Genomic DNA, 54,168 nt, shown 5'->3' with positions numbered 1-54,168 from the left:
GCGTTATATCCGCTTCTTCAGTGCTTATATCCGGTTTTTCAGTGCATAGAGCATTTCGAGCGCACGACGCGGCGTCAGATCATCAAGATCCAGTTTTGCCAGCTCATCGAGCACCGGGTGCGGCAGGCTGGCAAACATGTCGCTTTGCTGCGGCGTCGCCGCTTTGCCCTTGGCGGCGGGTTTAGGCGCCTCATGGGGCAGGGCGGTTTCCTCCAGTCGGCTCAGATGCTCGCGGGCACGCAGGATCACTTGGCTTGGCACGCCAGCCAGTTGCGCTACCGCCAGACCGTAGCTTTGGCTCGCCGGCCCCGGCAGCACGTGGTGCAGGAACACGATCCGTTCGTTGTGCTCGGTTGCATTGAGGTGCACGTTGGCTACCAGGGGCTCGGCTTCCGGCAATACCGTCAGTTCGAAATAGTGCGTGGCAAACAAAGTATAGGCGCGCAGATGAGCCAGGCGCTCGGCGGCGGCCCAGGCCAGCGAGAGACCGTCGAAGGTGCTGGTGCCGCGACCGACTTCGTCCATCAGCACCAGGCTGCGTTCAGTGGCGTTGTGCAGAATGTTGGCGGTTTCGCTCATTTCCACCATGAAGGTCGAACGGCCACCGGCGAGGTCATCGCTGGAACCGATTCGAGTGAAGATGCGATCAACCAGCGACAGTTCGCAACTCGCCGCCGGCACGAAGCTGCCAATATGCGCCAGCAGCACGATCAATGCGGTTTGGCGCATGTAGGTGGATTTACCGCCCATGTTCGGGCCGGTGATCACCAGCATGCGCGTGTTGTCATCGAGGCTCAGATCGTTGGCCACGAACGGCGTGGTCAGCACTTGCTCAACCACCGGGTGACGACCCTGGGTGATGCGCATGCACGGCTCGCTGACGAAGCGTGGGCAATTGAGGTCGAGGTTCAGCGCACGCTCGGCGAGGTTGCTCAGTACGTCCAGTTCCGCCAGCGCGGCGGCGGTGTCCTGCAACGGCGGCAACTGGCTGATCAGATCTTCCAGCAGCGCTTCGTAAAGCATTTTTTCGCGGGCGAGGGCGCGGCTCTTGGCTGAAAGTGCCTTGTCTTCGAACTCTTTCAGTTCCGGTGTGATGAAGCGTTCGGCACCCTTCAGGGTCTGGCGACGAATGTAATCGGCCGGGGCCGACTCGGCTTGCTTGCTTGGCAGCTCGATGAAGTAGCCATGAATGCGGTTGTAGCCGACTTTGAGGTGGCTCAGGCCAGTACGCGCCTTTTCCCGTGCTTCCAGATCGATGAGGAACTGGCCGGCGTTTTCGCTCAGCGATTGCAGCTCGTCGAGTTCGCTGTCGTAGCCGGTTTTCAACACACCGCCATCGCGGATCACAGCCGGCGGGTTGTCGATGATGGCTTTTTCCAGCAGTGCCGCAAGCTCCGGGTAAGTGCCGGTGGTGGTCGCCAGACTTTGCAGGTGTGGCGCTTCCAGATCGGTCATCGCCACTTGCAGTTGCGGCAGCGCGCCGAGTGCGTCACGCAGGCGCGCGAGGTCACGAGGACGCGCATTGCGTAGGCCGATCCGCGCGAGAATCCGTTCGATGTCGCCGATTTCCTTGAGCTGCGGTTGCAGCTTTTCGAAGCGATAACCGTCGAGCAGGCAAGTGATCGAGGTCTGCCGAGCCAGCAGCACGGTCAGGTCACGCAGCGGACGGTTCAGCCAACGCGTCAGCAAGCGGCTGCCCATGGCGGTCTGGCAGCGATCCACCACCGATTGCAGGGTGTTGTCGCGGCCACCGGCCAGGTTCGTGTCGAGTTCCAGATTGCGTCGGCTGGCGCCGTCGAGCACGACGGTGTCGTCCAGGCGTTCATGACGCAGGCTACGCAAGTGCGGCAGGGCGGTGCGCTGGGTTTCCTTGGCGTAGGCCAGCAGGCAACCCGCAGCGCCGATGGCCAGGGTCAGGGTTTCACAGCCGAAGCCTTTCAGGTCTTGGGTGGAGAACTGTTGGCAGAGGCTTTTCAGTGCTGAATCACGCTCGAAATCCCACGGTGCACGGCGACTGACGCCACGACGTTTTTCCGCTGGCAGATCCTTCGGCCAGTAATCCGGGATCAGCAACTCAACCGGGTTGATCCGCTCCAGTTCTGCCAGCAGGTTTTCCCAACCTTTGATTTCCGACACGCTGAAACTGCCGCTGGTGATGTCCAGCACCGCCAGGCCGAACAGACGCTCGTCACCCAGCAGCGCAGCGATCAGGTTGTCGCGGCGCTCATCAAGCAGCGCCTCATCACTGACCGTACCTGGCGTGAGGATGCGCACCACCTGACGTTCGACCGGGCCTTTGCTGGTCGCCGGGTCGCCGACCTGCTCGCAAATCACCACCGACTCGCCGAGCTTGACCAGTTTCGCCAGATAGCCTTCCGCCGCGTGGTAAGGAATCCCGCACATCGGGATCGCCTGTCCTGCGGACTGGCCGCGCGCGGTCAACGTGATGTCGAGCAACTTGGCCGCCTTCTTCGCGTCTTCGTAGAAGATCTCGTAGAAGTCGCCCATACGGTAGAACATCAGCTGATCCGGGTGCTGATTCTTCAGGCGCCAGTATTGCTGCATCATCGGGGTGTGGGAGCTTAAATCGGAAATTGCATTATTCATCAGTTGGTTAGGCTAACCCGTCAAATTGGTGGGGAAAAATGGGAGCATCTTAGCATTTTGGCTTGAGACTCAAAAACACTCGCCCGGCCAGAAAAACAGGTGTTAAAAACGCGGTCAACTCATCGATTTACCTTCAAACGAAGCCTTTCCAAAGCTTTTTTCCTCTTCGCCATGCAGCAACTGTTCGAACCGGGTCGCGTCTGGGATCTGCGTGGCTGTCCCTGCCTGGCTAGTGGATTGCTTACACTTGCCGGCGTATTCGGCATCGGTGAAGGTTATCCGTTTTATCAACTGATTGGGTCGCGGGGGGCGGGAACCTGGCCAAATCCTGAAGCCTTCTTCAAAGAGCACTTAGTTGAATCTAGATAAGCTGGAATAGCGAAATGGTATAAAAACTGTCAGGTTTTACAGGTTTTTTCAAGGTTGCGTGGCGGAGAATGAAGACTTCGGAGTTTCTATATTTCAAGGAGAGCTATCATGGGACTGGAAGTTTTCGATGAGCCAAAAAAGGACTCTGCTACAGAGAGTGCATATGCCAGGCAGGTAAAAATTAAAAAAGGACTGCCGTTGAAGCTTGGCGATTTCGAACGACTATTTCATTCTTTTTCGTCAAACTATGGGGCTAGATACTTTGATGATCAGGCTGTCGAAGAAGTAGATAGGTTGTTATCAAGCGAAAATTTTGGTGCGCTGAGAAATTTTTTGGCGACTTCCAAGATGAAGGAGATTGAAGAGTCAAAACAATTAATTTCTACACCGAACCTGAGCCTCCATTGACTGATGTAGAGGTTGGATTGATTCAGGAATATGAAGATAGAGTTGCTGAGTTTCGTCGTACTCACCGCCCGTTCTCGATTTCAGATGTTACAGATGAGTTGGTTAAACAATTCATAATTTTTCACAGGGGTAGTGTGCGATTTAAATTTGCAGCAACGAATTATGATACTGAAGTGAATCAGGTGCTCGCTCGTTTGAAGAATGGCGAGTGTCGTAATGCTGATGGCAGTGTATACAGTTACGATAAAGCCAAAGAAGAGCTTATTGGTGATTTAAAATATCGAGGTCGGTGACCGCGCTATGTTGGTTTCTCCAGGCCGGATTGAAGTAGCCATCTAGCTCTGATGCCCTCGTGGCTTGAGTTTCAAAAAACGCTCGCCCCGCCAGAAAATCAGGCCCTCATCGCTGTCAACTCATCGGTTTACCTTCAACCGATGACTTTTCAAGCCATTTTCTCGCATTGCAGAGTGCCTGCGCTATCGCCAGCAGCCCTTCTCGCATCGTCCGGGGAGGCGCGGGCTACAGGGCGAAAGCGTCATTTTTCATTTGGCCGACGCTGCTGTTGATCTCGTGTCGTTACGAGTGCTGGATCATCTTCAGATAGCGCGCCGGATAAGTCTTTTTAAACGTTTCCGAAGGTTCGGGTGTCACGTGGGTTGGGGGAGGCTTTCGACCCGAAATGTTGATTTATGCACATTTATGCAAATCAGCATTTGTCTTCGCGAATAACTTCAAGCACTATGCGCATTATGCAAAAACGCAACGTAGCCTCCGTCTTAAGAGCACTGCTCGACCAGCACGGGATCTCCCCCACGGAGCTCCACCGTCGCACCGGCGTGCCTCAATCCACTCTCTCGCGGATTCTCAGCGGGAAGATCGTCGATCCTTCGGATAAACATATTTCGAAAATTGCCGAGTACTTCGCCGTGAGCACCGATCAATTACGCGGGCGCGCGGATGTCGCGTCGTCGGCCGATGCCGCGCGTGATGACGTGCACGCGGAACTCAAGGACATAATGCTGTGGGACGACGATACGCCTGTCGATGATGACGAAGTATCGGTGCCGTTCCTTCGCGAGGTTGAATTGGCTGCTGGATCAGGAAGATTCGTCATCGAAGAGAGCGAGCGCTCTAGTCTGCGCTTCGGCAAGCGCAGCCTGCGCCATAACGGCGTGCAGTTTGACCAGGCCAAATGCGTGACAGTGCGCGGCAACAGCATGTTGCCGGTGTTGCGTGATGGCGCCACCGTCGGCGTCAACGCCGGCAAGTGCGGCATCGGAGACATCATCGATGGCGACCTGTATGCGATCAATCACAACGGCCAGTTACGCGTAAAGCAGCTTTACCGCTTGCCGACCGGGATTCGTTTGCGCAGCTTCAATCGCGATGAACATCCCGATGAGGACTACAGCTTCCAGGAAATCCAGGAAGAGCAGATCGTCATCCTCGGTCATGTCTTCTGGTGGGGCATGTACGCCCGCTAAGCAGGACCACTTCAGATAAAACCCGCCGCTCTCGGCGGGTTTTTTTTCGTCTGGATAAACCCTCGACCCCTTGATTGGCGCGGCCTCCATGCATTCGCGCATTTCTTGCGCATAAATAAATGCATTAATGCATTGACTGGATATGCATACATGCATATTCTTGCCACCAAGCCGCTCGACAAAGTGGCTGGCAAGACAAGCTCTTTAGTTCCACAAGAACAGGCGGCGATGAACCGGCCTCAACGGTTCAGAGGGTTGGCAACTGACCCGGGTGTGCAGCGTAAAGCACCAGAAGCAGTTATCCGGCGGGCAGGGACCGCGGTCGGAAAAACAATTTGAATGGACTCGTACCGCGCCAGTAGCGCCGAAAAGTCAGGTTCCTTCTTGAGCACAGGATTTGAAGGAAGGCGAAGGAGCGCATTACTGAAAAGCCCGGTGTGCAAGCGCCGGGCTTTTTGGAATGCCTGCCTGAAGAGAAACCGTTTGAACCCAAACCCACACCACTCATCAATCACCCACGGAGGCGTGACATGACAAACGAGCAACAAGCGTTGGCGGACATGCCGATCTGGCTGGTCATCCTCCTTGCCGTGGTCGGCGGGGTGTCCGGCGAAATGTGGCGCGCCGACAAGGAGGGCGCCCGAGGCTGGCCGTTGTTGCGGCGACTGGCGCTGCGCTCCGGCGCCTGCATGATCTGCGGCGTGTCGGCGATCATGCTGCTGTACGCCGCCGGCATGTCGATCTGGGCCGCTGGCGCCTTCGGCTGTCTGACCGCGATGGCCGGTGCCGACGTAGCCATCGGTCTGTACGAACGCTGGGCCGCCAAGCGCATCGGCGTCTGTGAAGTTCCACCCCGCGACCAGCCTTGACCTTAAAACCTGTACGTGCCGCCCTTTGGGCGGCAGGGCTGCGCGTGGACGATTGAAAAGGAGGTCATGTATGCCCACACCGATCCAACAGCCGTCGCAACTGTTCACAGCCATCGCGACGACGCTGCGCAACACCGCCGGGCTCAACATCATTGTCGGCGATCACGAAGAGTTCACGGCGCCGGGCGATCAGGCCTGGGTGCTGATCGACTTCGACCGCAATGCATCAGGACTGCGTGCCGGTGACGGGCGTATCGCTCATGTCATGACGGTGTCGCTGCAGGTCATTCCGGCACTTTGCGCGAGTGCCTTTGCCTCGTGCGATCTGATCGCCGTGCTGAAAAATCTGATCACTGACAATCGCTGGAGCTTGCCCGGCGAACAATGTGATCTGCCGATGAACATCGACGGTTTGCCTTCATTGCTCAATCAGCAACACAAGGCCTGGACCCTGACGTTCGAGCAGACGCTTTACCTCGGCCCGACCTTGCTTGACGACCCACTGGGCACGCCGAAATTCGCCCGCACCTGGGAAGTCAGCAACATCGACGACCCTGATCAATACACCGCGCTGGAGGCCTGAGATGTTCGATGGACTTTTGCGCATGCAGCTCGGCCCGATCATCGAACGCCTGGCCGAGATGGAAGCAGAAATCGATGATCTGCACCGCCGTGCCGAGAGCTTCTGCCGTATCGGCATTTGCCAGACCGTGGACGCGGCGAGCAACACCTGCAGGGTCAGTCACGGTGGCTTGCTCACGCCGGCCATCAAGTTTTTCAACCCGAGTGCCGGCGCACAAAGCGAGTCGCGGATTCCGACGGTAGGCGAGCAGTGTCTGCTGTTCAACTACGGCAGCGGCGAAAACGGTGCGCAGAGTGTGGCGTTGTTCGGCCTGAACAGTGACCGTTTTCCACCTGCCTCAACGGTACCGACGCTGACCCGTCGTGTGCATCAGGACGGCAGCGAAAGCGGTTACGACGACGCCAGCCACACCCTGCATTGGCAAAACGGCCCCGCAGCTTTCAACGGTTCTCGTGAATCGCTGGAGCTGAGCATTGGCCCGGCACGACTGGCAATGACACCGCAACTGATCACCCTGCAACTGGGCGCCGTCGGCCTGACCATTGACGCCTCCGGCGTGCACTTCAGCGGCCCCTTGGTCGATCACCAGGGCCGCGTCATCAGCCCCTGAATCAAGAGCTTCCCATGATCGGAATCGATAGAGACTCCGGGGCCACGGTCGACGACTGGCTGCAGTTTGTGCAGCGCGCGACCCGGGCCCTGACCACGCCGCTGGGCACCCGGCAGAAACGGCCCCTGTATGGCTCGCTGATCCCCTCGTTGCTGGGGCAGAACCTTGGCGATGACGTCCTGCTTCTGGCCCAGAGCCACGCAGCGCAGGCGTTCTACAACGCGCAGAACGGGATCAGCGATTTTCAACCGCAAGTGATTGTCGCCAGCCGTCAGGGCGCCGGTCTGCTCCTGCGTTTCGCCGGCACCTGGAAAAACCGTCAACAAACCTTCGAGGTCGTGACATGAGCATGTTGATCCCCGGCCAGAACCAACTGGCCGAACCCGCGCTGATCACCGTCGACGCCTTTGAAGACTTGCTCGCCGAGTTCAAGACCTTCGTCATCGAGTACGTCGGCGCTCGTTCGCCTGACAGCGCGGCAAAACTCAAGACCAGCCTCGACAGCGAGAGTGAACTGCTGACACTCGCGCTTGAGGCGTTCTGTGTGCGGCTGCAAACCCATGAGCGCAAGTACAACGCACGCATCAAACAGATGCTGGCGTGGTGGGCTACGGGCAGCAACCTCGACGCCCGTCTGGCGGACATGGGCCTGGAGCGTCAGTTGCTCGATCCCGGCGACCCGGCGGCATTCCCGCCGGTGCCGCCGATTTATGAAAGCGACGATGACGCCCGCTTGCGTTATTACCTGGCGCCCCATGCACCGGCAGCGGGCTCGCGGATGCAGTATCGCCGCGAAGTGTTCACCCTCGGCGAGCGTCCGTCGGTGCAGGTCGAATCCACCGAGACGGGTGTGGTGAAAGTCACTTACACCTTCAACCCGGACGGCTTCGCTGCGCAGGTCAAGGATGGTAACGGTCGGCGCACCGCACCCGGCGAAGTGCAGGTCACCGTGCTGTCCCGCGATGGCGACGGCACGCCCTCCGCGGCGTTGCTTGAAGGCGTCCGCCAGCATTTTGCGCGGCCAGATGTGCGACCGGAAACCGATCTGGTCAGCGTCAAGGCTGCCGACATTCAGCACTACAAGATCCGCGTTGTCGCCAAGATCAATTCGGGGCCGGATTCAGGCCTGACCCAAGTCGCCGCGCAGCAGCAATTGCAGGCCTACGCCGACAGTTGTCATCGCCTCGAAGGCCGGGTTGATCCGAGCTGGATCGACTACACGCTGCACAGCGCCGGCGCCGTGCAACTGCAGATTCTCGAACCGCTGGCGCCAATCGTGACCAGCGCGTTTCAAGCGCCTTACTGCACGGCGGTCGAGGTTGAGGTGCTGACGCTATGAATGACCCAACCCAGCGTCGGACGCTGCTCCCGGCGAACAGTTCGGCACTTGAACGAGGTCTGGATCTTGGCTTCGGCGCCTTGCTTGATCGTGTTGCACCGCCGTTTCCCGAACTGATGAACCCGAGCGAAACGCCGGTCGCTTTTCTGCCGTATCTGGCTGCGGATCGCGGTGTTGCTGAATGGAGCACTGCTGCACCGGAAACGGAAAAACGCCTGACCGTCGAACTGGCCTGGCCCACCGCGCGTCAGGCCGGTACCCGCAAGGCGCTGGAAAACGCTGCCAAGGGTTTGCAACTGCGCCCGGAAATCCGCGCCTGGTACGAACAGACACCGCCTGGCACGCCTTACAGCTTTTCCGTGCGGGCCTTTAGCGAACAACCCTACAGCGAAGAAATCGACGCCCGTCTCGACCGCCGTCTGGCGGATGCCAAGAGCGAGCGCGATGTGTTGACGGTGTCGGTCGGCCTGAGCGCTTTCGGCACTCACGTTATCGGCGCCGCGACGTTCTGCGGCGAGCTGACCACGGTTTATCCGGTGTTCATCGAGGGGCTCGAAACCTCTGGCGAGGCGTTCATGGCCGCTGCTTTGTACACCGTCGAAACATCCACTATTTATCCTCAGGGGGCCTGAATGGCTGACTATTACACCCTGCTCACCAACGCAGGGATTGCCTACGAAACGGCGTGCAAGGCCGCGGGCACGCCGATCAAGTTGACGCAGATTTCCGTCGGTGACGGCGGCGGCTCGGTCTACAACCCGGCTGCAACCGCCACCTCGCTGAAACGCGAAGTCTGGCGCGGGCCGCTCAATGCGCTGTTCCAGGACGAGAAAAATCCGAGCTGGCTGCTCGCCGAAGTGACCATTCCGCCGGATGTTGGCGGTTGGTATGTGCGTGAAGCCGGGCTGTGGACGGACACCGGGATTCTCTATGCCATCGTCAAATACCCGGAGTCGTTCAAACCGGTGTTGGCGACGTCGGGTTCGGGTAAAGAGTTCTACATCCGCTCGATTTTCGAGACGAGTAATGCGTCGCTGGTGACGTTGCTGATCGATGACACGGTGGTGAAAGCCACGCGTGCCTGGGTCATGAGTTACCTCGCCGAAGAGCTCGGCAAGCTGGATGGTAAGCAGTCGGTGCGTGTTGCGGCATCCACCAACATCGTGTTGAACGGTGCGCAGCAAATTGACGGTGTTGCAGTGATCGCTGGCGACCGCGTGCTTGTTGCGAATCAGGCGCTGGCCAAGGACAACGGCCTGTGGGTTGTTGCCAATGGCGACTGGGTGCGGGCGACCGATGCCAATACCAGCGCCAAGGTGACGCCGGGCCTGACGGTAATGGTGGAGGAGGGCGCCACGAACGGCGATTCGCTGTGGTACCTGACCACCAATGCGCCGATTACTCTCGGCACGACCGCGCTGACGTTCAAGATGCTCGCCGGGCGCACCGGGATTGCCGCCGGGACTTACAAGAGTCTGACGGTCGATGAATATGGCCGCGCGACTGCCGGTGCCAACCCCGAAACGTTGGCCGGGTTTGGCATCAAGGACTCGTACACCAAGACTGAAGTTGAAGCGCTGATTGCCAAGGCGTCAGCGTTGCCGGTGGGCTCGATTGTGGCGTTCCCGGTCGATGCACCGCCGCCGGGTTTTCTGGAGCTGGATAACAGCGTCAAGAGCAGTGCGACGTATCCGGACTTGAGCGCCTATCTGGGCGGCAAGTTCAACAAGGGGGATGAGGGGGTTGGGAATTTCCGCCTGCCGGAGGCGCGTGGGGAATTCTTGCGGGGTTGGGATCATGGGCGGGGTGTGGATGCCGGGCGTGCAGTTGGTGGTTACCAACTTGATGCTTTGCAAAACATTGCAGGTACATTTGACGGCAATGTGGACATCAAAACTGCAACAGGTGTATTCGGGACGGCTAACCCTAGCGGAGCAATTACAGGAACAGCCAACTCCACGGGGTTTCATTCTGTCTTTTTCGATGCTTCCAAAGTCGCGCGAACCTCGACAGAAACCCGTCCTCGCAACTTCGCGGTTATGTGGTGCATCAAAGCCTGGAACGCGCCGGTCAATCAGGGAACCATCGATGTCGCCGCACTGGCCCAGGAAGTCGAACGGCTCAAGTCCGCCGTTCCGGTGGGCGCTGTTCTGGCATTCCCTACCGGCATTGTCGCTCCTGGTTATCTGGAGCTGGATGGCAGCGTGCAGAGCATCGCGACTTATCCGGATCTGGCGGCGTTTCTAGGTATCACTTACAACAAAGGCGACGAGGGTGCCGGCAACTTCCGCTTGCCTGAGGCGCGAGGGGAATTTTTGCGCGGTTGGGATCATGGGCGAGGGGTGGATGCCGGTCGGCTAATTGGTAGCTGGCAGAAAGGATCTGAGCACATTTTCGACACAGGCACTTCTGTCGCTAATGTTTCGGACAGGAACTCTGTTACCTCGGTAGTCACCGCCCTTTCTAACATGGGGTATGACACTGTCAATGCGGCGGATTATCCAGGCGCCGAATATACAGTCTCCACCCCAAACACTAGCGCCCCTGTATCTAATACCGACCAGACAGCCTTTGGTGCAACCCGCCCGCGCAACCTTGCCGTCATGTGGTGCATCAAAGCCTGGAACGCCCCGGTCAATCAGGGAGACCTTGATATCACTGCGCTGGCGACACTGGCGCAACGAGCCTCCGAAACCAGTCAAGGCACAGCAAAGGTCGCCACTCAAGTGCAGGCGGATGCCGGCGCAGACGACAATACGATCGTGACTCCGAAGAAACTGCGCTGGGGATTCTCCATCAGCGTATCCGGGGACATGAGTGGCAGCTACATCATCTTTCCAACCTGGCTGGGAGGTTTGATCCTGCAATGGGGCATGACGTCTGCGATTGCTTCCGGTGCCAACTATTTACAGGTTTTTCCGGTGGCTTTTCCGTCGATCTTTCCCTCGGTTTTCACGACCTATCCCAATACATCTGTTGATGCTTCCGTAGGCTCGACGTACATCGGGCAGATTCGGGCTCTCAGCAGGTCCAACGTGACCATTCGCAATCTGGGTCAGGGGACCGCTCAGTATTACTATTTTGCAGTGGGCCGTTAACACACTGAGTAGGGAGGATTAATCATGAAGTTCGCAACATTTGATGAGAACGGAACGCTGACCGGTCGGTATGACTCGGGTATTCACAGCGTTATTCCCGAGCACGCTATTGAACTCAGCGAAGCAGTGTTTTTAGCGACCAGAACCGATAAAGATGGCATCTGGAAGCTGGTCGATGGTGACGTAGTCAAAGTACCTGTTCCTGAGGTTGAAACGAATTATGCCGCATTGTTCGCAGCGGAGCGTTTCGCAAGAGAAGCATCAGGTATCACCGTAGACGGCATCGCCATCGAGACAACGCGTGATAGTCAGGCACTCATTGCCAGTACCGGACTGTCGGCGATTCTCGAACCGGAGTATCGCTGCAATTTCAAAACGCTGGACGGGTTTGTCCAAATCGACTCACCGCAAATTCTCGCCATTGCCAAAGCGGTCCGCGCTCACGTTCAGGCCTGTTTTGACCGGGAGCTGGAGCTGCTGAATGCGCTTGAGTCCGGCACTTATATGGAAGAAATGCTCAAGCAAGGCTGGCCCCACTCTTCGGCGGCTACGCCGGTCACTGCGCCTTGATAAACGCCCCGCACCCCGGGGCGTTTTCTTATCCGCCCAGAAACATTCAACACCCGCCAAGCCCCTCCCAAGAGGGGCTTTCCCGTTTATGGAGAAACGAAAAATGGCAACCCGCCAAACCTACACCGTGCTCGTCCCATTCCCCACCGGCGGTGGGCATTGGTCGAGCGTTGGTCAAGATCTTGATCTGCTCGATGTCGAGGCCAGTGCCTTGTGCACGGCCGGTCGACTTGAACTGAAATCCCCCTCCACCCAGGCCAAAAAGGCCGCTGCCAAGAAGGCTGACTGAACATGGCTGAGGTTCTGAACTTCGAGCACAACGGCATTACCGTCAATGCCACCGAATCCCCCGAGGCCATGGGTGGCCTGGGTGACAACGTCATCGGTCTGGTCGGCACTGCGCCGAACGCCGATCCGCTGATTCCGCGTAACGCGCCGTTTCGCATCAACAGTTTCACCACCCACGCGCTGCTCGATCCGACCGGTTCGGAAGAGGGCACGCTGTACCACGCGGTTTACCAGATCCTCAAAGTGGTCAAGGTGCCGGTTTACGTGGTGATCGTCGAGGCAGGCGCGACGCCGGCCGACACCGTTAACGCGGTGATCGGCGGCGTCGATCCAGCCACCGGCCGCAAGCTCGGTCTGGCCGCGCTGGGCAGTGTCCCGGAAGACCTGACCATCATCGGCGCGCCGGGCTTCACCGGCACTAAAGCGGTAGCCAGCGAGTTCGCCTCGTTCGGTAAACGCATCAAGGCCCGTGTGGTACTGGATGGCAAGGACGCATCGGTTGCAGACCAGGTGCTGTACAGCCAGGAACTGGGCGGTGCCGACCTCGGTTTCGACCGTTGCCTGGTGGTGCACAACATGCCTGCCGTGTACTCGAAAGCGGCGAAGAAAAACGTCTTTCTCGCGCCGTCCAGCCTGGCGATTGCCGCGCTGGCCAAGGTCAAGCAGTGGGAGAGCCCGGGCAACCAGGTGACCTACGCCGAAGACGTCTCCCGGGTCGTCGAATACAACATTCTCGACACGTCCACCGAAGGCGATCTGCTCAACCGTTACGGCGTCAGCTACTACGCCCGCACCGTGCTCGGCGGCTTCTCGCTGCTGGGTAACCGCTCGATCACTGGCAAGTTCATCAGTTACGTCGGTCTTGAAGACGCGATCAGCCGCAAGCTGGTCAAGGCCGGCCAGAAAGCCATGGCCAAGAACCTGACCAAGTCCTTCATGGATCAGGAGGTCAAGCGCATCAACGATTGGCTGCAAACCCTGGTGGCCGACGAAACCATTCCTGGCGGCAGCGTTTACCTGCACCCGGAACTCAACAGCGTCGAGAAGTACAAGAACGGCACCTGGTACGTGGTCATCGACTACGGCCGCTACGCGCCGAACGAACACATGGTTTATCAACTCAACGCCCGCGATGAAATCATCGAGCAGTTCCTGGAGGACGTTCTCTAATGTTTACCAACCGTAATCGCCAGGCCATCGCGGCCACTCTGCAAGGCCTGCCGCTGTCGGCGACCGTGGAAGAATTCACCCCGCCGAAGATCGAATTCGACGTGGAAGAAATGCGTGGCGGTCGCTTCATCGTCGAAGAAATGGCCAAGGGCGGCAAAGCGCTCAACGCCAAGTTGACCCTGCAAGGCATGGGGGCTGAGGTCATGCTCGCACTGGGTGTGACGCTGGGCGACGACATTCTGCTGAACGTGCGCGAAGCCGGTCAGGATCAGGATGGCAACACCTGGTTCACCTATCACACCGTCGGCGGCAAGCTGAAATCCCTCGAAGAAACCGCCGTGAAAATGGGTGAAAAACCCAAGACCAATCTGGAGCTGTCCTGCCGCACCTACAACCGCCTGGAAAACGGCGTGCCGGTGATCGACATCGACGTGCGCACCCAGAAATTCGTGCTCAACGGCGTCGACATCCTCGGAGATGCGCGGCGTGCGGTGCTGATGCCGTAACCCGGTAAGCAAGCCTGGCACCGGATCCTGTGGGAGCGGGCTTGCTCGCGAAAGCGGTGTGGCAGTCGAAAATTATCTCTCTGACACACCGCCTTCGCGAGCAAGCCCGCTCCCACACTGGATCAGTGTGCCTTGGCGGATGGTTAGCAATACCCCTCAAGAACCACCAAGGAATTCATACATGTCGTGGATGCCACCCCAGCATGACCTGTTGTCGCCGATCACCGGCGATGACGGTTCGCAGATCAACCAGATCCAGCTCAAGCCGCTGTTCTACGCCGCGCAGAAAGAAGCGCTGGAACGCGCCGGCGATGACGAAGACGATCAGTTTTTCGAACTCGCGCTGCTCGCCACCGGCCTGTCGGTCAAGGAGCTCGACCAACTCAAGCGCCCGGACTACGTGAGCATTGCCCAGTACGTGCACGAGATGTCGACCCGTCCGGCGTCGCACTTTCTGAATCAGGTCGAAGACGCGCAAAAGTCTGACGATCCCGATCAGGTGCAACTGCTGCAACCGCTCGCCGTGACCGGCCGCACCGTGACATCGCTGAGCCTGGAAATGCCGGCCCTGCGGGCAACCAAAGTGATGAAGAAACTGAAAACGGCCAAGGAACGCGCCGAGTTCATCACCGCCCATTGCACCGGCCTGATGATCCCCGATCTGGCCCTGATGACCGTCCCGGACTGGACGCAACTGCAGGTGCGCATAGACGATTTTTTAAACCAGCCGGCGGCCTACTTTCGGAACGCGACATCGAAGTAATCCTCGATATCGTGCCGCTCATTTACCCGGTAAGTGAGGCGGAAATTCTGGAATGGGACGTCGAAAAGGCGTTGCGCCGCTACGACATAGCGATCACTCGCCTTGGCGTAAAACAGGAGTAGAGCGGCATGGCAGAGAGTAAATATGCGCTCGCATACGCCGGTGAGAGTGCCAATACGGCGGACACACTACCGGCCAACCTCGGCAAATCGCTGCAGGAGCTGAACCTGACGCTGTCCCTGGCAAGCGTGGAAATTCGCTTGTTGACGCAGGAGCAGATCAAGCTGCGCGAGCTGCTGGTCAGCCAGCAATCGTTGTTCAAGGTCGTCGCGGCGCCGCCAGCCGCCAATAGTGAGCCGAAGTCAAAACTCAAGGCGGAAATCGAGCAGCATCCGCCACCGAAAAGACTGCAATCGCCGATGGTTAACGAGACGGCGCTGGTTGAGCTCAATCAGTTGATTGGACTTAACAGAGACCAGCTTCAAGCGCATTCAGAGCTAACCCTCGAACTTGCGACTCAGCGATCGGTTGCAGCCAGTGGCGCGACTGGTGCGGATCTGTTGCAAATCCAGCAGATCGGGGCGCGATCTGGTATTGCCGACGGCTCCAAGGGGGCTCAGCGGGCGACAGAGCTAAGAGCGTATTCCGGCGACGCTGCGATCAATGCCACAGCCTTCCGGATTGACGTCAAGGCCGCGGGGGAAATGCTCGCGGTCTGGCGTTCCGCCTTGAAGCTGGATCGATACCAGGGACAGGATCTGGCCGATGCGGTCAGTTACCTGGGCAGCAGCGGTCTGGATGCCAAGCCTGCCGATATTGGCGCGGTTGTTCAGCGCTCGGGCGAGAGCGCCGTTACATCGGGAATGACACCGGAACAGGTGGCAGCCTTTGCCACTGCGCTGTTGAACAGCGGGGCGGACAAGGACGTTGCCAGTGCGGCATTGAAGAGCTTTACGTCGGCCTTCGGCAAAGGAAACGCTGCGTCAACCGAACAGCGTTCGGCGATGACCCGGTTGCACCTGGACCCCGAATCGTTGCGTGAGAAGATGCGCACGGATGCGCCAGGTGCGATTGATTCGGTGCTCGCAGCACTCAGTAAACAATCCGTACCCGAACGTGCAGCCACGGCGAAGACGCTGTTTGGCGAGAGCAGTACAAGCATTCTTGAGTTGCTGAAGAAGCCCGACGACGTCAAGACAGCCTTCACTCGAGTGTCCGACAAGCACCAATATGCAACCTCGGAACTGGGTTCCGGGGGCGGTGCCGCGACGAAAACGGCCGAAGCCTTTGGCGATACGTCGCAAGGGCGCTGGAATGCGTTGGATGCCGGTCTCAATCGGCTATCCACTGCGGTTGGTTCCGCATTGTCGCCGATCACGGATGGTCTCGCGGTCGCATTTACGGCGCTGGTCAATGTGGCGAGTACAGCGGCAGAAGCGTTCCCCGCCCTCACCGCAGGGTTGGTCGTGCTGGGCGCTGTCACCGTGCCATTTGTGGCGGCTGCCCTGAAGAGCGGTGCGACTGCTGTGCTCGGTGCGGTTACGACAAAGCTGTTGCGTCTGGCCACCACCCGATTGCCGCCTGAAATCGGTGATGTGATTACCGGAGATGAAGGCGGTGATCGCCCTCGAGAAACGAACAAAACCAGTCGATCACCCGATCAGCAAAAAACTGCCAGGGTATCGTCGCGTTCAGGCGGCGGGGGTGGTCGTTTGCGCGGTGTTACGGCAAGAGTGCTGCCCTTCATTGACAACGCGAAAATCGGCCTCGAGATGTGGGCTGATAAAATCGGCAGCTGGACGCCGCGCTCAATCGAGAAGATTGCCGCTCGACAGGTGCCGGCGGTACAGCGTCTCGGCGGCAGTTTGCTGCCCAGACTTGCCAGTGCAATGCCGGCCGTGAAGGCCGGTGCCCCGCTGGCCATCGTGAGTGCAGCCTACACCGGCCTGAAGGGGTGGCGAGAGGGTGACGACAAAGCGGTCAAAGGCGCCGCCGGTGAACTGGCCGGAACTGCAATTGGTGCCACGATCGGATCGTTGATTGCGCCTGGCATCGGTACTTTCATCGGGGGGACTTTGGGCGGCATGCTCGGTTCTTACGTCGGTGAACAACTGGCGACGCCTGCCGAGGACAAACTCGCGCCCCCCGCGCAAGTGGCCAAGGATCTGTCCAGCGCTCAGACGCTACTCCCCAATTACATCTACTACTCGCCGTTAGTGCAGATCAGCGGCAGTGATGCGCTCAATGCCGAAAAAATCGGCGATGTGGTTTCGCAGGTTATGCGCAACCATTTCGATACCGCATTCACACCCGCTGTGGGCACCAACGCTCTCGCCACCCGCCGTGACGCAGCCCTGACCGATGGAGTCGTCTGATGAAACAACAAATGGCTCTAGGCAGTTTCATCTTCGGCCTCTCGCGCAACTTCGCCTACAGCACGCTGGCGCGAAAGTCCGACGGTGGCTGGACCGAAATACAGATCCTGACCAGCAAACCCAAATCCAGTCAGACCGGGCAGAAAGCGGAAACGCTGACCATCAGCGGCAAGTCGATGTACGCCGTGGCCATGGATCGGCTCGATGAATTACGCGCCTTGCAGGCGCTGCGTATGCCGCTGCCGCTGATCGACGGCATTGCTCGCAATTGGGGCCTGTGGCGGATCAACAGCGTTCAGGAAACCCAGACCCAGATCATTGATGACGGCACGGCGATGGTGGTCGATTGGGTCATCGAATTGGTGGAGTTCAACAATGCGTAAGGTACGAAGCGTGGCCGGTGATTCGGTGAATCTGCTGCTCTACCGCGAAACCGGGCGCAGCGATGATGCCGCTGAACAAGCCCTGTGGACACTCAATCCGGCACTGGCCGAGTACGGCCCGATTTTGCCCGCCGGTGTCTGGATTGTGCTGCCTGAACTCGACAGCAGACCCGCCGCGATCAAAGCCCTCACAGCCTGGGATTAAGGAGGTTGCATGACACTCGGCTTTACCCCGGCGGTAGAAATCTACGGTTCAAATTCGACGCTGCTCAATCAGCGTCTGATCAGTTGGGAACACATCGATGCAGCCGGTATCGAGTCGGATCAACTGACCCTGACCATTGATCTGGAAGGCCTCGAAGGGCTGCCGGACCTGGGCGGGAAGATTGGTCTGAAGGTTGGTTATCGGGAGTCCGGAATGGTCGACAAAGGCCAGTTCAAAGTGACGCGCCTGACGCCAACGCTGTTCCCGTTCCGCCTGACATTGGTCGCCACTGCGGCGCCGTTCAGCAAGGATGACGAGACCGGCTTCAAACAGCGCCGCACTGCCAGTCATGGACCCACCACCCTCGGTGCATTGTTCAGCAAACTGGTGTCTTCGCACGGCTTTTCACCGCGTGTCGCAGCGGATGTCTCGTTGATCAGGATCGCCCACGTCGACCAGTCCAATGAAACCGACATGGGCTTTCTGACGCGGCTGGCGAAGAAGTACGACCTGGTCGCCAAACCTTACGGCGATGTGTATGTGCTGGCACGGCCCGGGCAGATCAAATCAATCTCGGGCCAGAAATTGCCCGACGTGACGTTGTCGGTCACCCATGACAATCATCCCGGCGATCAGGCCTTCATCAGCGCCACACTGGAAGAGGCCGCACGCGAGCAGACTCAAGGCTGCAAGACCTGTTTCTGGGATGCGGCGGCGGCTGTGGTGCGCTGGATTGAAACCGGCGTTGCACCGCACAAGGTCATTCGCCAGCAACAACCCAACGAGGCCGATGCCATCGCGGTTGGTGAGGGTGAAGTGCGCAAGATGCTGCGCAAAAAGTACAAGGTGAAAATCACCTGCCCGGGCAATCCGCTCCTGACGGCTGAGGGGTTGTTGGTGCTCGACGATACCTGGCCGGACTTCATGCGTGGGCGCTGGTCGGTCGAAAAAGTCACCGCGAGCGGCACTCGTGAAAACAGCTATCGCTGCGTGATCGATGCCAGCTGTCTTGATCCCAAAGCCGTAGCCAAGGACTGATTCACCTCTCTCTCAGCCATGAAGATCCCTGTGGGAGCGAGCCCGCTCGCGAAGAGGGCGGCACATTCAGCATCAATAGCGACTATCCCACCGCATTCGCGAGCAGGCCCGCTCCCGCATGGGCCTGTGGTCATTCTCATCATTCGGAACACCCCCATGAAGATCACCCCGATCCTCACGCAACTGCGTGGGCAATGCCCTGGCCTTGCCAATTACATTTCGGTGGGTGTCGATCTGGCGTTGCTGCAAGGCAACGCCGATCTGCCGACACCTTCGGCCCATGTGTTGCCACTGGCCGATCTGGCCGGCAGCACCACTGCCCAAAACCTCACCGCGCAACCGATCCGCGACCGCTTCGAAATCGTCCTCGCACTGGATGCCAGCGACGCGACAAAAGCGCTGGATCGGTTGCACGACCTGCGCGCCGAACTGTGGCGCGCGCTGGTGGGCTTCAAGCCGGACAACGACTACAGCGCCATCGCTTACGACGGCGGCGAACTGGTCTCGATCAACAGCAGCCGCGCGTTCTACCGGCTGCGCTTTTTTGCCGAGTTCCAGCTCGGCCGCAATCTGCCGAGTCAGCCTGCGGAGAGTTGGCACGAACGCGAACTGGACGGTTTGTCGTCCTTTACCGGGGCCACCGTGCGGGTCGATGCGATCGACCCGGCCGACCCCAATCTGAAACGCCCGGGCCCGGATGGGCGCGTGGAAATGACTTTCTCTGGAGACGTAATCCCATGAGCAACCGCATCACCGTACTGCCGGCCGCTGGCCGCGTCGTGCCTGACCCGGAGGCGGGCGACCTGCTGCCCTCCGAAGGCCGTGAAGTGCTGGACAGCGCCTGGTGGCGCCGACGTCTGGCCGACGGCGACATCACCCTCAAAACCGCACCAGCCAAACAAAAGGGAGCCAAATAATGGCGATCGGATTCAGCAACATCCCGGCGGACATTCGTGTACCGCTGTTCTATGCCGAAATGGACAATTCGGCCGCCAATAGCGCGACCTCGACCATGCGCCGATTGATCGTCGCTCAGGTCAACGACAACATTGCCCCGAGCGAAGTCGGCAAACTGGTGCTGGTCTCCAGCGTTGCGCTGGCCAAGAGCATCGGTGGCCAGGGCTCGATGCTCGCCTCGATGTACGAGACGTTCCGCAAGGCCGACCCGATTGGCGAGATCTGGTGCCTGCCGTTGCACAACGCCGAAGGTGCCGTCGCCAAAGGCGTGCTGACCCTCACCGGCACCGCCACGCAGGCTGGCTTGCTCAATCTGTATGTGGGTGGCGTGCGGGTACAGGCCACCGTGGTCAACGGCGCAACCGCTGCCCAGGCGGCCACTGCGCTGGCGCAGAAGATCAACGCCACCGCCGACCTGCCGGTCAGCGCGGCTGCTGCCGAAGGTGTGGTCACCCTGAGCGCCAAATGGACTGGCGACAGCGGCAACGACATCAGCCTGCAATTCAATCGCCTGGGCAAGAGCAACGGCGAAGAAACCCCGGCCGGCCTGACCACCGCGATCACTGCAATGACTGGCGGCGCCGGTGTGCCTGATCAGGTTGAAGCCATCGCGGCACTGGGTGATGAACCCTTCGAATTCATCGCGTTGCCATGGTCGGATCTGGCGACCCTCAACACCTGGCAAGCTGTGATGGATGACAGCACCGGTCGCTGGTCGTGGGCCAAGCAACTGTTCGGTCACGTCTACAGCGCCAAGCGCGGTACCGTCGGCACGCTGGTCGCAGCAGGCCAGGCGCGTAATGACCAGCACATGACCATTCAGGCGCTGGAACCGGGTGTTCCGCAACCGTTCTGGGTACAAGCAGCGGCACTGGCGGCACGCACTGCGGTGTTCATCTCCGCTGACGCCAGCCGTCCGACCCAAAGCGGCAGCCTGCCGGGCGTTGACCCTGCACCGGCGAGCGAGCGTTTCACCCTGACCGAGCGCCAGTCGCTGCTCAACTACGGCATCGCCACCGCGTACTACGAAGGCGGTTACGTGCGCATCCAGCGTTCGATCACCACTTACCAGAAGAACGCTTACGGCCAGGCCGACAACTCCTATCTGGACAGCGAAACCATGCACCAGTCGGCGTTCATCGTGCGTCGCCTGCAAAGCGTGATCACCAGCAAATACGGGCGCCATAAACTGGCTTCCGACGGCACCCGTTTCGGCGCCGGCCAGCCAATCGTGACGCCTGCGACCATTCGCGGCGAGCTGATCGCGCAGTACGCCAAGCTCGAACTGGAAGGCCACGTCGAGAACGCCGAACTGTTTGCCGAGCACCTGATCGTCGAGCGCGACGTGCAGGACCCGAGCCGCGTGAACGTGCTGTTCCCGCCGGATTACATCAACGGTCTGCGCGTGTTCGCACTGCTCAACCAATTCCGTCTGCAGTATGACGACGCGGCCTGACAGGCGCGTTTGACGGCAAGTTTTCAGCCCACCTTGCGTGGGCTTTTTTATTCAAGGGAGTAACACCATGGGTCAACTGATTGCAGGTACCTGCTACGTCAAGGTCGACGGCGCACAACTGACCATCAATGGCGGCTGCGAAGCCCCGCTGATGGCAGTCAAACGCGAAACCGTCGTGCCCGGTTTCTACAAGGAAACCGACATTGCGCCGTCGTTCAAAGTGACCGCGCTGCACACCGCCGACTTCCCCCTGAAGAAGCTGATCGAAGGCACTGACATCACCGTCACCTGCGAATTCAGCAACGGCAAAGTCTACGTGCTGGCCGGTGCCTATCTGGTCGAAGAACCAGTCTCCAAAGGCGACGACGCCACCATCGAACTGAAATTCGAAGGCATCAAGGGGACCTGGCAATGAGCGGCGCCGTGAAGCTTCAAGTTGCCATCGAAGCTCACGGCGAGCCCCTGACCGAACTCGTCCTGCGCCGTCCGACGGTGCAGGAAGTGCGAGCGATCAAGGCGCTGCCGTACAAGATCGACAAGAGCGAAGAAGTCAGCCTCGACATGGACGTGGCGGCCAAATACATCGCCGTGTGCGCCGGCATTCCGCCGTCGTCGGTCAACCAGTTGGATCTGGCTGACCTGAACGCGCTGAGCTGGGCCGTTGCCAGTTTTTTCATGAGTGCGGCGTCGGAGCCATCACCGACCTGATCGCAGTCGCCTATGACCTGGCCTGGTTCTGGAAGGTTGACCCCGAACAGATGATGGCCAGGCCACTGGATGTGCTCCGCGAATCGCTGGAGCACGCGCAACGGATCAATGCGATGCAGCAGGTGCAGTGATGGCAGAAGAAACCAAAGCTAAAGCGTCGGTGTTGCTTACCGGCATCGATGAACTGTCGCCCAAACTCGGCGCCCTGCGAGCCAGGGTCGATAGCTTCAAGAACAACCTCGAACAGACCGGCCTCGGCAAACTGGACATCAGCGGTCTGTTCAAGGGCGGCAGCGTGATCACGCCGTTTGTGGACGGGATCAAGTCTGCCGCAGCGTTTCAGGGCAAATTGACCGAAGTCAGCGACACGGCAAAAACCGTCGACCTGCCTGCCACACCGAAAGTCGCCGCGCAGAACATGAATGTGTTCAGCGCGTCGATGGATAAGGTTTCGGCCGCCGTCGATGCCGCACTGGTGCCAGCGGTCGGTGCGCTGGTGGTCGGCCTGGAACCGATGCTGACCCAGGTTGGCAGCCTGCTCGCCGACAACCCGAAACTGATCGAAGGCCTCGCGGCTGGGGCGATTGCCTTCTCCGCCATGCAAACCGCCGTCACCGGTATGACCCAAGTGATGGACGTGATGAGCATGGTGCTCAAAACCAACCCGATCATGTTGATCGCCATGGGCATCGCGGTGGCGGCGGGTCTGATCTATGCCAACTGGACGCCGATCAGCGCCTTCTTCAAGGGCATGTGGGAGGGCGTGAAGAACATCGGTGTGAGTGCGATGACGACGTTGCGCTCGATCCTCGATTGGCGACCGCTGGATGCACTGGCGGGGCTGTGGTCACCGGTCGCGGGATTGTTCTCCGGGATCTGGGACAAGGTCACAGCGGTCACCGCGCCAGTGATCGACTTTTTCAAATCTTTGTTCTCGTGGACGCCCGCCGGCATGATCCTGGAAAACTGGGCGCCGCTGACCGGGCTGTTTACGGCGATCTGGGACTTGCTCAAGGCCTTGAGTGTGCCGGTAATGGGTTTCCTCAAAGGTCTGTTCGACTGGACACCGTTGGGCATGATCATCAACAACTGGGGTGCGATCAGCGGTTTCTTCGCCTCGATCTGGACGGCGCTGCAGCCTGCGGCACAAGCCATCAAAGACTTCTTCGGGACGTTGTTCGACTATTCCCCTCTGGGGCTGATCGTCAACAACTGGGGGGGCATCGTGGCCTTCTTCGACCCGATCTGGGCCGCATTGCAAGCCTCGGCGCAGCAGATCAAAAGCTTCTTCCAGAGCCTGTTCGAATGGTCGCCGCTGGAACAGATCGCGATGTACTGGCAACCCGTCAGCGAAGTCTTTTCGGCGTTGTGGGGCGTGGTGCAGGCGTTGGCCGCACCGATGCTGGAGTTTCTGCACAACATGTTCGAATGGACGCCGTTGGGGCAGATCATCAAGAACTGGGGGCCGATTACCGAGTGGTTCGGCGAGTTGTGGCAGAAGCTGCAAACCGTGATTGCACCGATCAAAGAATTGTTCGACGGCGGCTTTGCCGGATTGGTCGCCAAGGTCACCGGAAAGGTTGAAACCCTCACCGAAGCACAGCGTCAGACCAATGCCGAAGGCAAAGGGGAGCTGGCGCCGGCGTTCTTCGGGGCAAGTACCGCGCCGGCGGGCAACGGCGCGTTGCAGGGCGGCTCGTTGCCACAAACTTCCGGAGCGCTGATCCAGCAAAGCGCAATCAACAACCGCACGCAGCTCGAAGGCGGTCTGACCGTGCGCTTCGAAAATGCGCCGGCCGGATTGCGCACCGATCAACCGCAAACCAATCAACCAGGCCTGGCGCTGTCTTCGCGCATTGGCTATCGCTCGTTGTCGGCAGGAGGTTCCAATGAACTGGCGTGACCGTTTGTTGCCGGCATCCTTTCGTGGTGTCGGTTTCTGGATTGATCAGACGAAAACCCCGGTCGGTCGCAAGGGGCAGTTGCATGAATATCCGCAACGCGACCTGCCGTTTTTCGAAGACCTTGGTCAGCAGGCCAAGACTCACGACATCACGGCGTTCATCATCGGCGCCGATTGCCTGGAGCAGCGCGACAAGTTGCTCAAGGCGCTGGAGCAGGGCAGTGGCGAGTTGGTGCACCCTTGGTTGGGACGCCTGCAAGTCAAGGTCGGCGAATGCGACATGACCCACACCCGCCAGGATGGCGGGCTGGTGACGTTCAGTCTGAAGTTCTACCCCGACCGGCCATTGCCGTTTCCGACCGCCACCGTCAGTACGCAGAAAGTTCTGTTGGCCAAGGCCGACACGTTGCTGGGGTCGGCGGTGGCGCGATTCGAGCAGGCGATGACATTGATCAAGGCTGCGCGGATCGGCATTGCCAATCTGCGCAACAGCCTGACCGGCGTCTATGAAGTGATCAAGGAGCAGCTCAAACCGCTGATCGCGCAGTACAAGCAGATCACCGAACTGGTCAAGGCCGTGAAGGAGTTGCCCAAGGAAGTGGCGGCGGAGTTCAAGGGCTTGCTCGGCGATATCAAGGAGCTCAAGGCGTTCGCGAAGGAGGGCTACCGTGGCGTGATTGCCGACGTGTCCCAACAACTCGAAGCGATCCGCAAGGCTGACGCGCCGAAGATCACCACCGGCAAGGACACCAATGCGGCGGCGCAAGCCATGGCCGATCTGGTGCAGGACACGATGTTGGTCAAAGTCGCGCAATGGGTCGCGTCGATGCCGGTGGCGACCCCGGTGGTAAAACTGACGTCGACACCCTCGGTGGCACATCAGGCCGATCAACCGGTGACCCGTCAGGAAGTACCGGTGACCGACGAAATGAAAGCGCTGCAGAAGGCGGTCGGGGTGGCGATTGACCCGATGCTGGACAAAGCCGATCCCAAGCATCACCAGGCAATCAACGACGTGAAGGAAGCGCTGATTGCGCATCTCAAGGCTGTGGCGTCATCCGGTGTGCGACAGGTCACTCAATCGTTCCAGGAAAGCCTGCCGGCGCTGGTTGTGGCCTACAGGCAATTTGCCGATGCCACACGGGTGACTCAGGTGACTCAGAGCAACGCGATGAACCATCCGGGCTTTTCACCCAACGACGTGAAAGTGTCCAGGGAGTGAGCCATGAGCGAGATGGATAACCATGTCACGCTGACCGTCAACAACATGGAATACGGCGGCTGGAAAAGCGTGGAAATCACCGCTGATCTTGAGCGCCAGTTCCGCACCTTCAAGCTCGACATCACTTGGCAATGGCCGGGGCAGACGGTCGCCAAGCCGATCAAGCCTGGCGATCCGTGCGAAGTGCGAATCGGCAAGGATCTGCTGCTCACCGGCTACGTGTTCAAGGCACCGATCAGGTATGACGGGCGGCAGATCAGCCTGACCATCGAGGGCAGTTCAAAGACTCAGGATCTGGTCGATTGCGCTGCGCGAAACCAGCCGAACCAATGGCAGGAGCAACCGCTGCTGAGCATCGTCCAGGCATTGGCGATGGAGTACTCGCTGATGGTGGTCAACGAGATTCCCGAGACGGCGCGGCTGACCAAGCACACGATCGTCCCGGGTGAAACGGTGTTCCAGTCAATCGACCGTTTACTCTCGCTGTTGCGGGTGTTTTCCACCGATGACGAGCAGGGCCGGCTGGTGTTGGCCAAACCCGGCAGCGCAGGTCGGGCCAGTGATGTGCTGGAATTGGGCAAGAATATTCTGTCCGCCAATGCGCCAATGGATTACAGCCAGGTGTTTTCCGAATACCGGGTGATCGGCCAGCAAAAAGGTTCGGATGCCAAGAGCGGCGCGGCGGTCAGCGAAGTCGAGTCCACGGCCGCCGACCTGACCTTCAAGCGCCGGCGTACCACGATCATCAACGAAGGCACGCAACTGACCTTCGAGCTGGCGCAGCAGCGTGCCCAGTGGGAAAGCGCCACGCGCATGGGCCGGGCGCAGACCACCACCTATCAGGTGCAGGGCTGGCGTCAGTCCAACGGCGATCTGTGGCGCCACAACACGCTGGTGCGGGTGAAGGATCCGGTGCTGGAGTTTGACGGCGACATGCTGATTTCCAAAGTCACCTACTCGCTGTCGGCACAGGGTTCGGTGACCACGCTGCAAGTGGCGCCGCCGCACACCTTCGATCCTGATCCAACGCCCCCGAAAAAAACCTGAGCCCGACACTGACCCCCTGTGGGAGCGGGCTTGCTCGCGAAAGCGTCGGTAGCTCCGACATCCAATTGACAGACCCACCGCATTCGCGAGCAAGCCCGCTCCCACATTTGGTCCGTGTCGGGTCTGCTCCTTGAGGACACCCCATGAGCCTACTGACACGCCTGCTGGCGCGCGGCACTGTCGTGCTCGCCAATTCGGCATCCAAGCTGCAATCGCTGCAAATGCGCCTCACCGCCGGCGAAGTGAACGACGACATGGAACACTTCGAGCCTTACGGCTTCACCAGCCATCCGCTGGCCGGCGCCGAAGGTGTCGTCACCTTCATCGGCGGCGACCGTTCCCACGCCATCGCGCTGGTGGTTGCCGACCGCCGCTATCGCCTGCAAGCGCTGGCCGCTGGCGAGGTGGCGATCTACACCGACGAAGGCGACAAGATTCATTTCAAGCGTGGTCGGATCATCGACATCGAGACCGCCACGCTGAACATCCGCGCCAGCCAGGCTGTGAACTTCGACACGCCGGTGATCAACCAGACCGGCAAGATCGTTTCCACCGGTGATCAACTCGCCGCTGGCATCAGCCAGATCAAACACGTGCACATCGGCGTGCAGGCCGGCAGTGGCCAGACCGGCGCGCCGGCAGGAGGTCAGTGATGCTGATCAGCCCGAACCTCCACGCCGCGCTGACCCGCGCCGTACTCATCAGCCTGTTCACCTGGCGCCGCGCTGCCGATGACGACGCTCTCGATGACGAAGAACGTTTTGGCTGGTGGGGCGACAGCTTTCCCACCGTTGCCGATGACCGCATCGGCTCGCGGCTGTGGCTGCTGCGCCGGGTCAAGCTGACTCGACAAACGCAGATGGACGCCGAGTTCTATGCCCGCGAAGCCTTGCAATGGCTGATCGACGACGGCCACTGCAGCGCCATCGACATCATCAGCGAACGCCTCGACGCCCAGCGCCTGAACCTGCGCACGGTCCTGACCCTGGCCGACGGCGAACGTCTGGACATCAACCCCGATAACAGTTGGCAGGTGATCTATGCCGTTTGAAACCCCTTCGCTGCCGGTGCTGATCAAGCGCACCCAAAGCGACCTGGCCGGCGATTCGCTGCGCCAGTCCGATGCGCAAGTGCTGGCCCGTACCCTCAGCGGCGCGGCTTATGGTCTGTACGGTTATCTCGACTGGATTGCCGAACAGATTCTGCCGGACAAGGCCGATGAGTCGACTCTGGAGCGTATCGCCGCGCTGCGCCTGAACCAGCCGCGCAAACCGGCACAAGTCGCCACCGGCAGCGTCGGTTTTACCGCCACTGCCGGTGCGGTGCTGGACGTCGATACGCTGCTGCAAGCGAATGACGGTCGCACCTACAAAGTCACCGCCGCGCGCACCACCGCCAATGGCAGCAACACCACGACCATCGCGGCACTGGATGCCGGCAGTCTGGGCAATGCCGACGCCGGGCTGGCGCTGACACCGGTGCAGCCGATTGCCGGTGTGGTCGGCAACAGTTTCGTGGTGCTGGCACCGGGGCTCAGCGGCGGCGTGGCACGGGAAAGTCTGGAGTCGCTGCGTTCGCGGGTGATTCGTTCTTACCGCGTCATTCCCCATGGAGGCTCGGCCAGCGACTATGAAACCTGGGCCCTGGAAGTGCCGGGCGTGACGCGGGCCTGGTGCCGGGGAGGCCTGCTCGGGCCGGGCACGGTGACGGTGTTCATCATGCGTGACGAAGATCCGCAACCGGTGCCCAACGATGAGCAACTGGCGGAGGTTCAGGACTACATCGAACCGCTGCGTCCGGTGACGGCGCAAGTGCATGTGCAGCGGCCGGTTCAGGTGCCGGTGGTGTACCGCTTCAAAAGCGTCAACCCCGACACCAGCGCCGTGCGCGCCGCCATCGAAGGGCAGTTGCGCGATTTGCACAACCGCGAGGCCGATCTGGGCGTGCCGTTGCTGATCAGTCATATCCGCGAAGCCATCAGCAGTGCGGGCGGCGAATACGATCACCTTCTCACCGCACCGAGCGCCGACGTCGCTGCCGAGCGCAGTGAACTGCTCACCTTTGGAGGTTGCGTATGGGGGGCATAAGAACCGCCACGCAATATCAGGCGCAATTGCGCGCCTTGCTGCCCAGCGGCCCGGCGTGGGACCCGGAACGCGTGCCTGAACTGGAAGATGTGCTGCAAGGCGTGGCTGTCGAACTGGCCCGCCTTGATGCGCGCGCCGCCGACCTGCTCAACGAAATGGACCCGGCCGGCGTCAGCGAACTGGTGCCCGATTGGGAGCGGGTGATGAACCTGCCCGACCCGTGCCTGGGCGCCACGCCGCTGTTCGACGACCGCCGCCTCGCGGTGCGCCGGCGCTTGCTCGCGGTGGGTAGCCAAGCGGTCGGTTACTACCTCGACATCGCCAAAAGCCAGGGCTATCCCAACGCGACCATCACCGAACTCGAAGCCCCGCGTATGGGCCGTTCGCGTTTCGGCTCGGCGCATTGGGGCACTTGGGAGGCGCAGTTCATGTGGACGCTCAACACCGGCGGGCGCCTGTTGCTCGGCCGGCGCTACGGCGCGAGTTATTGGGGCGAACGCTTCGGCGTCAATCCGGGCTCGGCGCTGGAGTGCCTGATCCACCGCAGTGTGCCGGCGCATACCAAGGTGCACATCAATTATGACTAGGGAGGTATGAGGGGATGGATTATCCGAAGAGTGTGCCCAGCGCCGGTTTGGTGAATGGGAAGTTTGTTGATGAAAACCCGATGACCGGGACGCCGGGATCGCTGATTCCGGCGGATTGGGGGAATGGGGTCACGCAGGAAATTCTCAACGTGATCAAGGCCGGGGATCTGACGCCGGACGAGAAGAAATACGATCAGTTGTTGCAGGCGATTCAGAGCGTTTCGGCCAAGGGCTGGAATCTGGATTCGGCGTTGCCGCTATCGGCTTTGCCTTTGCCAAACGTTGCCACGGCGGATGCCCGGTTATCCATCACGCCAGCCGCCGTATCGAGCAGTGGCGGGCGAGTCTCCGTACCCGCGGGCGTATACGTCAGCATTGCTCAGGAAGTGGTGGCGGGTCAGTTGGGGCGTTCACGTACTTTCACTACCCAGGCCTGGAGCAGTGCAGACCTGCTACCCAGCTCAAGCTACTTTCTGCGAGCGCAAGTGGTGGGCGGTATGCTGAGTTTCTATACCCAGCTCGGTACCATTTACGACGTGACACCCGAGACTCTGAAAGGTGTAGCCAACGGTGCTGCCGGCGGCGGTTTTCAGAGCTCGGTGCTGGACATGTGTCTGGCGTGGGTAGTCACAGGTGCGCCAGGCTCCGTGCCGACGGTGCGCGCGATTTACAATCGCGCACGCTTGACCTGGACTCAGACCGTCAACGGCACGGGTGCAGTGTTCCTGCCCCTGGACCCGCATGCACGTGCTGCACGGCTGGTGGTGGGCAATCCGACGCCCTCATCGACGGCCGTAACAAGCGTGGCTTTTCCGGCGGCAGGATGGACCGGGGGTAACTACAGCTACCTGTCACCGGTATCGACGGGCGTATCCAATAATGCGGGAGGCTGGACCCCGGCCACTGTGCAACCGTGCGTGATATTCACCAACAACATCGTCTACGACGTCACGGTCTCGACCCTGACCGCGAGTTTTGATCATGCCAATTTGCGCTCGCTCTGGCAGTCCTATCAGGCTGAGCACAATCTGGGGCAATCCAATGCTGACAGTGATGAATTGCTACTCAGCATGGGGATCAAGAGCCATCCGCTAACCGACTATACCGCCGGCATCGCGATCAATTTCGGGGGCGCTGTGAACGTCCAATTGCAGTGGGAGCTCATTCGATGATCGTCATTCAGGAACTCCATCAGTTCGACGGTGAGTTGCGTCTTCCCCAACCCTCTGCCGCCCACGGCTGGGACGGCGAGAAGTGGGTACTGAACGCGGACAAACAACTTGTGCTGGTGGAGCAGGAAACCGAGCGCCTATGCAGCAAAGTCGATGCCGCCGCTGACAATGCTCGTACCGAACTGGCCGGCGACCCGCTCAAAGCCATGGAATACGCCCAGGCCGCCGCCGATGCTCAGGCCTATCAGGACGCCGGTTACCCGAAAAAGGAAGTGCCGCTGTCGGTCGCTGCATGGGTCGCCAAAGGTCGAACGGCGAAACAGGCAGCCGAGCAAATTCTCGGCAAAGCCGAACAGCTCACCGACCATCTGCTGGCGCTGCGGACTTTGCGCCTGAAGGCTAAAGCGCAGATCCGCGCGCAGGCTGCCAAGGGAAACATGGATCTGGCGCGCAGTGCGGGTGAGGACGCGTTGATCGCGATTCGCGAACTGGCCAACGGTCTTTCCGGATAAGCGCAAAAAAACTCCGTTCTGCATCACTCAAGCCCACTTCAATGTGGGCTTTTTTTGTTTTCAGCAACCGACCGTGGACTGGCACACAGAAAGTGCGGTGCCGATGCCGGTCATTTGTCATTTCAAAGGAACGAACAACCTATGGATTATCCCAAAAGCGTCCCCAGCGTCGGCCTGGTCGATGGCCGTTTTGTTGATGAGAACCCGGTGGCGGGTACGCCGGGGTCGTTGATTCCGGCAGTGTGGGGCAACAGTGTCACTCAGGAAATTCTCAACGCGATCAAGGCTGCCGGATTGACCCCGGATGAAGCCAAAACCGATCAACTGGCCACAGCCATCGGTGCCCTCGTTGATTTCACCAAACTGAAAAATACCCCAACCACGTTGGCTGGTTATGGCATCACCGATGCGGTGGGGCGGCTGCTGGCGGTCCGACAGTTTGAATCCGTCGGTATCACGCTCTACAAACCCCACCCCCGGGCGAAACGCATACGTGTGCGCGTGGTCGGCGCGGGTGGTTCCGGTGGTGGCTGTGAACCTGTCCCCGCCAATAATCACCGTATTGGTGGTGGCGGTGGTTCCGGCGCCTATGCGGAGAGTCTCTACGACGTGACCCCGCAAATATTGGCTGGCGTGCCTGTGTCTTTGGGGGCTGGCGGCGCTGCAGTCAATACGACTGGGATGACCGGCGGCGGCGCGTCCTTCGGCACCTATATGAGCGCCGCTGGCGGTGCAGGCGGGCAAATTCTTTCATTCTCGGTGACAGCAACGACGGTCGGTTTCGTCATGGGCGGTGCTGGCGGTCAAATCGTCACGGGCGGTGGTCTTGCCAACGCTCGTGGCACCCCTGGTGAGTTCGCGATGTACAACATCAATTGGGGGGTCGTTTCCGGCGCCGGGGCTGCCAGTCCGTTTGACGGTGGCGGCACGCGCGTGGGCGTGAATGGAAATGGCATCTCCGGCGGACGTGGTTCCGGAGGCAGCGGCTCCTGCTCGACAAATGCTTCCGCTTCCGTCGTCAGCGGCGCCGGCGGCAATGCCTTCTGCGAAATCTGGGAGTACGAGTAATGGCCGTTTATGCACGGATCGAGAACGGCGTGGTCGTCGAACGGATCGACACCGGTGACTACGCAATCAGCCAACTGTTCGCGCCGTCTTTTGTCGAGTCGATGGTGCGAGTGCCGGATGGCGAAACGGTCGAAATCGGCGCGCCGATCAGAGAGCTGCCGACAGCTGCCGAACCACCGCCCGTACAGCAAAGTCCGGTGATCCCCCAGGCGCCGATTGTTGCTGATCAAGCGCCTGCGGCAGCGGAACGTAGCTGGCGTCAGGCATCCCTTTCAGCGACTGAATGGCTGGTCACTCGCCATCGCGATGAGCAGGAACTGGGACGTGGAACCTTGCTCAAGGCTGCGCAATATCTGGAGCTGCTTGAGTACCGACAGGCGTTGCGCGACTGGCCTGATTCGGCACTTTTTCCCGCAGCGGATTCCCGGCCGTCAGCACCGCTTTGGCTGGCCAGCGTGATTGGCTGAACCCGCCCCCAACTGTATTTCAAGCAAGGAGATGAACATTGGACTACCCAAAGAGTGTGCCCAGTGTCGGCCTGGTCAATGGCCAGTTTGTCGATGAGGACCCGATTGCCGGAAAACCCGGTTCGCTGATCCCGGCGGCATGGGGCAACAGTGTCACGCAAGAAATTCTCAACGTCCTTCAGGCGGCCGGCATGACGCCGAACGAGTCGTCGAACAATCAGTTGCTGGCAGCGTTGCGCAGTCCGGCGCTGTTCATGACTGCGCCGCAGTTTGATGGCGGACGCTCGGCAGCAACGTCCGAGTTTGTGCAGCGGGCGCTGGGCAGTCATGCCAGTGCTCGCGGTATATCCGCCGCCACACAATTGACTCAGGCCGATGTCGGCTGCTCGATCGGTCTGGGCGGTAACGCGGCTTATACCGTGACGCTTCCGGATGCGGCTGCGCCCACGTTGCCGAACGGCGCCACGATCAGTCTGCATTGCCGTAATAATGCACCCGTCACCGTGGCCAGTAAAACCGGCGCCCAGATCAGCCCCCAAGGTAGTTATCTGGCGTCGATCGTGATGAACAATGGCGAGAGTGCAAACTTCGTCAAAGAGTCTGGAATGTGGGTGGTGTATGGCACTGCTGCGCTGAAGTACTCAGCCAATTACGCCGTACAGTTCGGTACATCGGGATATCAAAAGTTTCCCAGCGGCTTGATCGTGCAGTGGGTCACGGGGGGCTCCGATGTGAATGGCAACATGACGGTTTCGTTGCCGATCAGGTTTCCCAATGCTGTCCTCGGAGGTATTGCCAATGAAGGCTACCCGGCAGGTTGGGGGAGCTCCAACGTCACCGTTTGGGCATTTGACGGCGCGAACTCCACGACAACGACAGTGGTTGCGCGGGTCCGAAATGTGCTGGCGGCAAGTGTAAAGGCTGAGCCGGGGATTTCGGGTCGCGTTCTGGTTTGGGGGTACTGACCATGACGATTTACTTTTATGCACAAAGTCTCGGCTTTGATCGGGTCGACAGCGCGCTTCCCGAACTGCCTGCGGGGGCGGTGGAAATCACCCTGGCGCAATACACCGAACTGTTCGCCGGCCAGGCGAGCGGCAAAATCATCAGCGCCAGTCCCAGTGGTCAGCCCGTTTTGACCGACCCCGTCGTTTCTCCTGCAACGCTTGCAAGCCACGAGCGCGCATGGCGCAACCACGTTCTGCAAAACACCCAGTGGCTTGTCTTTCGAGATGCCGAAGAACTGGAAATGGGCGAAGGCACCACCCTGCGTACCGAGGAGTTCAAAGAGCTGCTGGCCTACCGGCAGGCGCTGCGAGACTGGCCCAATCATCCAGACTTCCCCGAGACACGTTCGCGCCCGGCCGAGCCTGACTGGCTGGAAGATTTGCTGCGGGCCAATGGCTGAGCGGTTCGCTCTCAATCAAGGATTGATAGGCATGGATTACCCAAAAAGCGTTCCTGGTTCAGGCTTGGTCGACGGCAAGTTTGTCGATGAAGACCCCACAGCAGGAACACCGGGAATCTGCTCATTAATGGCAATTTCCGAATCTGGCAGCGTGGGGCGAGCAATCAGACCTCCAATATCGGTGGTTACGTGGCAGACCGCTTTCGTTGCGGTGTTGTTGCCCCTGCGCCCTTCGCAGTTTGTTGCCAACGCAAGAAGCAGGTTTTCTGGTGCAGAAAAGAGTTCAGCCAACCGTGACCGCGTATTGCCCGGGTGACAGCAGTAATCAAGTCTGGAATCAAACGATCAGCAAGGCATGCACTGGCACTACATTGCAAGGTGTAACGGATCGCAGTATTTCAGTTGCAACTGTCACACCTGTAGGAAGTGCCCCTGGGCAAACCTTGCTACTGGAATGGACAGCGGACGCGGAAATCCAGGAGAGAACTCATGACCTATCAATTGACCGCTTGCGGTGTACTGCGCACGGAGGATTCAGCGTTCATCCCACCTGATCCAACCAATCGTGACTGGCTTGAATATCAGGCGTGGCTTTTATCGTGCGGCCGAGTGCATTTCCCCGAGGGAACACTTGGAAAAGCCGTAGAGCAAAGCACCCTGAAAACTCTGGCAAATAAATGGCTGGCAGGCATTCGCCGTCAGCCGTGATTCAATCGAGGCCATATCCAGGGAGGATCGAGCATATGCAAATAACTGAAAGCAACCTGATCAACATCATGCCCAACGCCCGCTCCCAAGCGGGCGTTTTTGTTTCTGCACTCAACAGCGCCATGAAGCGTCGCAGCATCGACACGCCCAAGCGCATGGCGGCGTTTCTCGCACAGGTCGGTCACGAGTCGGGGCAACTTCGCTATGTGCGCGAACTGGGCAACAACCAGTACCTGAGCAAATACGACACCGGTACGCTTGCCTTGCGTCTGGGCAACACCCCGGAGGCCGATGGCGACGGGCAAAAGTATCGCGGTCGCGGGCTGATCCAGATCACCGGTCGCAACAATTATCGTCAGTGCAGCCTCGGGTTGTTTGGCGATGAGCGCTTGCTGTCCTTGCCCGAGCTGCTCGAACAGCCGCAATGGGCCGCCGAATCCGCCGCGTGGTTCTGGACGCAGAACGGCCTGAACGAGCTGGCTGACCGTGACCAGTTCAACACCATTACGCGGCGCATCAACGGCGGGTTGAACGGTTTGCAGGATCGTCTGGAAATCTGGGCGCGGGCGAGGGCAGAGCTATGCCAATCCCCTGGCGCTTGATCGTTCTGGGCTTGCTCGCTCTCGGCGCGGCGGCGCTGGCCTGGCAGTTTCAGGACTGGCGCTATGGGCGGCAACTGGCGGAGCAGGCGCGGTTAAACGCCGACACGCTGAATCAACTGACCCTGTCCGCGGCCAGCGCACAACAGGCCGAGCAGGATAAACGTCTGGCGCTGGAGCAACGGCTCGCGACCAGTGAACAAAGTCATTACCGAGCACTGAGCGATGCCCAACGTGATCAGGATCGCCTGCGCGATCGTCTTGCCACTGCTGATGTGCGCCTGTCAGTCCTTCTCGACGCCAGTGACGTCGCCCCGGGCTGCAACGTGCCAGCCACCGCCGGCGCCGGCGGCGTGGATCATGCAACCCTACGCGCCCGACTTGACCCGGCGCATGCTCAACGAATTATCGCCATCACCGACACCGGTGACCGCGGACTGATTGCCTTGCAGGCGTGTCAGGCCTATGTCAGAGCGCTGGCGCCCGTACATTTTGAATGAGTCTGTGTATTGAAAGCGCAACCGGGTCGTGTACGGTGGTACGCATTCCACACGATCCGGAGCGCACCGTGAAAGAGATCACTCAACTGGCCGCCGAGCTTGGCCGACGTTTGCAAGTGCTCAATGCCCACGTCACGACCGCCGAGTCCTGTACTGGCGGCGGGATTGCCGAAGCCATCACACGGATACCGGGCAGCTCGGCGTGGTTCGAGGCCGGTTACGTGACGTACTCCAACCGGCAGAAAACCCAGCAGTTGAATGTGCCGGGCGAGCTGTTCGAAACGGTGGGCGCGGTCAGTCGCGAGGTGGTCGAGGCGATGGTGCGCGGTGCGCAGGAAAAAAGCCTGTCGCGCTATGCCGTGGCGGTCAGCGGCATTGCCGGGCCGGACGGTGGTTCGCCGAACAAACCGGTGGGCACTGTGTGGCTGGCCTGGGGCGTGGGTGAAGCGCTGACCAGCGAGGTACAGCACTTCCCCGGTAACCGAGATGAAGTGCGCCGACAAACGGTGAAGGCCGCGCTAGAGGGGCTCCTGCGACTAGCGGCACGAGAAATCGAAAATCAGGGGTAGGCGATCCGCGAACGCTGTGGAATAATACTGGCTACTTATACAGGTGTTGGCCGTCAGGCCTTATTGATTACGTGAGGACTTTAATGGACGACAACAAGAAGAAAGCCTTGGCTGCGGCCCTGGGTCAGATCGAACGTCAATTCGGCAAGGGTGCCGTGATGCGTATGGGCGATCAGGACCGTCAGGCGATCCCGGCAATCTCCACCGGCTCTCTGGGTCTGGACATCGCACTCGGCATTGGCGGCCTGCCAAAGGGCCGTATCGTTGAAATCTACGGTCCGGAATCTTCCGGTAAAACCACACTCACCTTGTCCGTGATCGCCCAGGCTCAAAAAGCCGGCGCGACTTGCGCATTCGTCGACGCCGAGCATGCTCTCGATCCTGAGTACGCCGGCAAGCTGGGCGTCAACGTCGACGACCTGCTGGTTTCCCAGCCGGATACCGGTGAACAGGCCCTGGAAATCACCGACATGCTGGTGCGCTCCAACGCTGTTGACGTGATCATCGTCGACTCCGTGGCAGCACTGGTGCCGAAGGCTGAAATCGAAGGCGAAATGGGTGACATGCACGTGGGCCTGCAAGCCCGTCTGATGTCCCAGGCGCTGCGTAAAATCACCGGTAACATCAAGAACGCCAACTGCCTGGTGATCTTCATCAACCAGATCCGCATGAAGATCGGCGTGATGTTCGGTAGCCCGGAAACCACCACCGGTGGTAACGCGCTGAAGTTCTACGCTTCGGTCCGTCTCGACATCCGCCGTACCGGCGCGGTGAAGGAAGGCGACGAAGTGGTCGGCAGCGAAACCCGTGTCAAGGTTGTGAAGAACAAGGTTGCTTCGCCGTTCCGTCAGGCCGAGTTCCAGATTCTTTATGGCAAAGGCATCTACCTCAACGGCGAGATGATTGACCTGGGTGTGCTGCACGGTTTCGTCGAGAAGTCCGGCGCCTGGTACGCTTACGAAGGCACCAAGATCGGTCAGGGCAAGGCCAACTCGGCCAAGTTCCTGGCAGACAACCCGGAAATCGCCGCGAAGCTCGAGAAGCAACTGCGTGACAAACTGCTGTCGCCAGCCGTGATCGCTGACTCCAAGGCTTCTGCAGTCAAAGAGACTGAAGACGACCTGGCCGACGCTGATATCTGATTGCAGCGATGACCACCGCCGTACTTGATACCCTCGTCGCGGTGCGGCGAACCGCTATGGACCTGCTCGCACGTCGCGAGCACGGTCGAGTCGAGCTGACGCGCAAGCTGCGTCAGCGTGGCGCAGAGGCGGAGATGATCGAAACAGCCCTCGACCGATTGACCGAAGAAGGGCTGCTTTCCGAAGCACGTTACCTTGAAAGCTTTGTTTCCTACCGCGCCCGTTCAGGCTATGGTCCATTGCGGATTCGCGAGGAACTCAGCCAGCGTGGTTTGCAACGCGCCGATATCGAACTCGCACTGCGCGAAAGCGGTATCAGTTGGCAGGAACAACTTCAGGATACGTGGCGACGCAAGTTCTCCGGGCAGTTACCGATTGATGCGAAAGAGCGGGCCAAACAGGGCCGCTTCCTGGCGTATAGGGGGTTCTCGATGGAGATGATCAACCGCTTGTTCAGCGGCAGAGGGATGGACGATTAAACCGATTCAAAAAAACGGCCCGCTATGAAAATAGCGGGCCGTTTTTTTTGGCCTTCAGATTGCCTTCGACGGTTCCAGGTTGCGTTGTGCTGTTTGTGGTTGGGAGTGTGCCCAGTTTTCCGGCAGGTTGATGTAGTCGATCAACTCCCTCAGACGCCCGTGGGTGCGTGCATTGAAAGCAAAGGCCAGCCGCGCCAGATGGCTGAACTGCACTTCGTCGTGTTCCTCCCCGCTGTAGGCGTGTTGATGAAAATGGTCGCTCAGGCACAGATCGGCGAAGGCTTCCTGCATGTGCGCCAGCGCCTGATCGCTGAGCTTGTGGTGCATGCGGATGACGAATTGGCGCTTGAGCCAGCGGCTGGAGTGGAAGTTGCTGTAGAACTGGTTGATCTGCTCCACCGCCTCTTCGACGGTGTAAACCAGGCGCATCAGCTTCATGTCGGTGGGCAGGATGTAGCGGTTGTCCTGCAATTGTTCGCGAATGAAATTCATCGCGCCCTGCCAGAACGTACCGCCCGGCGCATCCAGCAGTACCACCGGCACCAATGGGCTTTTACCGGTCTGGATCAGCGTCAGTACTTCCAGTGCCTCATCCAGCGTGCCAAATCCGCCCGGGCACAACACCAGCGCGTCGGCTTCCTTGACGAAAAACAACTTGCGGGTAAAGAAAAAGTGGAACGGCAGCAGGTTGCCGGTGCCATCTACCGTGGGATTGGCGTGTTGTTCGAAGGGCAGGGTGATATTGAAGCCGAGGCTGTGATCACGACCGGCACCTTCGTGCGCGGCAGCCATGATGCCGCCACCGGCACCGGTGATGACCATCATGTTGGAGCGGGTCAAGGCTGCACCGAGTTCCCGGGCCATGGCATACAACGGATGTTCGACCGGGGTGCGTGCCGAGCCGAACACGGTGACCTTGCGCCGGCCTTTGAATTGTTCGAGTACCCGAAAGGCCTGTTCCAGTTCGCGCAGGGCTTGCAGGGTGATTTTGGCGTTCCAGCGGTTGTGGTCTTCCTGGGCCATGCGCAGCACGGTCAGAATCATGTCGCGATAGATGGGAAGGTTGGGGCTATTGGAGGAAACCCCGCTGAGTTGTTCTTCGACCTGGCTGATGAGGTCGGGGCCGCTTTCCTGAAAATGACGGCTCAAGAGGTCATTCGGTTGGTAAGGCATTCAACGTCTCCTTCTGCTCGGAGCGGGTGCCCTGACGAGCGGCGTCAGGGCCGCGCTGCAAAAAACACACACGTCGGCAGTTCCTTTCCTGCCGTTAATCAGTGATCGGGAATACTTTGAATCTAGACCCTTGCACGCTTTTGCGCTGACTTGATCATTGCGCAGCAATGTCGGGGCTGGCAACCGTTTATCTATTTTCGCTCGACAGGTTTGCCGCTCGTCCGAACGTGCGCCGGATGACAAAGCCTCTGATTAACTGAAATACAGGCGCCGTGCGACAACTTTGCGGCAACAGGCATACGCAAGGCGCACGTGATTCAAGGATTAGCAGGTGGCAGGGAGGCGGGACACATGGCCAGAGTGATTCTGGAAATCGATACGCAGCTGTATCGAATGTTGAAAGCGGCAGCCGAGACCAATCAACTCAGTCTCGAAGAGGAGTGCTGCCGGCGCTTGGCGGGTGGCGAGCGCCGTTCGCACTATTTGCAGGCCTTGCTGGCCGAGCTGCGCGCCGAGGATGAACAGCGGCGCGCCAATTCGCGATGATTACTTCTTCTTCGCCGGGCCGGCTTTCGGGCAATCCGATTCCTGGTAGCTGGCGGAGCCGATCGCCTTGTTGGTTTTCACTTCCGTGAAGTCGTAACGCATGATGGCGCCCTTGGCCATCAACTTGCGGTACGACGGGTTGTTGCACACCGAGGCGCCCAGCTGGAAATACACAGCCTTAGGGTCTGCGCGCATTTTGTCGGCGTGGCTCTTTTGCACGCTCAGGTGGTTGATCAACTGAGTGCCTTCAACGGTGTAGCCCTGATCAAGAATGTCTTCATTGATGGCGCGTGGCGTGCCGACGCTGCTTTGGGCGGCGACGTTGCGCAGCTCGCGGTTCAGATTCTGCTCACTCAGCGATGCAGCCTGAGCGGTGAAGGACGACGCCAGCAGAATGGCAGCGGTGGGAACGATAAGGCGCAGCATGAAACTCTCCTGATTCAGTGACTGGTGGTTCGACCAGCCCTGTGGCTGTGCGTTCAGTGGCGCCGGATTATAGGGGAGCCGGTCGGGACGGTACAGGTTTGCGCTCGCCGCTCTGGTAAACTGCCGGTCTTTGTAGCCTTGCCGAGTGCTGTGCGTGTCGAGTTTTCCTGCCGTAAGGCGTTGCCCGTGACCCATCATGCCCCCAACGCCGTAGCCCGCTTGCGCGATCAGCGCGAGGACGAGGGCATCAAGCCGATTCAGGCCCGTGGCTTTCGCTCCGAGCGTTGCCGCGATTGCCGGGTGATCATCAGCCATTGTTTGTGCGCGTGGCGGCCGAGTGTCGAAACCCGTTCGGGCGTGTGCCTGATCATGACCGGCAAGGAAGTGTTCAAACCGAGCAACACCGGTTGGCTGATTGCCGACGTCGTGCGCGATAACCATGCGTTTATCTGGTCACGCACTGAGCCCGATCCGCAGATGCTCGAACTGCTCAACGACCCGCAATGGCAGCCGTACCTGGTGTTTCCCGGCGAATACGTCGAGCCGTCGCGGGTGACTAACACTGTCGCGATCAATAGCCGCAAGCGCCCGCTGTTCATTCTGCTTGACGCCACCTGGACCGAAGCACGGAAAATCTTCCGTAAAAGCCCGTATTTCGACCGTTTGCCGATCCTCAGTCTGCTGCCCGACAAACTCTCGCGCTACCGCCTGCGCCGTTCGACCCGCAGCGAGCATCTGTGCACGGCTGAAGTCGCCGCATTGTGCCTGGAACTGGCCGGTGACAGCGATGCGGCCTCGGCGCTGGACGCCTATTTCGACGTGTTCAGCCAGCATTACCTCGGCGCCAAGCAACAACTGGAGATGAATGAATCCACCCCCGCTCACGCCGAGTTGCTGCCCTATATACGAAAGCCGCAGCCGGAGTTGGCCCAATAGTGGCCCATACTGTATTGACCGGCGGCCGTGCGGCTTGACCACCCCGTCTTCGCTGGGCATGCTTGGCGCCGATTAGGGTGCGGCCAAGGTTTGAAACGCCGTGTTTGCTGTTGATTGGCGTTGAACGTGCCCCTGTGGATATCGCTTCAAAAGCGGCATCTTGAGTTGCTTTGGCCAGACCGGAATGCGCCGCGTCTGCCATCAAAAACAGGATCATTTGAAAAATGGCCACATACGACATCCTGATTGCCGATGATCACCCCCTGTTTCGTAGCGCCTTGCATCAAGCGGTGACGCTGGGCCTTGGCCCGGATGTACGGCTGGTTGAGGTGGCGAGCATCGCTGACCTGGAAGCGCGCCTGTCCGAAAAGGCTGACTGGGATCTGGTCCTGCTGGACCTGAACATGCCCGGCGCTTTCGGATTTTCCGGGCTGGTCATGCTACGCGGCCAATACCCGCAGATTCCGGTGGTGATGGTTTCGGCGCAGGAAGAAGCGTCGGTGATGGTCAAATCCCGAGAGTTCGGCGCCAGTGGTTTTATTCCCAAGTCCAGCGACCTCAGCGTGATTCAGGAAGCCGTGCGCAAAGTGCTCGATGGCGATGTGTTCTGGCCACCGCAGGCGTTCGAAGCCGTTGCCGTTTCCGATGAAGCCAAAGCCGCCAGCGACGGGCTCGCCAGCCTGACTCCACAGCAGTTCCGCGTGTTGACCATGGTCTGTGAAGGCCTGCTGAACAAGCAGATTGCCTACGAGCTGGGTGTGTCGGAAGCGACCATCAAGGCCCACGTCACGGCGATCTTTCGCAAGCTGAATGTGCGTACTCGCACGCAAGCGGCTTTACTGCTGCAACAACTTGAGTCAATTCCGAGCCAATAAAGACAGGCGCCTTCACGCTTTTTTGACTTTTGTTGCACTAGCTTTTCCACTCCTTTCCGGTTGGTTTCTACTTTATGTCACCTTTCAAAGGCCAGACCGGCCTGAAACGTATCCTCAATGCCTCTGGTTATTCGCTGGACGGTCTGCGCGCAGCCTTCACCGGTGAAGCGGCGTTCCGCCAACTGGTGCTGCTCAATGTCGTGCTGATTCCGTTGACGTTCTTTCTCAATGTCAGCCGTGTCGAACAGGCCCTGCTAATTGCCGTGTGCCTGCTGGCGCTGATCGTCGAACTGCTGAATTCGGCGGTAGAAGCGGCCATCGACCGCATCTCGCTGGAACTGCACCCGCTGTCGAAGAATGCCAAGGACATGGGCAGCGCCGCGCAATTCGTCGCGCTGAGCATGATCGCGCTGGTCTGGGCAGTGATTCTGCTTTAAGCAATTGTTGGCAAGACGATCTCGTCGCTGCGCTGCACCCCGGCGGTGAACGCGCGGCACAGGTCGAGAAACTCGCGCATCGCCGAGGTCTGGTACTTCTGCTTGTGCCAGATGAAGTAGAACTGCCGGGCCAGGTCCAGGTCCGGCGTCTCCACCGGCACCAGACTGCCGCGTCGAAACGCATCACGCAGCGCCAGCCGCGAGATGCAGCCAATCCCCAGCCCTGACTCCACCGCGCGCTTGATCGCTTCGGTGTGTTCCAGCTCAAGCCGAATGTTCAGGGCACTGCGATGGTGACGCATGGCCTGATCGAAGGTCAGTCGTGTGCCGGAACCCTGTTCCCGCAGAATCCACGCCTCGTGGGTCAATTCCTCCATCGTCGCGGTGCCACGTTTGGCCAAGGGATGTTGCGGCGCGCAGAACACGACCAGCTCATCCTCGACCCAGCTCTGCACTTCGATGTCCGGGTGGCTGCAATCGCCTTCGATTAGACCCAGATCAATTTCGTAGTGGGCGACTTGTTGCACGATATTGGCAGTGTTCTGCACATGCAGCTTCACCTGACTTTCCGGATGGCGCTGCATGAAACCGCCGATCAGCAGGGTCGCCAGGTAATTGCCGATGGTCAGGGTCGCGCCCACCGACAGCGAGCCGAAACCGGATTTACCATTGAGCAGGTCTTCGATTTCCTTGGCCTGATCGAGCAAGGCGACCGCCTGCGGCAGCAGCTGTTTACCGAGGGCGTTGAGGCTCAGTCGTTTGCCGGCGCGGTCGAACAGCTGGCAGCTGGACTGGCGCTCCAGTTCGGTGATCGAAGTGCTGGCCGCCGACTGCGAGAGGTTGAGCAGACCCGCAGCACGGGATACGCTTTCCTGCTGGGCGACGGCGACGAAGACTTGCAGTTGACGGAGAGTAAATCGCATATCGATATAACCGATAACCCTTATCTTAATAATCCAGTTAACAGATATTGTCGTCGCTATTAGAATGCGATGCAATTGCGCACCGTCGCCTTCAAAAGCCAGCGCAGACCCAATATCCAGGAGTCAAACGTACATGAGCAACATGAACCACGAGCGTGTCCTCAGTGTTCATCACTGGAACGACACTCTGTTCAGCTTCAAGTGCACCCGCGATCCGGGCCTGCGCTTCGAGAACGGTCAGTTCGTGATGATCGGCCTGCAACAGCCTAACGGCCGCCCGCTTATGCGCGCTTACTCGATCGCCAGCCCGAACTGGGAAGAGCATCTCGAGTTCTTCAGCATCAAGGTGCAGGACGGTCCGCTGACCTCGCAGCTGCAGCACTTGAAGGAAGGCGACGAGATCATCATCTCGAAGAAGCCTACCGGCACCCTGGTTCTCGACGACCTGAACCCGGGCAAGCACCTGTACCTGCTGAGTACCGGCACTGGCCTGGCACCGTTCATGAGCGTTATCCAGGACCCGGAAACCTACGAGCGCTTTGAAAAAGTGATCCTGGTTCACGGCGTGCGTTACGTCAACGAAGTCGCCTACCGTGAATTCATCACCGAGCACCTGCCGCAGAACGAGTTCTTCGGTGAAGCGCTGCGTGACAAGCTGATCTACTACCCGACCGTGACCCGCGAGCCTTTCGAGAATCAGGGCCGTCTGACCGACCTGATGCGCAGCGGCAAGCTGTTCAGCGACATCGGCCTGCCTCCGATCAATCCGCAGGACGACCGCGCGATGATCTGCGGCAGCCCGAGCATGCTCGACGAAACCAGCGAAGTGCTCGACAGCTTCGGCCTGAAGATCTCGGCGCGTATGCGCGAGCCTGGTGATTACCTGATCGAGCGTGCGTTCGTCGAGAAGTAAGCCCAAGTCCATGTGGGAGCGAGCCTGCTCGCGAAAGCGGTCTGTCATCAACGTTAATGTTGGCTGATAAGACGCCTTCGCGAGCAGGCTCGCTCCCACAGTTGGTTTTGTGGTGTGACAGTTAAAGCCCGCGTTGCCTGTGAAGGCAGCGCGGGCTTTTTATGCTTCGGCGGGGATGACTTCGAGCACGCGGATCTGCTCCGGTGTCGGGTAATGCCAGCGAACATCCAGATCCCAGAATTGCGCGCCATATTCGCGCTCCGGCGCCGGGGTTTGATACGCCGGACGCGGGTCTTGGGCCAGACACTGTTCAATCAGCTCAACCAAGGGTTCGCCAAGGCGCTGAGCGTGTGTGTGCGCTTGTTTCAGCGCCGCGTCCGTCCATCGCACGTCAATCAGCTGCGGCGCCGCGCTGGCGATGCTGTTGACTGCGTCAGGGATGATATCGGCGTAGGGCACGTAGGGTTTGATGTCGAGGATCGGCGTGCCGTCGAGCAAATCGATGCCGGAAATGAACAACCGATTGGCTTCGACCTTGTCCAGTTTTACCACCGACTGGCCGATGCCGTTTGGCCGGTGTGTGGCGCGGGTAGCGAACACGCCCATGGATTTGTTGCCGCCCAAGCGAGGCGGACGAACTTTCAGTCGTGGTTTGTCTTCCAGCGCCTGATGGAACAGAAACAGTAGCCAGACGTGACTGACCTGTTCCAGGCCTTGCACCGCGTCCCCTTGATCGAACGGTGCCACCAGTTCCAGCACGCCACGGGCGGCGGGGGCCAGTTGTGGCTGGCGAGGGATGGCGAATTTCTCCTTGAAGCAGGAGTGCACGAAGCCGATGGGGGAGACGCTGTAAGTCATGGTTTGTATTCGAAGCGGAGCAGGGTGCGCATGATAACCCGGTAGCCCTCAAGTCTGGTGGTACCAGGACCGGCCTCTTCGCGAGCAGGCCGCACCGCCAATCTCAGAGGCTGAATCCGCCATCAAGAGGAATAATATTCCCGGTCATATAAGCCCCTGCCGTACTCGCCAGACTGATCGCCAACGCTGCCATCTCTTCCTCCCGCCCCCAACGCTTCATCGGAATCAGCGCCGTGTCGTCGGCCAACGCCTGCTGATCGTTGCCAATATGCTGGGTCATTTTGCTAGGAAACCGCCCCGGCGCAATCACGTTGACGTTGATGTGCTGGCTCACCAGTTCCCGCGCAAGAATTCGCGACAATTGGTGTAGGGCAGCTTTACTCGGACCGTAGGCATAAGCCTGCTCACCAAACGAAGAAATCCCCGCCACTGACCCGATGTTGATAATCCGCGCCGGATTCGCCGCTGAACCTGACTGGCGCAGCAGCGGCAGAAATTGCTGGATGCAGGTGAATACCGACGTCACGTTGAGTTGCATGACCTTTTCCCAGCCCTTGACCGGGTAGCTCTCCAACGGCGCTCCCCACGTGGTGCCGGCGTTGTTCACCAGGATATCTAGATGGGTGATCTGCTCGCCCAGGCGCGCGGCCAGCTCCTGTACACCTTCCTCCGTCGCCAGATTCGCCGCCACGCCGTGGCACTTGCCCAATGCGCCGAGTTCTTCAGCGGTTTGATGACAGGCCTCGGCGTCGCGCGAGCAGACATATACAAGGGCGCCAGCCTCGACGAAGGCTTTGGCGATCATTTTGCCGATACCACGGGTGCCGCCGGTCACCAGAGCGGTGCGGCCTTGCAGGGAAAAGTACGGGTGCATGGCGAGTCCTGAGTGCTAGGGATCAATACACTCTAGGCCATGCGGCCAGCTTCGAGTTGCAAGCTACAAGCGGCAAGTAGAAGCGAAGTGGCAACTTGCAGCTTGCAGCTCGAAACTTGTAGCTGCTGTTTACGCTCTCACGCGCAGCGTGAGCCCTTTGAGGAAGTTGCGCAGCAACTGGTCGCCGCACGGGCGATAGTTGTTGTGGCCGACCTTGCGGAACAGGGCGCTCAGCTCAGGCTTGGACACCGGGAACTCGGCAGCCTTGAGGATCGCGTGCATGTCGTCTTCTTTCAGTTCGAAGGCCACGCGCAGTTTTTTAAGAATGATGTTGTTGGTCACCGGCACTTCAATCGGCTGCGGCGGACGGCTTTCGTCCTTGCCACGCTTGAAAATCACCAGGCCGTCGAGGAAGTGTGCGATGACTTCGTCCGGGCAGCGCACGAAACCTTCTTCGTCTTCTTCTTTCTTGTCGAGCCAGGTCACTACATCAGCGAGGGTCACGTCCATGCCGCCGAGTTTGATGATCTCGACAACCTTCTTGTCGCTGATGTCGAGCATGTAGCGCACGCTGCGCAGTACGTCGTTATGAACCATGTGGGTAATCCTGATGCGTTGTGGGCAGCGCGCACGGGCGCTGCCGGAATGTGTGGCGGCAGTCGACGCGTTAGAACTTCTCTTTGCCGGACAGGTAGCGCCATTGGCCGACCGGAACCTTGCCGATCGAGACACCGCCGATGCGGATGCGGCGGATGCCGACGACCTTCAGGCCGACCGCTTCGCAGAACTGGGCGATGATGCCCGGCTGCGGATTTTTCATGGCGAAGCGCAGGCGGTTTTCGTTCTGCCAACTGGCCTTCACCGGCGGCAGCTCCTTGCCCTTGTGCGTCAGACCGTGCTGCAAGCGGTTAAGGCCATGGGCGAGCATGTCACCTTCGACCTCGACCACGTATTCCTGCTCGATCTTCGCGGCGTCAGCGGTGAGCTTGCGCAGGATTTTCCAGTCCTGGGTGAACACCAGCAGACCGCTGGCCTTGGGCTGCAGATCGGCACTGGCAGTCAGGCGCAGGAAATGTCCGCGCAACGGGCGCTTGCTGTAGCGGTGTTCTTCGCTGAGGGTTTCGGCGCTGAGCGACTGCATGGCGGTCTCGACGTCCATGCCGGCAGGAACGTTGAGCAGGATGGTTACCGGCTCCGGCGCAGTGGCCTTGGCGTCCTTGTCGAGCTCGACCTTCTGCTCGCCGACCTTGAATTGCGGCTCGTCAATGACTTCGCCGTCCACAGTGACCCAGCCGCCTTCGATGAACAGCTCGGCCTCCCGGCGGGAGCAACCGACCAGTTCGATGAGGCGTTTGGAGAGGCGAATCGGGTCAGTCATGACAGGGCCGTAACAAAAAAGGGGTGAGCATTGTACCTGTGTGGCGCCGGTTAAGCCCGGTTCCATTTACAGGGTGTCCGCAATTCCCTGTGGGAGCCAGCCTGCCGGCGATTGCATCACCGCGGTGTATCTGACTGACCGCGTCGCCTGCATCGCTAGCAGGCTAGCTCTCACAGTTGTTTTGGGTTGTGTCAGCCGTTACTGGAACGCTGCTGGTTCTGCCTCAAGCGCATGTGCAACAACGGATACGGCTGGCCCATGCCATCGACCTCCGAGCGGCCGATCACTTCGAAGCCTTGCTTGAAGTAAAACCCCAAGGCCTGCGGGTTCTGTTCGTTGACGTCGAGTTCATCGGCATTCAAATGCTGCATCGCGTAGTTGAGCAGTTTCTTGCCCAACCCTTGCCCGCGATGGTCAGGATCGATGAACAGCATTTCAATCTTGCCTGCCGCGACACCGGCAAACCCGGTGATGCACTGATTGGCGTCCCTGGTACAGATCAGCATCACCGCATCGAGATAACGGGTGAGCACCAGATTGCGCAGCAGCTCGATATAGCTGTCCGGCAGAAAATCATGGGTGGCGCGAACCGAGGCCTCCCAGACCCGGGCCAGTTCCTGGTAATCGCTGAGTTTCGGCGTGTGGATGACCGAATGGTGACGCATGCCCGTCTGCCTCTTGTCCGTTTCAAGGGAGTCCGTCCCCCGGTAAACGATAGACGTAAAAAAGCCCCGCATCTCGTAAAAAGAGCGGGGCTTTTTGTATTTGTTGCGGTGTCTGGCTGGCTATTTCTGTCGCCAGCAAGAGCTATCCCCCTCACCCCAACCCTCTCCCCCAAGGGGGCGAGGGGGAAGGGAGCTGATCTTCGTGCTGTTCAAAACCCGAGTTCGACTCGATGTCTCAGTCGCAGCAATTCAAAAGAACACCTCAATCAGTCCCCTCTCGCTCCGGGAGAGGGCTAGGGTGAGGGGCTTTTGACGTTCAGATCAGATCTGCTCAGCCCACAGATCGTATTCGTCGGCATCAGTGACTTTGCACCACACCTTGTCGCCCGGCTTCAGATTGCTGCCGTTATCAATAAACACGTTGCCATCGATTTCCGGGGCGTCGAAGAAGCAGCGGCCGACCGCGCCTTGCTCGTCGACTTCGTCCACCAGCACTTCGATTTCACGGCCAATGCGCATCTGCAGACGTGCCGAGCTGATCGCTTGCTGGTGCGCCATGAAACGCTCCCAACGATCCTGCTTGACGTCGTCCGGCACCACTTCCAGATCCAGATCGTTGGCTGGCGCGCCATCCACTGGCGAGTACTGGAAGCAGCCGACGCGGTCGAGCTGGGCTTCGGTCAGCCAGTTCAGCAGGTACTGGAAGTCTTCTTCGGTTTCGCCCGGGAAGCCGACGATGAAGGTCGAGCGGATGATCAGGTCCGGGCAGATTTCGCGCCAGTTCTTGATGCGCGCCAGGGTTTTGTCTTCGAACGCCGGGCGTTTCATCGACTTCAATACTTTCGGGCTGGCGTGCTGGAACGGGATGTCCAGGTACGGCAGGATCTTGCCGGCGGCCATCAGCGGGATCAGTTCGTCAACGTGCGGGTACGGATAAACGTAGTGCAGACGCACCCAGACGCCGAGGGTGCTCAGCGCTTCGCAGAGTTCGGTCATGCGGGTTTTCACCGGCGCGCCGTTCCAGAAACCGGTGCGGTATTTCACGTCAACGCCGTAGGCGCTGGTGTCCTGGGAGATCACCAGCAGCTCTTTGACGCCCGACTTGACCAGACGCTGGGCTTCGTCGAGGACATCGCCCACCGGACGGCTCACCAGTTTGCCGCGCATCGACGGGATGATGCAGAACGAGCAGCTGTGGTTGCAGCCTTCGGAAATCTTCAGGTAGGCGTAGTGGCGCGGGGTCAGCTTGATGCCTTGTGGCGGCACCAGATCGATCAGCGGGTTGTGATCCTGACGCGGCGGCACGACTTCGTGCACGGCGTTGACCACTTGCTCGTACTGCTGCGGACCGGTGACGGCCAGCACGCTCGGGTGTACGTCACGGATATTGCCTTCTTCCACGCCCATGCAGCCGGTGACGATCACCTTGCCGTTTTCCTTGATCGCTTCGCCGATCACTTCCAAAGACTCGGCCTTGGCCGAATCGATGAAACCGCAGGTGTTGACCACGACGACGTCGGCGTCCTGATAGGTGGACACCACGTCATAGCCTTCCATGCGCAGCTGGGTCAGGATGCGCTCGGAGTCGACCAGTGCTTTCGGGCAACCCAGAGATACAAAGCCAACCTTGGGATTGGCCGGCGCGGGAGTGGTGGACATGTCTAACCTCGGTATTTTGTGACATCGCTTTCTTGATGCGAAAGCCGACGGACGGGCGCTTAGGGCGCGCCTCTGATCAAAAAGTGCGCAATTCTAGCGGCGGGCAACGCACTTGACCAGCTTTATGCAGGGAAATACGACGAGTGCTGCGCTATGCTTCGCGCCGTTGAGCTTTACCGGATTTTTACAGTCAACAAATACTCTGTAACAACAGGTAAAACAGCGCATGCTGCGCCACAAAGCATAGTGCTTCATTCAAAGAAGCCGGTTATGAAATCAGGAGTGTTGGATGGGTCAGGCAAGTAGTCATGCGGCAGGCGCCGAAGGTTCGGCCACCAAGCCGCTGAGCATGCTGGTCGCGGCGGTCGGGGTAGTTTACGGCGACATCGGCACGAGCCCGTTGTACACCCTCAAGGAAGTCTTTTCCGGCGGTTACGGTGTGCCCGTCAATCACGACGGCGTGCTAGGCATTTTGTCGTTGATCTTCTGGTCGCTGATCTGGGTGGTTTCGATCAAGTACATGATGTTCGTGCTGCGCGCCGACAACCAGGGCGAGGGCGGCATCATGGCGCTCACCGCACTGGCGCGTCGCGCGGCAGGGCATCGCAAGAGGCTGCGCTCGTTGCTGGTAGTGTGCGGACTGATCGGCGCGGCGCTGTTTTACGGCGACAGCATGATCACCCCGGCGATTTCCGTACTGTCGGCGATTGAAGGTCTGGGGCTGGCGTTTGATGGTATCGACCACTGGGTGGTGCCGTTGTCGCTGGTGGTGCTGGTGGCTCTGTTTTTGATCCAGAGTCACGGTACAGCGCGGATCGGCATTCTGTTCGGGCCGATCATGGTCACCTGGTTCCTCGTCCTCGGCGCCCTCGGTGTGTATGGCATCAGCCATACGCCCGAAGTGCTGCATGCGCTGAACCCGGCCTGGGCCGTGCGTTTCTTCATGGTCCACACCGGCATGGGCGTGGCGATCCTCGGCGCCGTGGTGCTGGCGCTGACCGGTGCCGAAGCGCTGTATGCCGACATGGGCCACTTCGGTCGCAAGCCAATTGCCCGCGCGTGGTTCATCCTGGTGTTGCCGGCGCTGGTGCTTAACTACTTCGGTCAGGGCGCCTTGTTGCTGGACAACCCGGAAGCAGCGCGTAACCCGTTCTATCTGCTGGCACCGAGCTGGGCACTGATTCCGCTGGTCGGTCTGGCAACGCTGGCCACCGTGATCGCTTCGCAAGCGGTGATTTCTGGCGCGTTCTCCCTGACACGTCAGGCGATTCAGCTCGGTTACATCCCGCGCATGTACATCCAGCACACCTCCAGCGACGAACAGGGCCAGATCTACATTGGTGCGGTGAACTGGGCGTTGATGGTTGGTGTCGTGTTGTTGGTGCTGGGCTTCGAATCCTCAGGCGCACTGGCCTCGGCCTACGGTGTAGCGGTGACCGGCACCATGCTGATGACCACCATTCTGGTGTCGGCGGTGATGCTGCTGCTGTGGAAATGGCCACCGATCCTCGCGGTGCCGGTATTGCTCGGATTCCTGCTGGTGGACGGCCTGTACTTCGCCGCTAACGTGCCGAAAATCGTTCAGGGCGGTGCCTTCCCGGTGATCGCCGGTATCGCGCTGTTCGTGCTGATGACGACCTGGAAGCGCGGCAAGCAACTGCTGGTCGAACGCCTCGACGAAGCCGCGCTGCCACTGCCGATCTTCATCAGCAGCATCCGCGTGCAACCACCGCACCGGGTGCAGGGCACCGCCGTTTTCCTCACTGCGCGTTCCGACGCCGTGCCGCATGCGCTGTTGCACAACCTGCTGCATAACCAGGTGCTGCATGAGCAGGTGGTGCTGCTGACGGTGGTCTACGAAGACATCCCGCGCGTGCCGCCATCGCGGCGCTTTGAAGTCGAAGCGCACGGTGAGGGCTTCTTCCGGGTGATCCTGCACTTCGGCTTCACCGACGAGCCAGACGTGCCGCAGGCGCTGAAACTGTGCCATCTGGATGATCTGGATTTCAGCCCGATGCGCACCACCTACTTCCTCAGCCGCGAAACGGTGATTGCCTCGAAACTTGAGGGCATGGCGCGTTGGCGCGAGGCGTTGTTTGCGTTCATGTTGAAGAATGCCAATGGGAACTTGCGGTTCTTTAATCTGCCGCTGAACCGGGTGATTGAGCTGGGGACGCAGGTGGAGATGTAAGCCTGCTCTCAACTGAAAAGCCCCCGTCAGCCTTGTGGCTGGCGGGGGCTTTTTACTGCCTGCATAAACCTCAAATCCAGCGCAAATCCCCTGTGGGAGCGGGCTTGCTCGCGAAGGCGCAGTGTCAGTCGACGAATCTGTAAACTGACCCACCGCTTCGCGAGCAGGCTCGCTCCCACAGGGATTATGGTGGCGGCTGGAATGTAAAAAGCCCCCGTAACTGCGAAGTTGCGGGGGCTTTTTGTGGGCGCGGCTCAGATCACTCTTCGGCGACCGAGTCCTTGCTCTGACGCTTCTCGATCAAATCCACCAGACGCTTGGCCAGCGCCGGGTAGTTCTCGTCGAAGTGGTGGCCGCCAGGCAGCTTCACCGCCTCACCGACTGCGGTTTTGTCCGTGCAACCGCTTTCATCGCTCTCTTCTTCGCCGTAAATGCACACGACCTTCGCCGCTGGCAGCTTGGCCATTTCCGGACCGGTGGCGGCTTCTTTGCCAGCGTTGCCCAGCCAGCCTTCGACTTCGATTTCGAAGCTGCCGGTGCGGGCGAAGGCGAGCAGGATGATCGCGTCGACGCGTTGCTGCTCGGTTTCTGGCAGGCGGTTGTAGATCGCCGGAAGGACGTCAGCACCGAACGAGTAACCGGTCAGGATGAAGCGCTTGGTGCCCCATTTCTGCCGGTAGTGTTGCATCAGTTCGGTCAGGTCCAGGGCGCTTTGCTCCGGGCTCTTGTGCTGCCAGTAGTAGCGCAGGGTGTCGATGCCGACCACCGGGTAGCCGATCTTCGCCATCTCGCCGGCCACGTCGCGGTCGAGGTCGCGCCAGCCGCCGTCACCGCTGAGGAACAGGGTCACGGTGTCCTTGGCCTGACCGGCCGGCACTTCAACCACAGGAATTGCCAGACCACCGTTGGCCTTGTCGCCGCCGACGAGAATCTTGCGCAGTTCGTTGTTCAGCACTTGCGGCAGGTTGATGTCGTAGTCGCTGATGCTGGTTTCGGCGTTCGGTTGATCGCGTACAAAACCTGCACTGGCGTCGTCCGGGTTGTCGTTCCAAGCCACCAGCCAGTGGCCGTGGGCGGCGGATTTTGGCAGCAGGTGGGTGCAGCCACCTTTTTCCAGCGCCAGGTCGACGGAGACCGCTTGGGCTTTGTCGTCTTTTTGCTCGGACAACCAGCGCCAGGCCAGTACGGCGCCAGGGCCGATACCGCTGACCAGAGTCGCCGGGCCATTGAGTTCACGCAGGCCCGATTGCAGGGCGCGGCTTTGCAGCAGGCAGTCCTTGGGCAGAATGACTTGAACGATCTGCGCCGAAGCGCTGCGGCTCAGGGTGGTCAGTTGTTTTTCACTGAGCTTCTGGTCGTCGTTGACCGCCACCAGCACCTGCGCCTTGGGCTTGGTGCCGGGAATGACGCGGGTCATGGCGGCGCCATCGGCCGGGGTCAGTTGTTCGACGGTCGGTTCCGGTGCCGGACGTTTGAGGTACCAGAAACCGCCGCCGGCAATCACGGCCAGCACGATCAGTGCGGCCAGGATGTACTTCAGGGAGCGTTGAATCATCAGCGTTTCACCAATCCAGTCAAGCCGCCCGCGATCAGGGCAGCAGTGTCGGCCAGCGCCACCAGCGGATCGAGTCCGGCGGGCACGGCCATATAACGGGGTTCCCAGTCAGGCTGGAACTTGTCTTTGAAGCGGCGCAAGCCTTGGAAGTTGTACAGCTGCTCACCACGGCGGAAAACCATCGAGCCCAGACGCTGGGTCAGCGGTGCACCACGCCGGGGTTGCAGCCCCGACAACGGCACCATGCCCAGACTGAAGCGCGCGTATCCGTGACTCTTATAGTGTTGAATCAGGCCGACCATCATGAACTCCATGGTCAGCTTGGGGGCGTCCGGGTGCGCGCGCATCAGGTCGAGACTGGCCAGGTTGTGGCTGTAAGTTTCGAGCAGGTTGGCGAACGCCACCGGGCGGCCTTCGAAGCGAATCACCGCGATGCGGAAATGCTTCAGGTAATCGTCGCTGAAACGCCCGAGGGAGAAGCCTTTCTCGCGCACGTTCTTGCCGGTCAGCCATGCATCGGAAATCACTTTCAGCTCGTCCATCGGTGCCTGACCCGGATCAAAGATTTCCAGCGACAAACCATCGCGGGTGCCACGGTTCCAGGTGTAGCGCAGGTCCTTCATCTCTTTGCCCTTGGCTTCCAGGTCAAAGCGATGCAGATCGACGCGGGCTTCTTCGCCGAGTTTGATCGCGGTCAGGCCGATGTCCATGTAGTACGGCAGATTTTCCGCGCGCACCTGGTAGAAAACCGGGCGGGCGTGGTGAAGGTCGCAGAGGTCGCGGAACTGCCAGATCATCTCGGCGCGCTGCTGGCCGGGGCCGATCGGGTCGTACAGCGCCACCAGGCTGCGGCCGCGGCGTGCGTACATCAGGAAAGCTTCGTCGTTCTGGTGAAACAGCAACGCCTTGTCACCCGTCAGCGCAAGGCCACCGTCGGGTTGCGAAGACGCCATCAGAATCTTCGCCGCGCGATCCAGTTCGTCGGGTGTTGGCAAATGAATGACCGGACGCGCGGTGCGCAGCAGCCAGGTCAGAGCAATCACCAACAGCAGGACGGCGGCGCCGAGCAGCGAGCGCAGGCCACGGGGAGCGTCAGCGTCCAGCGTGAACTGCCACCACAGTTGATGGCTGTAAGGCACGTCTTGATAGGCGAACAGCAGCAGCCAGGTCGAGGCACCGAGCACGCACAGGCTCGCTACCAGGTACAGCGGCGAGAACGGCAGCTCGGTCAGGCGGCTTGGACGATAGAACGAGCGACGGAACACCCCGAGCAATGCTGCGGTGAGGGTCATCAGCGTCGCTTCTTCCCAGTCGAAACCTTTCAGCAGCGAGAGCAGGGCGCCGACCAGCAACAGAATGATGGTGAGCATCCATGCCGCCGACAGGCGCCGGCGCAGGCCTTGAGCGAGCATCAAGCAGAGCACGCCGATCAGGCTGGCGCCGAAGTGCGAAGCGTCGACCAGACGATGCGGGATCAGAAAACCGATGTGTTCCAGACGCGTA

At 59.8% G+C, this 54,168-nt stretch carries 63 protein-coding genes (1 of these 63 only partly in view); 51 read left to right on the top strand and 12 right to left on the bottom strand.

Annotation, left to right across the window (positions count from 1 at the left end; all coding sequences use genetic code 11):
* Positions 1 to 24: 24 nt before the first annotated feature.
* Positions 25 to 2,595 carry a DNA mismatch repair protein MutS gene (gene mutS, locus AACY19_RS23930; RefSeq protein WP_339454063.1) on the bottom strand — a complete coding sequence of 857 codons (2,571 nt, stop codon included), beginning with the start codon at positions 2,593 to 2,595 and terminating at the stop codon, positions 25 to 27.
* 489 nt (positions 2,596 to 3,084) lie between these two features.
* On the opposite strand from mutS, the gene AACY19_RS23925 reads away from it, so the two are divergent.
* From AACY19_RS23925 to recX, 45 genes are all read left to right on the top strand, one after another.
* On the top strand, positions 3,085 to 3,384 hold the full coding sequence (locus AACY19_RS23925) for a hypothetical protein (RefSeq protein ID WP_339454059.1): 300 nt from the start codon (positions 3,085 to 3,087) through the stop codon (positions 3,382 to 3,384).
* A complete protein-coding gene (locus AACY19_RS23920; protein ID WP_339454058.1) occupies positions 3,381 to 3,677 on the top strand; it encodes a hypothetical protein in 297 nt (98 codons plus the stop codon). Before AACY19_RS23925 ends, AACY19_RS23920 begins: the two co-directional genes overlap by 4 nt.
* A gap of 456 nt (positions 3,678 to 4,133) precedes the next feature.
* Positions 4,134 to 4,868: a LexA family transcriptional regulator gene (locus tag AACY19_RS23915; RefSeq protein ID WP_339454057.1), complete on the top strand. Its 735-nt coding sequence runs from the start codon at positions 4,134 to 4,136 to the stop codon at positions 4,866 to 4,868.
* Between the two features lie 150 nt (positions 4,869 to 5,018).
* Positions 5,019 to 5,207: a hypothetical protein gene (locus AACY19_RS23910; protein WP_339454056.1), complete on the top strand. Its 189-nt coding sequence runs from the start codon at positions 5,019 to 5,021 to the stop codon at positions 5,205 to 5,207.
* A 191-nt stretch (positions 5,208 to 5,398) separates the two neighbouring features.
* Entirely contained in the window at positions 5,399 to 5,737 is a 339-nt protein-coding gene (locus AACY19_RS23905; protein WP_077571337.1) for a phage holin family protein, read from the top strand.
* A gap of 70 nt (positions 5,738 to 5,807) precedes the next feature.
* Positions 5,808 to 6,320: a hypothetical protein gene (locus AACY19_RS23900; RefSeq protein ID WP_339454055.1), complete on the top strand. Its 513-nt coding sequence runs from the start codon at positions 5,808 to 5,810 to the stop codon at positions 6,318 to 6,320.
* A gap of 1 nt (position 6,321) precedes the next feature.
* Positions 6,322 to 6,930, top strand: a complete 609-nt coding sequence (locus tag AACY19_RS23895; protein WP_339454054.1) for a phage baseplate assembly protein V — start codon at positions 6,322 to 6,324, stop codon at positions 6,928 to 6,930.
* 14 nt (positions 6,931 to 6,944) lie between these two features.
* On the top strand, positions 6,945 to 7,277 hold the full coding sequence (locus tag AACY19_RS23890) for a phage baseplate protein (RefSeq protein ID WP_007908814.1): 333 nt from the start codon (positions 6,945 to 6,947) through the stop codon (positions 7,275 to 7,277).
* Positions 7,274 to 8,269 carry a baseplate J/gp47 family protein gene (locus AACY19_RS23885; RefSeq protein WP_339454053.1) on the top strand — a complete coding sequence of 332 codons (996 nt, stop codon included), beginning with the start codon at positions 7,274 to 7,276 and terminating at the stop codon, positions 8,267 to 8,269. Before AACY19_RS23890 ends, AACY19_RS23885 begins: the two co-directional genes overlap by 4 nt.
* Positions 8,266 to 8,901 (top strand): phage tail protein I, encoded by a 636-nt coding sequence (locus AACY19_RS23880; protein ID WP_339454052.1) that lies wholly within the window; start codon positions 8,266 to 8,268, stop codon positions 8,899 to 8,901. The genes AACY19_RS23885 and AACY19_RS23880 overlap by 4 nt, the downstream gene beginning before the upstream one ends.
* Positions 8,902 to 11,367 carry a phage tail-collar fiber domain-containing protein gene (locus tag AACY19_RS23875; RefSeq protein WP_339454051.1) on the top strand — a complete coding sequence of 822 codons (2,466 nt, stop codon included), beginning with the start codon at positions 8,902 to 8,904 and terminating at the stop codon, positions 11,365 to 11,367.
* A gap of 24 nt (positions 11,368 to 11,391) precedes the next feature.
* Complete coding sequence (locus AACY19_RS23870) at positions 11,392 to 11,937, top strand: DUF4376 domain-containing protein (protein WP_339454050.1); 546 nt, start codon at positions 11,392 to 11,394, stop codon at positions 11,935 to 11,937.
* Between the two features lie 103 nt (positions 11,938 to 12,040).
* Entirely contained in the window at positions 12,041 to 12,226 is a 186-nt protein-coding gene (locus tag AACY19_RS23865; protein WP_339454049.1) for a hypothetical protein, read from the top strand.
* 2 nt (positions 12,227 to 12,228) lie between these two features.
* Positions 12,229 to 13,395, top strand: coding sequence for a phage tail protein (locus tag AACY19_RS23860; protein WP_339454048.1), 1,167 nt, complete (start codon positions 12,229 to 12,231; stop codon positions 13,393 to 13,395).
* Positions 13,395 to 13,901, top strand: coding sequence for a phage major tail tube protein (locus tag AACY19_RS23855; RefSeq protein ID WP_339454047.1), 507 nt, complete (start codon positions 13,395 to 13,397; stop codon positions 13,899 to 13,901). The genes AACY19_RS23860 and AACY19_RS23855 overlap by 1 nt, the downstream gene beginning before the upstream one ends.
* Positions 13,902 to 14,082: 181 nt before the next feature.
* A complete protein-coding gene (locus AACY19_RS23850) occupies positions 14,083 to 14,664 on the top strand; it encodes a phage tail assembly protein (protein WP_339454046.1) in 582 nt (193 codons plus the stop codon).
* Positions 14,665 to 14,792: 128 nt separating this feature from the next.
* Entirely contained in the window at positions 14,793 to 17,039 is a 2,247-nt protein-coding gene (locus AACY19_RS23845) for a phage tail tape measure protein (protein WP_339454045.1), read from the top strand.
* The gene (locus AACY19_RS23840; protein ID WP_339454044.1) at positions 17,039 to 17,422 is read left to right on the top strand and encodes a phage tail protein; all 384 of its coding nucleotides are present in this window, start codon (positions 17,039 to 17,041) and stop codon (positions 17,420 to 17,422) included. Before AACY19_RS23845 ends, AACY19_RS23840 begins: the two co-directional genes overlap by 1 nt.
* Positions 17,415 to 17,627 (top strand): tail protein X, encoded by a 213-nt coding sequence (locus tag AACY19_RS23835; protein ID WP_339454043.1) that lies wholly within the window; start codon positions 17,415 to 17,417, stop codon positions 17,625 to 17,627. Before AACY19_RS23840 ends, AACY19_RS23835 begins: the two co-directional genes overlap by 8 nt.
* Before the next feature lie 9 nt (positions 17,628 to 17,636).
* Positions 17,637 to 18,665 carry a phage late control D family protein gene (locus AACY19_RS23830; protein ID WP_339454042.1) on the top strand — a complete coding sequence of 343 codons (1,029 nt, stop codon included), beginning with the start codon at positions 17,637 to 17,639 and terminating at the stop codon, positions 18,663 to 18,665.
* A 156-nt stretch (positions 18,666 to 18,821) separates the two neighbouring features.
* Complete coding sequence (locus AACY19_RS23825) at positions 18,822 to 19,406, top strand: phage tail terminator protein (RefSeq protein WP_339454041.1); 585 nt, start codon at positions 18,822 to 18,824, stop codon at positions 19,404 to 19,406.
* Positions 19,403 to 19,582, top strand: coding sequence for a DUF2635 domain-containing protein (locus tag AACY19_RS23820; RefSeq protein ID WP_339454040.1), 180 nt, complete (start codon positions 19,403 to 19,405; stop codon positions 19,580 to 19,582). The genes AACY19_RS23825 and AACY19_RS23820 overlap by 4 nt, the downstream gene beginning before the upstream one ends.
* Complete coding sequence (locus AACY19_RS23815) at positions 19,582 to 21,078, top strand: phage tail sheath subtilisin-like domain-containing protein (RefSeq protein ID WP_339454039.1); 1,497 nt, start codon at positions 19,582 to 19,584, stop codon at positions 21,076 to 21,078. Before AACY19_RS23820 ends, AACY19_RS23815 begins: the two co-directional genes overlap by 1 nt.
* A 67-nt stretch (positions 21,079 to 21,145) precedes the next feature.
* The gene (locus AACY19_RS23810) at positions 21,146 to 21,493 is read left to right on the top strand and encodes a phage tail tube protein (RefSeq protein WP_007908779.1); all 348 of its coding nucleotides are present in this window, start codon (positions 21,146 to 21,148) and stop codon (positions 21,491 to 21,493) included.
* Positions 21,490 to 21,786, top strand: coding sequence for a phage tail assembly protein (locus AACY19_RS23805; protein WP_003222226.1), 297 nt, complete (start codon positions 21,490 to 21,492; stop codon positions 21,784 to 21,786). Before AACY19_RS23810 ends, AACY19_RS23805 begins: the two co-directional genes overlap by 4 nt.
* A 130-nt stretch (positions 21,787 to 21,916) precedes the next feature.
* On the top strand, positions 21,917 to 23,689 hold the full coding sequence (locus AACY19_RS23800; RefSeq protein ID WP_339454038.1) for a phage tail protein: 1,773 nt from the start codon (positions 21,917 to 21,919) through the stop codon (positions 23,687 to 23,689).
* Complete coding sequence (locus tag AACY19_RS23795; RefSeq protein ID WP_339454037.1) at positions 23,676 to 24,911, top strand: DNA circularization protein; 1,236 nt, start codon at positions 23,676 to 23,678, stop codon at positions 24,909 to 24,911. Before AACY19_RS23800 ends, AACY19_RS23795 begins: the two co-directional genes overlap by 14 nt.
* 3 nt (positions 24,912 to 24,914) lie before the next feature.
* Positions 24,915 to 25,958 (top strand): phage baseplate assembly protein, encoded by a 1,044-nt coding sequence (locus AACY19_RS23790; protein WP_339454036.1) that lies wholly within the window; start codon positions 24,915 to 24,917, stop codon positions 25,956 to 25,958.
* 143 nt (positions 25,959 to 26,101) lie between these two features.
* Positions 26,102 to 26,611: a phage baseplate assembly protein V gene (locus AACY19_RS23785; RefSeq protein ID WP_339454035.1), complete on the top strand. Its 510-nt coding sequence runs from the start codon at positions 26,102 to 26,104 to the stop codon at positions 26,609 to 26,611.
* Entirely contained in the window at positions 26,611 to 27,009 is a 399-nt protein-coding gene (locus AACY19_RS23780; RefSeq protein ID WP_123452134.1) for a phage GP46 family protein, read from the top strand. The genes AACY19_RS23785 and AACY19_RS23780 overlap by 1 nt, the downstream gene beginning before the upstream one ends.
* Positions 26,999 to 28,045: a baseplate J/gp47 family protein gene (locus tag AACY19_RS23775; protein WP_339454034.1), complete on the top strand. Its 1,047-nt coding sequence runs from the start codon at positions 26,999 to 27,001 to the stop codon at positions 28,043 to 28,045. The genes AACY19_RS23780 and AACY19_RS23775 overlap by 11 nt, the downstream gene beginning before the upstream one ends.
* Positions 28,033 to 28,632, top strand: coding sequence for a YmfQ family protein (locus AACY19_RS23770; protein WP_339454033.1), 600 nt, complete (start codon positions 28,033 to 28,035; stop codon positions 28,630 to 28,632). The genes AACY19_RS23775 and AACY19_RS23770 overlap by 13 nt, the downstream gene beginning before the upstream one ends.
* A gap of 14 nt (positions 28,633 to 28,646) precedes the next feature.
* Positions 28,647 to 29,804, top strand: coding sequence for a phage tail protein (locus tag AACY19_RS23765; protein ID WP_339454032.1), 1,158 nt, complete (start codon positions 28,647 to 28,649; stop codon positions 29,802 to 29,804).
* Complete coding sequence (locus AACY19_RS23760; protein ID WP_339454031.1) at positions 29,801 to 30,316, top strand: phage tail protein; 516 nt, start codon at positions 29,801 to 29,803, stop codon at positions 30,314 to 30,316. The genes AACY19_RS23765 and AACY19_RS23760 overlap by 4 nt, the downstream gene beginning before the upstream one ends.
* Before the next feature lie 141 nt (positions 30,317 to 30,457).
* Positions 30,458 to 31,384 (top strand): glycine-rich domain-containing protein, encoded by a 927-nt coding sequence (locus AACY19_RS23755; protein ID WP_339454030.1) that lies wholly within the window; start codon positions 30,458 to 30,460, stop codon positions 31,382 to 31,384.
* Positions 31,384 to 31,851, top strand: a complete 468-nt coding sequence (locus AACY19_RS23750) for a phage tail assembly chaperone (protein WP_339454029.1) — start codon at positions 31,384 to 31,386, stop codon at positions 31,849 to 31,851. Before AACY19_RS23755 ends, AACY19_RS23750 begins: the two co-directional genes overlap by 1 nt.
* A 38-nt stretch (positions 31,852 to 31,889) precedes the next feature.
* The gene (locus tag AACY19_RS23745; protein ID WP_339454028.1) at positions 31,890 to 32,816 is read left to right on the top strand and encodes a gp53-like domain-containing protein; all 927 of its coding nucleotides are present in this window, start codon (positions 31,890 to 31,892) and stop codon (positions 32,814 to 32,816) included.
* 2 nt (positions 32,817 to 32,818) lie between these two features.
* Positions 32,819 to 33,259: a phage tail assembly chaperone gene (locus AACY19_RS23740; protein WP_339454062.1), complete on the top strand. Its 441-nt coding sequence runs from the start codon at positions 32,819 to 32,821 to the stop codon at positions 33,257 to 33,259.
* A gap of 31 nt (positions 33,260 to 33,290) precedes the next feature.
* Positions 33,291 to 33,575: a hypothetical protein gene (locus AACY19_RS23735; protein ID WP_339454064.1), complete on the top strand. Its 285-nt coding sequence runs from the start codon at positions 33,291 to 33,293 to the stop codon at positions 33,573 to 33,575.
* Positions 33,576 to 33,748: 173 nt separating this feature from the next.
* Positions 33,749 to 33,967 carry a hypothetical protein gene (locus AACY19_RS23730; protein ID WP_339454027.1) on the top strand — a complete coding sequence of 73 codons (219 nt, stop codon included), beginning with the start codon at positions 33,749 to 33,751 and terminating at the stop codon, positions 33,965 to 33,967.
* 35 nt (positions 33,968 to 34,002) lie between these two features.
* The gene (locus tag AACY19_RS23725) at positions 34,003 to 34,569 is read left to right on the top strand and encodes a glycoside hydrolase family 19 protein (RefSeq protein ID WP_339454026.1); all 567 of its coding nucleotides are present in this window, start codon (positions 34,003 to 34,005) and stop codon (positions 34,567 to 34,569) included.
* On the top strand, positions 34,548 to 35,066 hold the full coding sequence (locus tag AACY19_RS23720; RefSeq protein WP_339454025.1) for a lysis system i-spanin subunit Rz: 519 nt from the start codon (positions 34,548 to 34,550) through the stop codon (positions 35,064 to 35,066). Before AACY19_RS23725 ends, AACY19_RS23720 begins: the two co-directional genes overlap by 22 nt.
* 68 nt (positions 35,067 to 35,134) lie before the next feature.
* On the top strand, positions 35,135 to 35,635 hold the full coding sequence (locus AACY19_RS23715; protein WP_339454024.1) for a CinA family protein: 501 nt from the start codon (positions 35,135 to 35,137) through the stop codon (positions 35,633 to 35,635).
* Between the two features lie 83 nt (positions 35,636 to 35,718).
* On the top strand, positions 35,719 to 36,777 hold the full coding sequence (gene recA / locus AACY19_RS23710) for a recombinase RecA (RefSeq protein ID WP_090282065.1): 1,059 nt from the start codon (positions 35,719 to 35,721) through the stop codon (positions 36,775 to 36,777).
* 8 nt (positions 36,778 to 36,785) lie between these two features.
* Positions 36,786 to 37,256, top strand: a complete 471-nt coding sequence (gene recX / locus AACY19_RS23705) for a recombination regulator RecX (protein WP_339454023.1) — start codon at positions 36,786 to 36,788, stop codon at positions 37,254 to 37,256.
* Between the two features lie 54 nt (positions 37,257 to 37,310).
* Here the strand turns inward: recX and AACY19_RS23700 are convergent, their stop codons facing one another.
* A complete protein-coding gene (locus tag AACY19_RS23700) occupies positions 37,311 to 38,429 on the bottom strand; it encodes an LOG family protein (RefSeq protein ID WP_339454022.1) in 1,119 nt (372 codons plus the stop codon).
* A gap of 351 nt (positions 38,430 to 38,780) precedes the next feature.
* On the opposite strand from AACY19_RS23700, the gene AACY19_RS23695 reads away from it, so the two are divergent.
* Positions 38,781 to 38,975: a hypothetical protein gene (locus AACY19_RS23695; RefSeq protein ID WP_077571372.1), complete on the top strand. Its 195-nt coding sequence runs from the start codon at positions 38,781 to 38,783 to the stop codon at positions 38,973 to 38,975.
* Here the strand turns inward: AACY19_RS23695 and AACY19_RS23690 are convergent, their stop codons facing one another.
* Positions 38,976 to 39,401, bottom strand: a complete 426-nt coding sequence (locus AACY19_RS23690) for a PA3611 family quorum-sensing-regulated virulence factor (protein ID WP_064120793.1) — start codon at positions 39,399 to 39,401, stop codon at positions 38,976 to 38,978. It abuts the gene before it with no gap.
* A gap of 186 nt (positions 39,402 to 39,587) precedes the next feature.
* Here AACY19_RS23690 and AACY19_RS23685 point away from each other — a divergent pair, with 186 nt between their 5' ends.
* From AACY19_RS23685 to AACY19_RS23675, 3 genes are all read left to right on the top strand, one after another.
* Positions 39,588 to 40,337 carry a tRNA-uridine aminocarboxypropyltransferase gene (locus AACY19_RS23685; protein ID WP_339454021.1) on the top strand — a complete coding sequence of 250 codons (750 nt, stop codon included), beginning with the start codon at positions 39,588 to 39,590 and terminating at the stop codon, positions 40,335 to 40,337.
* A gap of 224 nt (positions 40,338 to 40,561) precedes the next feature.
* Positions 40,562 to 41,212 (top strand): response regulator transcription factor ErdR, encoded by a 651-nt coding sequence (erdR, locus tag AACY19_RS23680; RefSeq protein ID WP_339454020.1) that lies wholly within the window; start codon positions 40,562 to 40,564, stop codon positions 41,210 to 41,212.
* 74 nt (positions 41,213 to 41,286) lie between these two features.
* A complete protein-coding gene (locus AACY19_RS23675; protein ID WP_003222276.1) occupies positions 41,287 to 41,649 on the top strand; it encodes a diacylglycerol kinase in 363 nt (120 codons plus the stop codon).
* Here the strand turns inward: AACY19_RS23675 and AACY19_RS23670 are convergent.
* The gene (locus AACY19_RS23670; RefSeq protein ID WP_339454019.1) at positions 41,646 to 42,572 is read right to left on the bottom strand and encodes a LysR family transcriptional regulator; all 927 of its coding nucleotides are present in this window, start codon (positions 42,570 to 42,572) and stop codon (positions 41,646 to 41,648) included. The two genes, AACY19_RS23675 and AACY19_RS23670, sit on opposite strands and share 4 nt — an antisense overlap.
* A gap of 133 nt (positions 42,573 to 42,705) precedes the next feature.
* On the opposite strand from AACY19_RS23670, the gene fpr reads away from it, so the two are divergent.
* Entirely contained in the window at positions 42,706 to 43,485 is a 780-nt protein-coding gene (gene fpr / locus AACY19_RS23665) for a ferredoxin-NADP reductase (RefSeq protein ID WP_007908723.1), read from the top strand.
* Positions 43,486 to 43,644: 159 nt separating this feature from the next.
* Here the strand turns inward: fpr and tsaA are convergent, their stop codons facing one another.
* The 6 genes from tsaA to rimO all read right to left on the bottom strand — a co-directional run bounded on the left by tsaA (position 43,645) and on the right by rimO (position 48,919).
* The gene (gene tsaA / locus AACY19_RS23660) at positions 43,645 to 44,343 is read right to left on the bottom strand and encodes a tRNA (N6-threonylcarbamoyladenosine(37)-N6)-methyltransferase TrmO (protein ID WP_339454018.1); all 699 of its coding nucleotides are present in this window, start codon (positions 44,341 to 44,343) and stop codon (positions 43,645 to 43,647) included.
* 103 nt (positions 44,344 to 44,446) lie between these two features.
* Positions 44,447 to 45,217 (bottom strand): SDR family oxidoreductase, encoded by a 771-nt coding sequence (locus AACY19_RS23655; protein WP_339454017.1) that lies wholly within the window; start codon positions 45,215 to 45,217, stop codon positions 44,447 to 44,449.
* A gap of 129 nt (positions 45,218 to 45,346) precedes the next feature.
* The gene (locus AACY19_RS23650) at positions 45,347 to 45,814 is read right to left on the bottom strand and encodes a YehS family protein (protein WP_339454016.1); all 468 of its coding nucleotides are present in this window, start codon (positions 45,812 to 45,814) and stop codon (positions 45,347 to 45,349) included.
* A 70-nt stretch (positions 45,815 to 45,884) separates the two neighbouring features.
* Positions 45,885 to 46,595, bottom strand: coding sequence for an rRNA pseudouridine synthase (locus AACY19_RS23645; RefSeq protein WP_339454015.1), 711 nt, complete (start codon positions 46,593 to 46,595; stop codon positions 45,885 to 45,887).
* A gap of 191 nt (positions 46,596 to 46,786) precedes the next feature.
* Entirely contained in the window at positions 46,787 to 47,260 is a 474-nt protein-coding gene (locus AACY19_RS23640; protein ID WP_339454014.1) for a GNAT family N-acetyltransferase, read from the bottom strand.
* Between the two features lie 321 nt (positions 47,261 to 47,581).
* Entirely contained in the window at positions 47,582 to 48,919 is a 1,338-nt protein-coding gene (gene rimO, locus AACY19_RS23635; RefSeq protein ID WP_024011887.1) for a 30S ribosomal protein S12 methylthiotransferase RimO, read from the bottom strand.
* 349 nt (positions 48,920 to 49,268) lie between these two features.
* Here rimO and AACY19_RS23630 point away from each other — a divergent pair, with 349 nt between their 5' ends.
* Positions 49,269 to 51,110, top strand: coding sequence for a potassium transporter Kup (locus AACY19_RS23630; protein WP_445262322.1), 1,842 nt, complete (start codon positions 49,269 to 49,271; stop codon positions 51,108 to 51,110).
* A 259-nt stretch (positions 51,111 to 51,369) separates the two neighbouring features.
* On the opposite strand, the gene AACY19_RS23625 is transcribed toward AACY19_RS23630, so the two are convergent.
* Both AACY19_RS23625 and mprF read right to left on the bottom strand, forming a co-directional pair.
* Entirely contained in the window at positions 51,370 to 52,665 is a 1,296-nt protein-coding gene (locus tag AACY19_RS23625) for a virulence factor family protein (RefSeq protein WP_339454012.1), read from the bottom strand.
* On the bottom strand, positions 52,665 to 54,168 hold the 3' portion of the coding sequence (mprF, locus tag AACY19_RS23620) for a bifunctional lysylphosphatidylglycerol flippase/synthetase MprF (protein ID WP_339454011.1). The gene runs 1,136 nt beyond the window's last position; only the last 1,504 of its 2,640 coding nucleotides appear in the window; its start codon lies beyond the right edge, outside the window; the stop codon is at positions 52,665 to 52,667. The genes AACY19_RS23625 and mprF overlap by 1 nt, the downstream gene beginning before the upstream one ends.

This window comes from Pseudomonas sp. EA_5y_Pfl2_R50 (genome assembly GCF_963970475.1).
Lineage (GTDB): Bacteria > Pseudomonadota > Gammaproteobacteria > Pseudomonadales > Pseudomonadaceae > Aquipseudomonas.
The sequence above is the reverse complement of the archived record's forward strand: the minus strand, read 5'-3'. Positions and strand labels throughout refer to the sequence as shown.

What these genes read in the sequence shown, in the direction of transcription:
- AACY19_RS23925 (WP_339454059.1), top strand. Translation starts at nt 3,085, where the DNA reads ATGGGACTGGAAGTTTTCGATGAGCCAAAAAAGGACTCTGCTACAGAG.
- AACY19_RS23915 (WP_339454057.1), top strand. Translation starts at nt 4,134, where the DNA reads ATGCAAAAACGCAACGTAGCCTCCGTCTTAAGAGCACTGCTCGACCAG.
- AACY19_RS23910 (WP_339454056.1), top strand. Translation starts at nt 5,019, where the DNA reads ATGCATATTCTTGCCACCAAGCCGCTCGACAAAGTGGCTGGCAAGACA.
- AACY19_RS23905 (WP_077571337.1), top strand. Translation starts at nt 5,399, where the DNA reads ATGACAAACGAGCAACAAGCGTTGGCGGACATGCCGATCTGGCTGGTC.
- AACY19_RS23900 (WP_339454055.1), top strand. Translation starts at nt 5,808, where the DNA reads ATGCCCACACCGATCCAACAGCCGTCGCAACTGTTCACAGCCATCGCG.
- AACY19_RS23895 (WP_339454054.1), top strand. Translation starts at nt 6,322, where the DNA reads ATGTTCGATGGACTTTTGCGCATGCAGCTCGGCCCGATCATCGAACGC.
- AACY19_RS23890 (WP_007908814.1), top strand. Translation starts at nt 6,945, where the DNA reads ATGATCGGAATCGATAGAGACTCCGGGGCCACGGTCGACGACTGGCTG.
- AACY19_RS23885 (WP_339454053.1), top strand. Translation starts at nt 7,274, where the DNA reads ATGAGCATGTTGATCCCCGGCCAGAACCAACTGGCCGAACCCGCGCTG.
- AACY19_RS23880 (WP_339454052.1), top strand. Translation starts at nt 8,266, where the DNA reads ATGAATGACCCAACCCAGCGTCGGACGCTGCTCCCGGCGAACAGTTCG.
- AACY19_RS23875 (WP_339454051.1), top strand. Translation starts at nt 8,902, where the DNA reads ATGGCTGACTATTACACCCTGCTCACCAACGCAGGGATTGCCTACGAA.
- AACY19_RS23870 (WP_339454050.1), top strand. Translation starts at nt 11,392, where the DNA reads ATGAAGTTCGCAACATTTGATGAGAACGGAACGCTGACCGGTCGGTAT.
- AACY19_RS23865 (WP_339454049.1), top strand. Translation starts at nt 12,041, where the DNA reads ATGGCAACCCGCCAAACCTACACCGTGCTCGTCCCATTCCCCACCGGC.
- AACY19_RS23860 (WP_339454048.1), top strand. Translation starts at nt 12,229, where the DNA reads ATGGCTGAGGTTCTGAACTTCGAGCACAACGGCATTACCGTCAATGCC.
- AACY19_RS23855 (WP_339454047.1), top strand. Translation starts at nt 13,395, where the DNA reads ATGTTTACCAACCGTAATCGCCAGGCCATCGCGGCCACTCTGCAAGGC.
- AACY19_RS23850 (WP_339454046.1), top strand. Translation starts at nt 14,083, where the DNA reads ATGTCGTGGATGCCACCCCAGCATGACCTGTTGTCGCCGATCACCGGC.
- AACY19_RS23845 (WP_339454045.1), top strand. Translation starts at nt 14,793, where the DNA reads ATGGCAGAGAGTAAATATGCGCTCGCATACGCCGGTGAGAGTGCCAAT.
- AACY19_RS23840 (WP_339454044.1), top strand. Translation starts at nt 17,039, where the DNA reads ATGAAACAACAAATGGCTCTAGGCAGTTTCATCTTCGGCCTCTCGCGC.
- AACY19_RS23835 (WP_339454043.1), top strand. Translation starts at nt 17,415, where the DNA reads ATGCGTAAGGTACGAAGCGTGGCCGGTGATTCGGTGAATCTGCTGCTC.
- AACY19_RS23830 (WP_339454042.1), top strand. Translation starts at nt 17,637, where the DNA reads ATGACACTCGGCTTTACCCCGGCGGTAGAAATCTACGGTTCAAATTCG.
- AACY19_RS23825 (WP_339454041.1), top strand. Translation starts at nt 18,822, where the DNA reads ATGAAGATCACCCCGATCCTCACGCAACTGCGTGGGCAATGCCCTGGC.
- AACY19_RS23820 (WP_339454040.1), top strand. Translation starts at nt 19,403, where the DNA reads ATGAGCAACCGCATCACCGTACTGCCGGCCGCTGGCCGCGTCGTGCCT.
- AACY19_RS23815 (WP_339454039.1), top strand. Translation starts at nt 19,582, where the DNA reads ATGGCGATCGGATTCAGCAACATCCCGGCGGACATTCGTGTACCGCTG.
- AACY19_RS23810 (WP_007908779.1), top strand. Translation starts at nt 21,146, where the DNA reads ATGGGTCAACTGATTGCAGGTACCTGCTACGTCAAGGTCGACGGCGCA.
- AACY19_RS23805 (WP_003222226.1), top strand. Translation starts at nt 21,490, where the DNA reads ATGAGCGGCGCCGTGAAGCTTCAAGTTGCCATCGAAGCTCACGGCGAG.
- AACY19_RS23800 (WP_339454038.1), top strand. Translation starts at nt 21,917, where the DNA reads ATGGCAGAAGAAACCAAAGCTAAAGCGTCGGTGTTGCTTACCGGCATC.
- AACY19_RS23795 (WP_339454037.1), top strand. Translation starts at nt 23,676, where the DNA reads ATGAACTGGCGTGACCGTTTGTTGCCGGCATCCTTTCGTGGTGTCGGT.
- AACY19_RS23790 (WP_339454036.1), top strand. Translation starts at nt 24,915, where the DNA reads ATGAGCGAGATGGATAACCATGTCACGCTGACCGTCAACAACATGGAA.
- AACY19_RS23785 (WP_339454035.1), top strand. Translation starts at nt 26,102, where the DNA reads ATGAGCCTACTGACACGCCTGCTGGCGCGCGGCACTGTCGTGCTCGCC.
- AACY19_RS23780 (WP_123452134.1), top strand. Translation starts at nt 26,611, where the DNA reads ATGCTGATCAGCCCGAACCTCCACGCCGCGCTGACCCGCGCCGTACTC.
- AACY19_RS23775 (WP_339454034.1), top strand. Translation starts at nt 26,999, where the DNA reads ATGCCGTTTGAAACCCCTTCGCTGCCGGTGCTGATCAAGCGCACCCAA.
- AACY19_RS23770 (WP_339454033.1), top strand. Translation starts at nt 28,033, where the DNA reads ATGGGGGGCATAAGAACCGCCACGCAATATCAGGCGCAATTGCGCGCC.
- AACY19_RS23765 (WP_339454032.1), top strand. Translation starts at nt 28,647, where the DNA reads ATGGATTATCCGAAGAGTGTGCCCAGCGCCGGTTTGGTGAATGGGAAG.
- AACY19_RS23760 (WP_339454031.1), top strand. Translation starts at nt 29,801, where the DNA reads ATGATCGTCATTCAGGAACTCCATCAGTTCGACGGTGAGTTGCGTCTT.
- AACY19_RS23755 (WP_339454030.1), top strand. Translation starts at nt 30,458, where the DNA reads ATGGATTATCCCAAAAGCGTCCCCAGCGTCGGCCTGGTCGATGGCCGT.
- AACY19_RS23750 (WP_339454029.1), top strand. Translation starts at nt 31,384, where the DNA reads ATGGCCGTTTATGCACGGATCGAGAACGGCGTGGTCGTCGAACGGATC.
- AACY19_RS23740 (WP_339454062.1), top strand. Translation starts at nt 32,819, where the DNA reads ATGACGATTTACTTTTATGCACAAAGTCTCGGCTTTGATCGGGTCGAC.
- AACY19_RS23735 (WP_339454064.1), top strand. Translation starts at nt 33,291, where the DNA reads ATGGATTACCCAAAAAGCGTTCCTGGTTCAGGCTTGGTCGACGGCAAG.
- AACY19_RS23730 (WP_339454027.1), top strand. Translation starts at nt 33,749, where the DNA reads ATGACCTATCAATTGACCGCTTGCGGTGTACTGCGCACGGAGGATTCA.
- AACY19_RS23725 (WP_339454026.1), top strand. Translation starts at nt 34,003, where the DNA reads ATGCAAATAACTGAAAGCAACCTGATCAACATCATGCCCAACGCCCGC.
- AACY19_RS23720 (WP_339454025.1), top strand. Translation starts at nt 34,548, where the DNA reads ATGCCAATCCCCTGGCGCTTGATCGTTCTGGGCTTGCTCGCTCTCGGC.
- recA (WP_090282065.1), top strand. Translation starts at nt 35,719, where the DNA reads ATGGACGACAACAAGAAGAAAGCCTTGGCTGCGGCCCTGGGTCAGATC.
- recX (WP_339454023.1), top strand. Translation starts at nt 36,786, where the DNA reads ATGACCACCGCCGTACTTGATACCCTCGTCGCGGTGCGGCGAACCGCT.
- AACY19_RS23700 (WP_339454022.1), bottom strand. Translation starts at nt 38,429, where the DNA reads ATGCCTTACCAACCGAATGACCTCTTGAGCCGTCATTTTCAGGAAAGC.
- AACY19_RS23695 (WP_077571372.1), top strand. Translation starts at nt 38,781, where the DNA reads ATGGCCAGAGTGATTCTGGAAATCGATACGCAGCTGTATCGAATGTTG.
- AACY19_RS23690 (WP_064120793.1), bottom strand. Translation starts at nt 39,401, where the DNA reads ATGCTGCGCCTTATCGTTCCCACCGCTGCCATTCTGCTGGCGTCGTCC.
- erdR (WP_339454020.1), top strand. Translation starts at nt 40,562, where the DNA reads ATGGCCACATACGACATCCTGATTGCCGATGATCACCCCCTGTTTCGT.
- AACY19_RS23675 (WP_003222276.1), top strand. Translation starts at nt 41,287, where the DNA reads ATGTCACCTTTCAAAGGCCAGACCGGCCTGAAACGTATCCTCAATGCC.
- AACY19_RS23670 (WP_339454019.1), bottom strand. Translation starts at nt 42,572, where the DNA reads ATGCGATTTACTCTCCGTCAACTGCAAGTCTTCGTCGCCGTCGCCCAG.
- fpr (WP_007908723.1), top strand. Translation starts at nt 42,706, where the DNA reads ATGAGCAACATGAACCACGAGCGTGTCCTCAGTGTTCATCACTGGAAC.
- tsaA (WP_339454018.1), bottom strand. Translation starts at nt 44,343, where the DNA reads ATGACTTACAGCGTCTCCCCCATCGGCTTCGTGCACTCCTGCTTCAAG.
- AACY19_RS23655 (WP_339454017.1), bottom strand. Translation starts at nt 45,217, where the DNA reads ATGCACCCGTACTTTTCCCTGCAAGGCCGCACCGCTCTGGTGACCGGC.
- AACY19_RS23650 (WP_339454016.1), bottom strand. Translation starts at nt 45,814, where the DNA reads ATGGTTCATAACGACGTACTGCGCAGCGTGCGCTACATGCTCGACATC.
- AACY19_RS23645 (WP_339454015.1), bottom strand. Translation starts at nt 46,595, where the DNA reads ATGACTGACCCGATTCGCCTCTCCAAACGCCTCATCGAACTGGTCGGT.
- AACY19_RS23640 (WP_339454014.1), bottom strand. Translation starts at nt 47,260, where the DNA reads ATGCGTCACCATTCGGTCATCCACACGCCGAAACTCAGCGATTACCAG.
- rimO (WP_024011887.1), bottom strand. Translation starts at nt 48,919, where the DNA reads ATGTCCACCACTCCCGCGCCGGCCAATCCCAAGGTTGGCTTTGTATCT.
- AACY19_RS23630 (WP_445262322.1), top strand. Translation starts at nt 49,269, where the DNA reads ATGCTGGTCGCGGCGGTCGGGGTAGTTTACGGCGACATCGGCACGAGC.
- AACY19_RS23625 (WP_339454012.1), bottom strand. Translation starts at nt 52,665, where the DNA reads ATGATTCAACGCTCCCTGAAGTACATCCTGGCCGCACTGATCGTGCTG.